The organism is Belnapia sp. AC561 (genome assembly GCF_979252845.1).
This window is the reverse complement of the sequence record NZ_CEEDBP010000020.1, coordinates 1-56,837: the sequence shown is the minus strand read 5'-3', so window position 1 is coordinate 56,837 and position 56,837 is coordinate 1. Positions and strand designations below refer to the sequence as shown.

The following is a 56,837-nucleotide window of genomic DNA, read 5'->3' as shown; positions in this document are numbered from 1 at the left end:
ACTAGCCCGGCTGCCTGAGCCGCGCCGTGGGTACGGCGCGTCCTGCGCCGCCGGGTTCGCCCAGCCCACCCTCCTCGCGCCAGTACCGGAACCTCCCCGATGTCCGAATCGACCCTCGTCACCGCGCGTTTCCACCTGATGGCGGAAAGCTGTCCTGGCCTGCTGGCCCGGCTGCTGCAGCCGCTCGCCAAGCGCGACCTGACCGCCGATGTCTTCCATGCCGAGCGGGACGGCGACTTCGTCCGCGTCGAGATCGTGCTGGAGGCCATGCCGGCCGAGATGGTCCATCTGGTCGCCGGCAATTTCGGCCAGACCTTCGGCGTGATGTCCCTGCGGGTCGAATCCGGTCAGGCGCTGCGCATCGCCGCCTGAGGCGGCGTTTGGCCCAGGACCGCCTGAAGGGCCGTCAGCCCCGGCGGCGGAACCGCTCCACCGCACTCACCAGCGCCGTCCGCACCCCGGGCTCCAGCGCCGAATGCCCGGCATCCGGCACCACCGTCAGCCGGGCACGGGACCAGGCCGCAGCTAGCTCGAAGGCGGTCTCCGGCGGGCAGACCATGTCGTAGCGCCCCTGCACGATCTCGGCCGGGATATGCGAGATCCGGTCCATATGCCCCAGCAGGCCGGCCTTGGGCAGGAACAGGTCATGGGCGAAGTAATGCGCCTCGATCCGCGCCAGGCCGAGCGCGGTGCGGTCCTGGGCGAAGCTCGCCACCGTCTCCGGGCTGGGCAGCAGGGTCGAGCAGCTTCCTTCGTACTGGCTCCAGGCCCGCGCCGCCGGCAGGTGCACCAGCGGATCCGGATCACACAGCCGACGCAGGTAGGCCCCCAGCAGGTCGCCCCGCTCCTCCGGCGCCAGATGCTCGGCGAAGGCCGCCCAGGCATCCGGGAAGACCCGCTTGAGGCCGGTGAGGAACCACTCCACCTCGGTCGCCCGGCCGAGGAAGACGCCGCGCAGCACGCAGCCCGTCACCCGATCGGGGTGCGCCTGGGCATAGGCCAGCGCCAGGGTGCTGCCCCAGGAGCCGCCGAACAGCAGCCAGCGCTCGATCCCGAGGAAGCGCCGCAGCGTCTCGATATCCTCGACCAGGTGCGGGGTGGTGTTCTCCCGCAGCTCGCCCAGCGGGCGGGACCGGCCGGCGCCGCGCTGGTCGAAGATCACCACGCGCCAATGGCCGGGGTCGAAGAAGCGGCGATGCACCGCACCCGCCCCCGCGCCGGGGCCGCCATGCAGGAACAGGGCGGGCTGGCCGCGGGGATTCCCGACCTGCTCCCAGTACATGACATGGCCGCCCGTCAGGGGCAGCAGGCCGGTTTCGAAAGGTGCGATATCGGGGAAAAGGTCGCCACGGGGCATGCGCGCAATATCCGCAGGTGAGGCCGCCACGGCAACAGCCGCATCGCCCCGGAAGGGCCGCAAAAAGCCATGGCGGCGCGGAAAGTGACGAAATCACGAAAACCCTGCCAGCCCCCGGTCATCCGGCCCCTTCGCCTTTCGCCCCGGCGTGCCTAACTTGGCGGGAATGGCCATGCCCTCGCCCGCCAATCCCCGCCCGACGAAGGCTGAACCCCCGGGCTTGACCCGTGGCGAGCCGCTGCCGCGCTGCGCCGTCTGCGGCACCGGCAGCCGGCAGCCGCCCTTCCGCCCCGGCCCGCCCGAGCAGGCCCCGGACCTCGACCTGCGGCCGGGCGAGCCGGTGCGCTCCACCATGGCGCGCTGGCTGCAGCAATGCCCGAGCTGCGGCTATGCCGCGCCGAACATCACCCGCGCCCATCCGGCCGCCGCCCAGGCCGTGGCCGCCGCCCCCTTCCGCGCGCTGATGGCCGAGGCCGCCTATCCGCCGCTGGCCCGCCGCTTCCTCGGCTGGGCGCATGTGCTGGAGGAGACCGGCGCGCTGCATGCCGCGGCCGAGGCGACGCTGCATGCCGCCTGGGTCGCCGACGACCTGGACCAGGGGGAGCTCGCCCGGCACTGGCGGCTGGAAGCGGTCGCCCTCTGGCGCGGCGGCCCGCCGTTGGACCAGGAACAGACGGTGCGGATCATCGATGCCCTGCGCCGGGCGGAAGCCTTCGACGATGCGGCGATGACCGCCCGGACCCTGCATGAAAGCGATGCGGCGGAAGCCGTGTCGCAAGTGGTGGGCCTCGAGTTGCGGCTGATCGCCGCCCGCGACACCGGCCGGCATACCGTGGCGAGCGCCCTGCCCCCGCCCGCCCGGCGGCCGCATGTGACGCATCAGCGGAGCCAGCCCAAGGGGGGAAAAGGGGGTGCTGACCAGGGCGGCCTGTTCGAACGGCTGAAGCGCTGGCTGCGACGCGGCTAGCCCCCTTCTAGTCCAGTTCCACGGAGGTTGCCGGTGGCACCCGCGCCGCCCGCCTTCGCCGCAGCCCCGCGCCCACCAATCCCAGCACGGCCAGGCCCAGCAGCCCCCAGCCAAGCCAAAGGTGCGGCAGCAGCATCGCCCCGAAGCCCGATAGGCTGCACAACAGACCAACCAGGCCCAGGCCCTGGGCCGGCTGGCGCGGCGGCCAGCGCAGCAGCAGCACCACCTCCCGCAGCACCTGGGATAGCAACCAGAGCAGCAGGCCGATCGCCACCGGCAGGGTCATCAGCTGTTCGGCCGGCCCGGACCCGGTGATCCAACCGGCGATGCCCTGCCCGAGCAGCGCACAGAGGATGCCGAAACCCAGATGGGCCGCGCGGCCGCGCCAGAGGCGCCGGCGGTCCCGGGCATGCGACAAGGCAGGGTGGCGGTCCAGCATGGCGAGGCTCCGGCCGCGCGGCCCCCTGGCCAGCGCGCCCCGGCAGCATCGCCGGCGCGGTCGCATCGCAGCGTGATCCCCCCGTCAGTACCGCCCGATCACGGAAGCCGGCCTAACGCAGGATGCGGCGGATCAGGGCCTTGCCCCGCGCCCCGCGTGGCGGGTCGAGCAGCCGGGACAGGCTCCAGCGGCCATGCTCCACCCGGGCCCGCAGGCTGCTGAAGGCGAGGAAGCCTTCCTCCCCGTTGCGCCGGCCGAAGCCGGAGGCACCGACGCCGCCGAAGGGCAGCGCCGGGAAGGCGGCATATTCCAGGCAGCGCCCTTCGACGATGGCGCCGCTGCGGGTCCCGGCGGCGATGGCCGCGGCCTCCGCCCGGTCGGCGCCCAGCAGGTAGATCGCCAGCGGCGCCGGCCGGGCGGCGATCCAGCCAATGGCCGCGGCAAGGTCCGGCAGCGGCACCAGGGCCAGGGCGGGGCCGAAGATCTCCGTTGCATGCAGCCGGTGTCCGGGCGGCGCCTCGGCCAGGACCAGGGCCCGGTGCCGGCCGGCGCCATCCACCGCCAGCGGCGTCAGCTCCGCCCCGTCCAGCAGGGCCTCGAGCCGCGCTGCCTGGCGGCCGTTCACCACCGCGGTTTCCGCCAGGCCGATGCCGGTCGCCCGGCAGGCGGCGATGAAATCCGCCCGCGCATGGCCGAGCAGCAGCACGGTATCCGGGGCGATGCAGGTCTGCCCGGCATTCACCACCTTGCCGATCAGGATGGCCCGCGCCGCCGCCGCCAGATCGGCCCCGGGCAGCACCACCACCGGGCATTTGCCGCCCAGCTCCAGGGTCAGCGGCACCAGGTTGGCCGCCGCCGCGCGCATCACCAGCCGGCCGGTCTCGGTTCCGCCGGTGAAGACCAGATGGTCCCAGGGCAGGCCGGCGAAGCGGGCGGCGACCTCGGTGCCGCCCTGCACCACCCGGGCGATGTCCTCGCCTAGCGCCTCGCGCAGCAGATCCTCCAGCAGCGCGGCGATGCGCGGCGTCGCCTCGGAGGGCTTCACCGCGATGCGGTTGCCCGCCGCCAGCGCATCCACCGCCGGCATGAGGGCGAGCTGCAGCGGGTAATTCCATGGCGCCATGATGCCGATGACGCCCTTCGGCACCGCCTCCTGCCGGGCGGAGGCGGGCCAGAAGGGAAAGGGCACGCCGACCCGGCGCGGCCGCGCCCAGCGCCGCAGGTGCCGCCGGGCGTGCCGCGCCGCATCCACCACCAGCTTCACTTCGGCGAGCAGCGTCTCATCCCGGCTGCGGCCGCCGAAATCGGCGTCGATCGCCGCGGCGATCGCCTCCGCATGCCGCAGCAGGGTGGCGACCAGCGCCTCCAGCAGGGCGCGGCGCCGGTCGAGCGACAGCGGCCCGTCGCGCGACTCGGCCAGGCGGAGTGCCGCCAGCGCGGCCTCGGGGTCAGCGTGCAAGGGCATGGGCGGCCACCTGGCCGCTGCGGATGGCCGCCTCGATGGTCGCGGGCAGCACGGTATCGGTCCAGTCGCCGGCCAGGGCGAGATTCGGCAGCGGCAGCCGCGGCGGGTCCGGCGGCGGCCCGGGCAGGTGCCGCGGCGTCGCCCGGCGCTCCTTCACCACCCGGCAGGGCGGCGTTGCCTCCGGCCATTCCCCCGGCAGGCCGAAGGCCAGGGCGGCGGCGCGCAGTTCGGCCCAGGCCTTGGGGGCAAGCTGGTCCTGGTCGGTCCGCGCCGCCTCGTCGCCGGCGCTGACCGTCACGCTGACCCCGGTCGGCCGCACCAGCACCCATTGGCAGAGCGCATCCAGCAGGCCGAGGAAGCGCACCGGTCCCGGTCCCGTCCGGGCGAAATGCAGGTTGACGATGGGCGTATAGCTGTCCGGCACCGGCAGGTGCGGCAGCAGCCGCTGGCTCTCCCAGGGCGGCGTCGCCAGCAGCACGCGGTCCTCCGGCCCGAGGCGCAGCGCAGCCTCGCCGAAGTCCAGCGCGGCGAGGCGACCCTCCTGCTGCACCAGCCGGCGCAGCCGGGCACCGAGGCGGATCTCGCCCCCCGCCGCGGCCAGCGCCGCCAGCGCCGGGGCCACCAGGTTCGGGCCCAGCCCATCGCGGGCCACCAGCAGCCGGCAGGCGCCGCGCCCGCCCATCCGCCGCAGCACGGCGCCGAGCCGGCGGGAGGAGGCTTCCGCCGCCGGGGTATTCAGCGCCGCCACCACCAGCGGATCGACGAAGCCGCGATGAAACTCCGGGTGCGCCGCCATGGCCGGGCCGATGGCCCTATCCCGGCCCGGCAGCGCCAGCCGCGCCAGCGCTAGCAGCGCCCCGGCGGAAAACCCCGGCGGGCGCAGCGCCGGATCGCGCCAGTCATAGGGGGACAGGGCGACCCGGAAGGCCCGGCCATCCCGCGCATCCAGCACCGGCAGCCCGCCGGGCTCGGGCTCGACCCAGCCCTCCCGCGCGCCGATCCGCTTGAGGAAGCCCAGCGCCACGCTATTGGCGCCGAGCAGCGCATGGGTCCCGTTGTCGGTCCCATCCGGCAGCGCCCGGCAGCGCCCGCCCGCCTGGGGCGTCGATTCATGCAGGACCACGGGCCGCCCCTGGTCGGCGAGCGCCAGCGCGGCGGCGAGCCCGGCCACCCCGGCCCCGATCACATGGAAGGTCATCCGCGGCCCAGCGCCATCCAGGCCATCCGCAGTTTCTCCCCGGTGGTCAGCCGTGGCCGCGGCCGCTCCCCGTCCCAGCCGCGTGCCACCAGCCTATCGAGCAGCCGGCGATAGCCCCAGGCCATCACCGCGGCCGGTCGCAGCGCCACCGGGCTGTACTGGCGGATATCCGCCTCCGCCCGGGCAAAGCCCTCCTGGGCGCGGGCGCCGAGCCGGGTGCAGATGGCGGCGAAATTCGGATGCCCGATGATCCCGGCGGCGGGCCCATCGGGGATGCCGGCGGCGGCCAGCAGGTCGAGCGGGATATAGACCCGCTCCCGCAGCGCATCCTCGTCCACGTCGCGCAGGATATTCGTGAGCTGGAAGGTATGGCCGAGCGCCAGGCCGAAGCCCTCCGCCTCCGGCGCGCCGAAGATGCGGACCGCCATGGCGCCGACGCTGCCCGCCACCTGCCGGCAATAGAGGTCGAGGTCGGCCTCGGTCGCCAGCCGCAGCCGGTCGGCGGCATCGGTCTCCATGCCGGCGACCATGGCTTCGCATTCCGCCAGCGGCACGCCATGGGCCTCGCGCGCCCAGGCCAACTCTCGCGACAGCACGCAATCGGGCGCCGTCAGCTTGCGGCGCCAGTCGGCCAGGAAGCGGCGCTTCTCCGCCTCCGGCATGGCGCCGTCGGCGATGTCGTCGACCGAGCGGCAGAAGGCATAGACCGCCCAGAGCGCCCGCCGCCGCTCCCCCTTCAGCGCCGCCATGCCGCGGGCGAAGGAGGACCCGGCGCGCGACACGCGGGAGGCGACGATGGGCGCATCGCGCGGGCCGAGCCCCGGCGCCGCGGCGAAGGCCCGGGCGAAATCCAGCTTGCCCAGCGCCACCCGGCCCAGCACCGGGTCCGCCTGCCGCAGCTTCGCCAGCAGCCGCCGGGCGAGCGCGATGGTCACCGTGCTCTGCCAGGCGAGGCGGCGGGCGCGCAGCAGCCGCGGCAGGGCCGAGGCGCGGTCGAGCTGTTCCTCCACCCGGTCCAGCGCCGCATCCAGCACCTCCCGCCGCCGGGCCGCATTGGCCGGGTCGAAGAAGCCGGCCTCGCCGCCGGCGAGGTCCATCCAGGCGGTCGGCAGATAGACCCGGTCGAGCGCCGCCCGGTCCGGCACCAAATCCTGCAGATGGTTCAGCACCTGCAGCGCGGTACACAACCCGTCGGCGGCGGCATTGGCCGCCCGGTTGTCGCCATCGCCATGCAGGCGCAGCAGCATCCGCCCGACCGGGTCGGCCGAGCGGCCGCAGTAGTCCTCCAGCGCCGCCCAGTCGGCATAGCGGGCCTGCTCCGAATCCTGGCGGAAGGCCGAGAGCATCAGCCGCGCCTCGGCGGTGCCGACGCCGAGGCGGTTCAGCGGGATGCCGGGGTCGTCCAGGCTGCGCTCCATGGCGTCCAGCCGGGCGAGCTTCTCCGCCGGCTCCAGCGCGTCGCTGTCGGCGATGTCGTCGGCGGTGCGGACGAAGCGGTAGAAGGCCATGACCTGGGCACGCACCGGCCGCGCCAGCATGAGCGAGGCGGTCGGGAAATTCTCGGTATCGTGGTCGCGGTTCGGCGTGACCGTGGCGGCGCTGCTCATGCCGCCTTTGTGGCTGGATATGCGCGGCCTTTCCAGCCCGCCGGGCGGCCGATCGCCCACATCGCCAGCGCCGACCACTGGATCGCCAGCGCCACCAGCACCGTCAGCGGATGCAGCGGCACCGTCCACCAGGGCTCCCGCGCCCGCCAGGTGATGGCCGCCCGCAGGCCGAACATCAGCAGGATCGCGGCGATGGCCGGCGGCGCCGGCAGCAGCGCCCAGGGCCAGAGATGCGCGCCCGAGAGCAGCACCGTCCAGATCGGCAGGCCGAGCGGCGTCGCCATGCCCTCCCGCGCATTCTTCACGAAGCCGGCCCAGGATTCGCCGAAGCCGCCATACATCCGGCAGGTGGCCAGCGGCGCGCCATCCACCACCTCGGTCCGGTGGCCCTCGGCACGGAAGCGCCGGGCCAGCGCCAGCCCGTCGTGCAGCACGTGCCGCACCGCGCCATGCCCACCCACCGCCTCATAGGCCGTGCGGTCACACAGGATGAGCTGGCCGCAGGCCGCCGCCAGATCCGCCCGGCGGGTGAAGGCCCGCCCCGCCGCCGGCAGATAGCCCAGCAGCAGCAGGTTGATGGCCGGCACCGTCAGCGCCTCCCCGAGGGAGCGGATGATCTGGCGCGGCACGCCGCTGAGCATGGCGATGTCATGCGCCACCGCATGCTCGGCCATGGCCGCCGCCGCGCCGGGGGCGAGCCGGACATCGGCATCGATGAACAGCAGATGAGTCCCCCGCGCGGCCTCGGCCAGCCGGGCGCAGGCATGGACCTTGCCGGTCCAGCCGGGGGGCAGCGGCGGCGCCTGCAGCAGGCGGACCCGCGGATCGGCGGCGGCGATGCCGGCGACGATGGCGGCGGTGCCGTCCCGGCTGCCGTCATCCATCACCACCACCTCGACCGCGACACCCTCGCTGGCCAGCACGGCCTCGAGGCAGGCGGCGATATTGCCGGCCTCGTCGCGGGCGGGGATGAGGATGGAGACGAGGCGGCCCGGGACGGCGCCGGCCGGGGCCCGCAGCCGCGGCAGCAGAGTCAGGTTCACCGCGCCGAAGACGGCGGGAAGCGCCGCCAGCGCGAGGGTCAGCCAGGCCCAGCCCATGTCATCCTCCCGCCCGCGGGTCATGCCGCGGATCGAATTGCTCTCCACGTAGGAGGGCGCGGGCACGCCGCCAGCCCTGGTAGATGCCGCCCATGCCATTTTGGCCCTGCAGCACCGGGCGGAAACGCGCCGGATCGCGGGCGATGGCATCCCCGGCGAGCCGGTCCATCGTCGCCTCCAGCGCTTCGGCCAGAGCAGCGGCGCGGGCCGGGCGGTCCATCGCCGCCAGGTCGGCGCCGGTCAGCGGCGGGCCGAAAGCAGCCAGCATCTCGGCCGAGCGCTCGGTCCAGAAGGGATACTCGATCGCCAGCGGCAGGAAGCGGGCGCCCGGCGCCAGCTCGGCCAGCCGGACCAGCCCGGGCGCGATCGGCACCGGCCGCTCGCGCACGTCGCAGAACCGGCCCGGGGCATTCATCCACAGCATCTGCGCGGGCGAGCCCAGCACCGCCTGCGCGGTGCGGAGGAAGCCGACCGCCCCGCGGGCGGAATTGGCCTCCACCCCGAAGACGCCGATCCGCCGCATGAAGCCGTAGCGGCCGAGCGCCGCCGCCTCCATCGGGATGAACATCCGCCGCCCCGGCAGCAGCTCGGTCGAGAGGATCATGAAGGCGACGCCATCCCACCAGGAGGGGTGGTTGGCATAGATCACCAGCGGCGCCGAGGCATCGCCCGGCTGCGGCGTGCCCCAATTGGCCAGGCGGATGGCGCGCAGGTGCTTGGCCGCGAAACGGCCGAAGATGAAGCGGAAGAAGCCGAAGCGGGCCGGCGAGAAGAGTTCGACCGGCCCGGGCTCGCTCATTCCGCCGCCAGCGGCGCCCGCAGCGCGTCGCGTTGCCCGGCTTCCTCGGCGGCCGGGCTCATGCCCCGGCCGCCCAGGTCCTGGTCCAGGCTGTCGGCGGCGATCCAGCCGCTCATCATCACCATCGGCATGCCGGGGCCCGGATGCGCCGCGCCGCCGGCCAAGTAGAGGCCCTTCACATGGCGCGAGCGGTTGCCCGGCTTGAAGGCGCCGAGGAAGGCGCCGTGGCTGGCCAGCCCGTAGATGGCGCCGTTCAGCACCTTGTAGCGCTCGTGGATATCGACCGGCGTCAGCTTGCCCTCGACCACGATGCGCTCCTCGATGTCCTCCATGCCGGCGGTGCGCTTCAGCTTGTCGAGGATGGTCTGCCGATAGGGCGCGAACATCTTCGACCAGTCATGGCCCGGCCGCAGGTAAGGCGTATGCACCAGCACGTAGAGCGCCTCGCCCCCCGCCGGCGCCACGGTCTCGTCCGAGGAGGACGGCGCCGCAAGATAGGCGGTCGGATCGGGCGCCGGCTCGCCGCGCTTGTAGATGGCGTCGAACTCCTCCTCCGCGTCGCGGGAGAAGACGAAGCAGTGATGTGCCAGATGGTCGTAGCGCTTCTTCAGGCCGAGGTAGAGCACCACGCCGGAACACGCCGGCTCGAAGCCCTTCTTGGCGTATTTCTCGCCGACCGGGCCGCCCACCAGCTCCTTGTAGGTGCGGATGGCGTCCATGTTGGAGATGACGGCATCGCAGGCGATCCGCTCGCCGGTCGAGGTGCGCACCGCCTTCATGGTGCCGTTCTCGACCTCGAAGCCGGTGACCTCGACGCCGGGGCGCAGGTCGGCGCCGAGCGAGCCGGCGAGGTTCGCCAGCCCTTCGGCGACGGCCCGGGTGCCGCCCTTCGGGTACCAGATGCCCTCGCTCGCCTGCATGTCGCCGATGGAACACAGCACCGCCGGCGCCAGATAGGGAGAGGATCCGACATACTGGCAGAAATGGTCCAGCATCTGCGCCAGCCGGGCATCCGGCACATGGCCGCGGATGATCTTGGCGACGGTCCGGCCCATCCGCAGCGCCATCACGTCGCGCATGGTGTTGGGCGCGAAGTTCGACTTCATGTCGATGGTATCGGTCAGCCCCTCGACCGACTTCCAGAAGAAGAACTTCTCCGAGATCTCGTGCAGGTTCTTGGCCACCTGCTGGAAGCGCTTGTAGCCCTCGCCCTGGTTGGTGCCCGGGGCGAAGCCGTCCATGGCGCGGGCCATGGCATCGACATTCTCGATCAGGTCGATCTGCGTCTTGTCCTCGAAGAAGCAGCGCCACTGCGGGTCCAGCCGGATCAGCGGCAGGTCCTGCGCCTGGTCGCGCCCGGCCTCGGCGAAGATGCGCCGCAGCACGCGGGGCACGGTCAGGATGGTCGGCCCCATGTCGAAGCGGAAGTCGCCCGCGCCGTCCGGCGAAGGCAGCTTCAGCACCGCGGCCTTGCCGCCCAGCCAGGGATTCTTGTCGAGCAAGGTGACCTTGTGGCCACGCGCCGCGGCCGTCGCCGCCGCCGCCAGCCCACCGAGGCCACCGCCCACCACCACAACATGCGAGACCATGTCGCCTCCCCCGCGGCCCCATGATGGGCCGCCTGAATGTTTCGTTCGCCGCGAGGTCTTAACGCGCCGCCTGATAGGTCGGCGCAACCTCCGAGAAGCCGGTGCCCTGCGGCACCGCGCCCAGCCCCAGGTCCCGCGCCAGCAACCCGGTGGTGATCCGCGCGCCTTCATAGATCACCGGCAGCCCGCTGCCCGGATGCGTCCCGCCGCCGACGAGGTACAGCCGGTCCAGGTCGCTGAAGCGGTTGCGCGGCCGGAAGCACAGCATCTGGCCGAGGTCATGCGACAGGTTGAAGGTCGCGCCGAAGCCTACCGCATACTCGTCCCGCCACTCGCGCGGCGTCACCACCCGCTCGTAGCGGATGCGGCTCTCGATATCATGCAGGCCAAGGATCTTCAGCCGGTCGAGCGCCAGGCGGCGATAGCGCTTGGCCTCCACCTCCCAGTCGAAGCCATGCGCCTCGGCATCCCGCATGTTCGGCACCGGCACCAGCACGTACAGGCTGGAATGGCCGGGCGGCGCCATGCCGGGGTCGGTCACGCTCGGGTTGTGGACATAGAGGCTGGGGACATCGGGGATCTCCCCGGTCTCGATCTGGTGGATGTTCTTCCGGTATTCCTCGGAGAGCAGCACCGTGTGATGCGCCAGGTCCGGCAGGCTGCCCTCGATCCCGAGGTAGAGCATGAAGGTCGAGCAGGAGTAGCGCGCGGCCTTGATCTTCTGGTCCGGCCAATGCTTGCGCAGCGCGGTGGGCACCAGCTTCGGCATGGAATGGGCGAAATCCGCATTCACCACCACCGCATCGGCGGCATGATGGGCGCCGCCGGCATCGACGCCGACCGCGCGGCGGCCCTTGAAGGTCACCTGATCCACCGGCGAGTTCAGCCGGATATCCACGCCCAGCCGCTCCGCCACCCGCGCCATCGCGGACGAGACCGCCCCGCAGCCGCCGACGGGATGGAAGATGCCATGCTCGTATTCGAGGAAGCTGAGGATGGTGAAGAGGCTCGGGCAGCGGAAGGGGCTCATGCCGAGGTACTTGGTCTGGAAGGAGAAGGCGAGCCGGACCCGCGGGTCCTTGAAATAGGTCGCCAGATCCTCATCGACCGTGCGGTGCGGCCGCATCAGCGGCAGGCTCTTCAGCACCCCCGGTGACATGAACCGGGTGGGGGAGGCGAAGGGATTCTCCAGCACCGGGCGGAAGGCCGCCAGCTTGCGCCGGTTCTCCTCCATGAAGGGCCGCAGCCCGCGCTCGTCGCCCGGCGCCAGGCGGCGCAGCGCCGCCTCCATCGCATCGAGGTCCGGCGTCGCATCGATCGTCGCCGAATTCTCGAAGACCAGCCGATATAGCGGATCGAGCCGGATGAGCTTGACCTCCTCCTCCAGGCTCGCGCCGCAACTGGAGAAGATCTCCGACAGGATGCGCGGATAAAGGAAGAAGGTCGGGCCGAGGTCGAAGCGATACCCCTGCTCGGTGGTCAGCGTCCGGGTCCGGCCGCCGATCACCGCATCCTTCTCATGGATGGTGACCCGCGCCCCCTGGGCGGCGAGCAGCATGGCAGCGGCGAGCCCGCCAGGCCCGGCGCCGATGATGGCCACCCGCGGTCGGTTGGCTTGCAGGGCAGGCGCGGCAAACGGGGCATTCATGCGCGATCGGCGTCCATGCTCTTCAGGTTCATGAAGGTCTTGGGCCAGATGCGTTGAGTTGCATCAACCGCAAGACCACCGGGCAGCGATAATCTGGCCTATTGGGCGCCACCTAGGCCGCCGGCAGCAAGGCAAGCAGGCTATCCGCCGCTTCGATTTCCGCCAACCGCGCCGCCGCCCGCGGCAGCAGCCGGGCGATATAGAAGGTGGCGAGCGGCGCATAGCGGTCATCCGCCGCCGCCGCCCGGGCCAGCATCCAGCCCCCCAGGGTCCAGCCGGCGGCATCCAGATAGGCCGCGGCCGAGGCCTGGGCCGCCGCCGGATCCTTCTGGCCGCGATCCAGCATCCAGGCCGTCGCCTGTTCCAGCGCCGTCGCGGCGGCCCCCAGCCGGGGGTCGGTGGCCCGCACCTCGCCGATCAGCGCCTGCATCTCCGCCCCGCCGTCGCGGAACAGCTTGCGGGACACCAGGTCGATCGCCTGGATGCCGTTGGTGCCCTCGTAGATCGGGGCGATCCGCGCGTCCCGCAGCACCTGGGCGGCGCCGGTATCCTCGACAAAGCCCATCCCCCCATGCACCTGGATGCCGAGGCTGGCGATATCCACGCCGCGGTCGGTGCACCAGGATTTCACGATGGGGGTCAGCAGCGCGACCCGCGCCTCGGTGGCGCCCGCCAGCCGCGCCCGGTCCAGCGCCGCGCCGGCCTCCAGCGCCAGCAGCCGGCTGGCCAGGGTGATGGCGCGCATCTCGGCCAGCATCCGCGCCACGTCGGGGTGCCGGTCGATCGGGACGCCGCCCTGGACGCGGTCGGCGGCATAGGCCTCGGCCAGGACCAGCGCCCGGGCGCCCTGCGCCACGCCCTCCACGCCGACGCCGAGCCGCGCCGCATTCATCATGGCGAACATGGCATTGAGCCCGCGGTTGGCCTCGCCCACCAGCTGCGCCTCGGCGCCCTCGAACAGCATGACGCAGGTGGGGGCGGCATGGATGCCGAGCTTCTTCTCGATCCCGCCGCAGCGCAGCGCATTGGCGGTACCGTCCGGCAGCACCTTGGGCGCGGCGAAGAGGCTGATGCCCCGCGTCCCCGGCGGCGCATCCGGCAGCCGGGCGAGGATCAGGTGCAGGGTATTGGGCGTCAGGTCGTGGTCGCCCCAGGTGATGTAGATCTTCTGCCCGGTGATGCGGTAGCCGCCGGTGCCGTCGGGCTCCGCCTTGGTCCGCACCTGCGACAGGTCGCTGCCGGCCTGGGGCTCGGTCAGGCACATGGTCCCGGTCCATTCGCCGGAAACCAGCTTCGGCAGCCAGGCCTCCTGCTGCGCCGGGGTGGCGAAGCGGGCCAGCGCCTCGATCGCGCCGGCGGTCAGCAGGGGGCAGAGGCTGAAGGCCATGTCGCCGCTGGTCACCAGCTCGGAGACCGCCATCCACAAGGCCTGGGGCAGCTCCTGCCCACCCACGGCGATGCCATTGACCTCGGCCGGGGCCGCGAGCCCCTGCCAGCCGCCGTCGATCCAGCCGCGATAGGCGTCCCGGTAGGAAGGCGGCACCCGGACCACGCCATTCTCATAAAGGGCGCCATGCCGGTCGGCGGCCTGCATATGCGGCCACAGCACTTCCCGCGCGAAACGATCGGCCTCGCCGATGATCGCGGCGATGTCGTCCGGGCTGATCGGCAGGCCGGTGGCGGCGGTCAGCCCGGGCAGGTCGACCACATGGGTGAGGCCGAAGATCAGGTCGTCGGCGGGGGTGGTGGCGTGACGCATGACGGATTCGCTCTCTGGGTTCGCGCTCGGGGCCGCTTGCCGATCCTTTAGCACATCCCGGCTGAGCCCAAGGGCCAAGTGCCAGATCCGTCTTCGTTGGTCATGGGCGGGGACCGGCAGGCCCCCGCCCCTTTTGGCTCCTCAGCTACGCTTGCGCGGCGTGCTGCTGCTGCGGCCACCCTTGGCCGCGGCCGCGGTCCGGCCGGCAGCGCCACGGGCGGCCGGCTTGGACTTCGCCGGGGCACGCTTCGGTGCGGCGGCCTTGGCGGCGGTCCGCTTCGGCGCCGCGGCGGTGCTGCGCTTGGGCGCCGCCGTCGTGCCGCGCTTCGCGGCGGTGCCGCTGGCCCGCTTGGGCGCCGCGGCGGCCGGGCGCTTCGCCGGGGCGGCACGCTTGGCCGGGGCTGCCGGGGCGCGCTTGGCGGTCGCCGCGGCGGCACGCTTCGCCGGAGCAGCCCGCTTGGCGGTCGTCGCGGCCGGGCGCTTGCTGGTCGTCGCCGTGGCACGCTTGGCCGGAGCCCGCTTGGCCGACGCCGCCGGGGCGCGCTTGGCCGGTGCGGCGGCGCGCTTGCTGGTCGTCGCCGATGCGCGCTTGGCCGGTGCGGCAGTCCGCTTGGCCGGCGCTGCCGGGGCGCGCTTGGCCGGCGCCGCCGTGGCACGCTTGGCCGGTGCGGCGGCGCGCTTGCTGGTCGTCGCCGTGGTGCGCTTGGTGGTCGCGCCGGTGGCGCGCTTGGCCGCCGTCGTGCTGGCGGCCCGCTTCGGCGCCGCCGCCGCGCTGCGCCGCGTGGTGCCGGTGGCGGTGCCGCCCTTGGCGCCGTTGCTGCGCGCCGCGGTCGCCTTGGCCGGGCTGCGGGTGCTGCCGCCCTTGCGGCCACCCTCGCTCTGCGCCGCGCGGGTGCTGCGCGCCGGCTTGCGGGCCGGGGTCGCCTCAGCGACCGGCTTGGCCGAGCGCGCCTTCCGCGCCGGTGCCGCCCCGTCCTTTGCCGCCCCGTCGCTCGCCCCGGCGCTCGCCCCATTGCCGGCCCCATCGGCCGGCGCCTTGGCGCGGCGGGCACGCGGCTTGCGCGGTGCCGGCGTGGCGGTCTCTGCCTCCGGCGCCGAATTGGCATCGGGCATCGGGGCGTCGGCCTGGCTGGTGTCTTCGTTGTTCATCGTGTTGCTGCTTTCACTGGTGTCGCGCATCGGGTCGTGTCCCCAGTTCATGAGTGAGTGGCGCCAGCGCGTGTCCGTGACATCGCCATCCGGGCGCTGGGCCAGGTGACGGTGGATGTAGCCGACGACCTCGCGCCGGAACTCGGTATCGGCCTCCGTGTCCTCGCCCCCGCCCTCGAGCAATTCGAGGATGCGGCGGCCGGAGCGATGGCCGACCGCCTCGTCCTCCCCCTCGCGGGTGAAGCCGACGGCCTGGCTTTCCCAGGTATCCAGCCAGGGCCGCAAGGCGGCGGCGGGGATATTCACCAGCCGGCGGAATTCCGCGGCGATGTCGTCCGTCCGGCTGCTGTCGTGTTTCGGGTCGTTCTCGCCCATGCCTTTGCCTTTCCCTGTTGCCTCGTGGTGCCGCGCCGCGGCGGCCTTGCGCGCGACATCCTTCGGCTGGGCCGAAACCTGGCGTCCGGCCGCGAGGTCCTGCCGCTTGCGCGCGCTGCTGCGGCGATACTCCGCCGGGGTCAGCGCCTCGCGTGCGGCGCGCGGCAGGTAGCGCTCGCCGCTCTCGAGCGACTTCGCGCCCGACTGCGTGTCCCAATCCTCCCGCGTCCATTCGGCGAGGTGGTTGTCCGCCTGCTTGCGGCCGAGATAGCCGCCGCCCTGCTTCTTGTACTCGGCGGTGGCATGCTGCGCCTTGCGCGCGGACCATTGGCCCGGCTTGCCGCCTTCCGCGGATGCGGTGACTGCGGCTTTCACCTTGTCCCAAAGTGCGGGGTCGGACTTGCGCGCGATGCCTGCCATGCTGCGTTCCTGTGACGCGGTTGCTGCGGGCAACGTCACGCAACGGCAAGCGTTCCCACGCGCGCCTCCGCACGCACGCGGGATTCAACGCAGCGGAGTCAAAGGCCCGCGGTGATTCGCAGGATGCCTTCGAGCGTGGCGCCGGATGCCAGCATCGCCAGCGGACCATAGCCGGCGAACTCCGGCCGGTTCGGCGCATCCGGCACATGGCTCACCGGCTCGAGGCAGAGCACGTTGCTGCCGCCCGGCGCGAAGACCTGCAGGTTGCGCGCCCAGGCACCGGAAGCCGCCAGCTGCACGCGGCAATCGGGCCGGATGATCTCCGCCTCGCCATCCCAGCCGGCGAAATGCGTGTCGAGCCCTTCATAGGCGGCCTCGTCGCCGACCACGCCGTCGCTCGGCTGCACCGCGACCGGCAGGCAGCGTGCATCGCGCGCGAACAGCGCCGTCGCGCGGAAGCGCAGCCCGGTGCCGGGCAGCCGCAGGAAGAAGGGGTGCCAGCCGAGCCCGCAGGGAAAGGGCAGCGCCGCCAGATTGGTCAAGGACAGCGCCAGCACCGCACCCGCCGCATCGAGCGACAGCGAAAGCCGCGCGACGCAATGCCAGGGCAGCGTCGGGTCGTCGAGTTCCTGCACCAGCACGCAGCGCGAGGCGGCCTGCTGCTCGATGCGCCAGGGCCGGTCACGCAGCAGCCCATGAATTGCGGTATCATCCACCGGGCGATTGACCGGCAGGTGATAGGTGGTGCCGGCGACCGGCAGCAGCCCGGCATCCAGCCGGTTGGTCCAGGGCGCCATGACGAAGGCGCCGGCGAAGCTCGCGGTGGGATCGGCGCCGGTGGGCAAGGGCACCAGCACCTCCCGCCCCTCCCAGTTCAGCGCCGCGATCGCGCCGCCCTGCTCCGGCAGCACCCGCGCGGCCCAGCCGCCGCCGGCAATCTCCAGCACGGCTCAGTCCAGCGCGAACTGGTCGCGCGGCGAGGGCGTGCCGCGGGAATACTCGATGCTGGTATAGCCGCCGCCCTGGTAGCGCTCCTCCACCGGGTCGCCGGACAGGATATGGCCGACCTCGGTGCGGTAGTCCTCGGCACTGTCCTGCGGCGCCCAGCCGATCCGCTCGCGGTGGTCGCGGCCCCAGAAGCTGGCCGGGTTGTTCGAACAGGCCCAGATGACGCAATGCCCGGCGCGCGGCGCCTCGACCGCCGCCGTCACCAGCCGCGTCAGGTCGCCGAAGGACAGCCAGGTGGAGAGCATCCGCGCGTTGATCGGCTTCTCGAAGCAGGAGCCGATGCGGAGGTTGACGTTCTCGACGCCATGCTTGTCCCAGTACAGCCGCCCCATCAATTCGCCATAGGCCTTGGACAGGCCGTAGTAGCCATCCGGGCGGAAGGCGCAGTCCACGTCGATCTTCGCCTCGTTGCCCTGCGGTCCGACCGGCGAAGGGCCGTCAGGCCCGGCGCCGTCAGGCCCGGCAATGCCTGGCCGCTCATGGAAGCCGATCGAGTGGTTGCTGCTGGCGAAGAGCACCCGCGCGCCCTCCCGCCGCGCCGCCTCGTACACGTGATAGAGGCCGCGCAGGTTCGGCCCGAGCACCCGCTCGAAGGGCTGCTCCACGCTGATGCCGCCGAAATGCAGGATGGCGCCGCAGCCCTCCGCCTGGCGCAGCAGCGCCACGCCGTCGTTGAGATCGGCCTGGACGAAACTCGCGCGCGGCGGCAGCGGGTCCGGGAAGGGGGAGATATCGGTCAGCCGCAGCGTCCAGCCCTGGGCCGCGAGCGCCGGGGCCAGGACCCGGCCAAGATTGCCGGCGGCGCCGGTAAGCAGGATCGGCTTGGTCGAGATCTCGGGCATCGGGTCGGGCTCCTGGAGGGCGGCGGAGAGTGCACCGGGCAAGGGCAGCGGAAAAGCCCGGCGTGATTCGACGGCCGGGCCGCGGATAGTCGTTGCAATCCGCCCCCGGTCTCTGGCTGTCTCCCCCGGTGCCACAACGATGGCACCAGGGAGGCTTCATCCATGGACCGTAGAGTGTTTCTCGGCGCCGCCGGGGGCGCGACCGCCCTTGCCGCGCCCGCGCTGGCGCAGACCCAGAATCCGGAAATCCGCTGGCGCATGCCCAGCAGCTTTCCGCGCAACCTCGATGTGCTGTTCGGCAGCTGCGAGAAGCTGAGCCAGCGCGTCCTGCAACTCACCGAGGGGCGCTTCCGCATCACCCCCTTCCCGGCCGGCGAGATCATCCCCGCGCTGCAGGTGCTGGATGGCGTGCAGGCCGGCACGGTGGAATGCGGCCACAGCCCGGCGCTGTTCTACGTGGGCAAGGACCCGGCGCTGGCCTTCTTCACCTGCGTCCCCTTCGGGATGAACGCCCGGCAGATGTCTGCCTGGCTGCGCTACGGCGATGGCCTGGCCCTGGCGCAGGAGACCTTCCGCCCCTTCAATACCCACTTCCTGCCCTTCGGCGACACCGGCACCCAGATGGGCGGCTGGTTCCGCCGCGAGATCCGCAGCCTGGAGGATCTGAAGGGGCTGAAATTCCGCGTCGCGGGCTTCGCCGGCAATGTCTTCGAACGGATCGGCGTGGTGCCGACCCAGATCGCCCCGGGCGACATCTACCCGGCACTGGAACGCGGGGTCATCGACGCCGCCGAGTTCATCGGCCCCTACGACGACGAGAAGCTGGGGCTGAACCGCATCGCCCGGTTCTACTACGCGCCCGGCTTCTGGGAGCCATCCTCGCGCGGCGGCTTCCTGGTGAACCTCCGCGCCTGGGAGAGCCTGCCGCCGCACTACCGCCATGCGGTGGAGACGGCGCTGGCCGAGATCGATATCGATCAGTCCGCCCGCTACGACGCCTGGAATCCGCCGGCCCTGCGCCGGCTGATCGCCGGCGGCGCCCAGCTCCGCGCCTGGCCGCGGGAAGTGCTGCAGGCCGCCTGGCGGGAAGCGCACCTGCTGTACGACGAGACGGCCAGCCGCAACCCGCAGTTCAAGAAGGTCTGGGACAGCTACCGGGTCTTCCGGAACGAGCAATTCCAGTGGTTCCGGGTCGCCGAAAGCGCCTACGAGGCCTTCGCCTTCCCGGCCGCGGCGCAAAGCTGAGGCGGGCCACGCCCCGGGGCCACCCGCCCTGGGGCCAACCACCCCCGGGGCCACTCGCCCCGGGACGCCGCCAGGTCTAGCCTGCGGCGATGCCCGATACCGAGAGCCCCGCCGCCCCGCCCTCCTACAGCCTCTTCTCCCACCAGGAGGTCCGCACCATCGTCATGGGGCTGATGCTGGCGCTCTTCCTCTCCAGCCTCGACCAGACGATCGTCGCCACCGCGCTTTCCTCCATCGCCGGCGACCTCGGCGGCTTCGAGCTGATGCCCTGGGTGGTCTCGGCCTATCTCATCTCCTCCACCGTCACCACGCCCATCTATGGCCGGCTGAGCGACCTCTACGGCCGCCGCCCGGTGCTGCTGGTCTCGGTCACCATCTTCGTCGCGGGCGCGGTGCTCTCGGCCCTGGCGCCGACCATGCTGGCGCTGATCGCGGCCCGGGTGGTGCAGGGGCTCGGCGGCGGCGGGCTGCGCGCCATCTCGCTGGCGGTGGTGGGGGATATCCTGCCGCCGCGGGAACGCGGCAGGGTGCAGGGGTATCTCTCCGCCACCTTCGCCACCGCGAATATCACCGGGCCGCTGCTCGGCGGGCTCTTCGTCGAATACCTGTCCTGGCACTGGATCTTCTGGGTGAACCTGCCGCTGGGCGCGGCCGCCTTCGCCACCACCTATGTCCAGCTCCGCCGCCTGCCGCTGCCGGGCAAGCGGCCGAGGATCGACTGGCTGGGCGCGCTGCTGATCCTGCTGTCCTGCACGCCGCTGCTGCTCGGCATCACCTTCGTCCAGCGGGCCAATTCCTGGATGGCGCCGGAGGCGCTCGGCTGCTTCGGCCTCGGCCTGGTCTTCCTGGTGGCGCTGATCGCGCAGGAAAGGGCGGTCTCCCAGCCCATGCTGCCCTTGCAGCTCTTCCGCAGCCCGGTCTTCACCGTCGGCATCATCGTCACCGCGCTGTCCTCGATGGTGATGATGGCCTTGGTCATCCTGGTCCCGCTGGACTACCAGATGTCGGCCGGGCTTTCCGCCAAGGATGCCGGCCTCAGGATGATCGCCATGACGCTGGGCAGCGTCACCGGCAGCTTCCTGGCCGGCCAGGCGGTATCCCGCACCGGCCGCTACCGGCCCTTCGCGGTGCTGGGCGCCGCGGTCGCCACGACGATGTGCCTGGTGATCGCCTTCATCGGCCTCGGCCATTCGCTGCTGCTGGATACCGGGGTGACCTTGCTGCTGGGCCTGTCCTTCGGCTGCCAGTTCTCGCCGATGACCGTCACCATCCAGAATGCGGTGGATGCGCGGGACGGCGGCATCGCCGTTTCCTGCATGATGTTCTTCCGGCTGATGGGCGGCGCCTTCGGCGTGGCGCTGCTCTCCTCCCTGCTGATCAGCCACCTACCGCCCGGCGCCATGGCCGGCGGCGCGCCGCCCGAGGTCCTGCGGGCGGCCTTCGCCACCGTCTTCCTCGGTGCCGCCGGGATCGCCGGGCTCTGCCTCGTCGCCGCGCTCTGCCTGAAGGAAATCCCGCTCCGCGGGCGGGCCTGAAGGAGATCCCGCTCCGCGGGCGCGGCTGAGCCTAGCCCCGGCCGCGCGTGGCGAAGGCCGTGGCCAGCGCCTGCCACATCGGCTTGCGGTTGCCCTCCGCATCCAGCGGCAGGCCCCGATGCGTCAGGCCGTCCTTCCGCATCACATCCGGGTCCCGCGCCAGCCAGCTATCCTTGTCGGACAGGCCCCAGGTCAGCACGGTGCGGCAGCCCTGCTCCAGCGCGGTGCCGATCACGGCCTGCACCCGCTCCGCCACCAGCGCATCCCGGGCGGCGAGCTCGGCCGGGACCTGCTGCCCCTCCCGCATGTCCAGCTCGGTGATCAGCACCGCCAGCCCCATCCCGCGCACCGTCTTCAGGAAGTCGGCAAACAGGTCCTGGCGGAAGGGCTCGTCCATCAGCAGATGCGCCTGGAGCCCCAGCGCATCCACCGGCACCTGCGCCTCCAGCAGGCGGCGCAGCAGCCGCAGCACCCGCTGGCGCTTCTCCTCGGCCCAGGGCGTGCCGCCCTCCAGCCCATAGTCGTTGTAGGTCAGCCGCAGGCTGCGGTCCCTCTCACGGGCCAGGCGGAAGGCGGTCTCGATGTAGCCCGGCCCCAGCGCCCGCAGCCAGGGCGTGTCCCGCAGGTCGCCGATCGCCGGTGCCCGGGCGGTGAAGGGATTGCCCTCCGCGTCGGCCACCGCCTCGTTCACCACGTCCCAGTCGCGGATCGCCGGCCGGGTCGCCGGCAGCACCGCATCCAGATGCGCGGTCAGCAGCGCCCGCGCCCGCGCCGGCCCCTCGAAGATGCCGTCGAGCAGCCATTGCGGCATGTCCTGGTGCCAGACCAGCGTATGTCCGCGAAGCTGCTTGCCATGAGTCTGGGCAAAGGCGGCCACGGCCGCCAGCGGCGCGAAATCGAAGACACCCGGCTGCGGCTGCAGGGCGGCCCATTTCGCCTCCCATTCCGGCACCAGCAACTGCGCTTCCGCCACGATCTGCGCGGCATAGGCCGGTTCGGCGCCGAGGCGCATCGAATCGACCGCGGTGCCGAAGGTGCAGCCGGTGGCCCGTGCCGCAGCGGCCAGCCCCTCGGCCGCCGGCTGCGCCAGGGTCCGGCCGGCCGAGGCTGCCAACATCCCCGTCGCAACCGCGCCGAGCAGGCCGCGCCGGGCGGGGCCGGGCTTCAAGCGGCCTGCGCGAGGGTGGCCGGCGGTGCCATCTGGCGGAGAGCCTCGCGGTAGCGGTCGCGCCGCCAGCACATCAGCCGCCAGGCACCCCGGGCCGCCAGATGGGACAGCTTGCCCCGCGGCTCCAGCCCCACCGCCTTGAAGATCATCCCCATCCCGCGTTCCAGGTGGCGATAGCGGTAGAAACCCATCGCCCGCCCCATGTAGCCGGCGATGCAGCGGTCGTGGCTATAGACGATGCCGGGATCCTCGTTGGCGCAGTGGAAGGCATAGGCCAGCTCGTCGTCCTCCGACTCGCCGACCCGCCCGGCCGCGACCTTCAGCCGCCGCGCGAAGGACAGCTCCTCCCGCGCGAGGTAGCGCTTCATGTGGTCGTAGAAAAGCTTGAAGTGCCGGTACTCGTCGGCCGCGATCAGCTTGCAGACCTGCTGCAAACAAGGCTCCGCCGTCGCTTCCGCCAGTGCGGTGTAATAGCTGCTGGTGCCGGTCTCGACGATGCAGCGCGCGATCAGCTCCCCGGTGCGGGACCCGCGGATGGAGGCATCGGCATCGAGGTTGATCTTGTAGCCCGCGCGGTAGCGGGCGAAGGCCGCGGCATAGTCCCAGCCCGGATCGGCCAGGCTCGCCCATTGGCCCAGCGCGTCGCCGTGCTGGATCTCCTCCTCCGCCCAATGCTCGGCGGCCAGGCTGAAGTCGGGGTCACCGGCGAAGACCCGCTTGAGATAGATGGCATAATCGCCGCCATTCCGCTCGACCATGGCCGCGGCCTTGACCAAGGGGATGATCTCGGGATCCACCTTCGACGGATCAAAGCGGTCCCAACCCACCTGCTCGACACGCCAGTGCTTCATTGCGTCTCCGCGGCCCGGAATTGGCCGTTAACCATTGGCGCCCAGCCATCCGGGCATCATCCGGACAACGCGGCCAATGCCCGCAATGTTCGCCAGGGACGCGGTGGATTCAAGCGCCTGTTGCCCAGGCGCCACGGTGTGGCGTGGATTATTCCCGAAGCGTGGCTTCAGGGCAGCCGGTCGGTGGTGGCTCAGGCCGCCTCGGCGACCGAGACCGCTTCCTTCAACGCCAGCACGCGGGCCATGGCCGCGTCGCGCTTCGGCTCGGTCTCGGTGACCGGCAATTCCTTCAACGCCGCCTCGGCTTCCGAAAGGCGGCGCTCGGAGGCTGCCCGCGACAGGCTGGCCAGGGCCGTCGCCTCATCCGCCAGGATGGTGACGCGGTCGCGCGAGATCTCGGCGAAGCCGCCGCCGACGAAAAGCCGCTCCGTCTCGGCACCATTCTCCCGCACCCGGATCACGCCGCCGCGCAGGGCGACGATCATCGGCGAATGGCCGGGCAGCACGCCCATCTCGCCCTCGGCGGCGGGGATGGTGGCCATCTCCACCTGGCGGGACAGCAGCAGCTTCTCCGGGGAGACGAGTTCGAGCAGGAAGGTGGCCATGATCGCTATCCTAGATGCAAAGGCTGCCGGAACGCCGGGCGGGAAGACCGCCCGGCGTCGATTGGGCCTGGATCAGGCCGCGGCCTTCATCGACTCGCCCTTCTTCACGGCCTCCTCGATGGTGCCGACCATGTAGAAGGCGGCCTCGGGCAGATAGTCGTACTCGCCGGCGCAGATCGCAGCGAAGCTGCGGACGGTGTCCTCGAGCTTCACGAAGACGCCGGGGGTGCCGGTGAAGACTTCTGCGACGTGGAAGGGCTGGCTGAGGAAGCGCTGGATCTTGCGGGCGCGCGCCACGACCAGCTTGTCCTCTTCCGAAAGCTCGTCCATGCCGAGAATGGCGATGATGTCCTGCAGCGACTTGTAGGTCTGCAGGATGCGCTGCACCTCGCGGGCGACGCGGTAGTGCTCGTCGCCGACCACGCGGGGGTCGAGGGCGCGCGAGGTGCTGTCCAGCGGATCGACGGCTGGGAAGATCCCGAGCTCGGCGATCGAGCGGTTCAGCGTCGTGGTCGCGTCCAAGTGGGCGAAGGAGGTCGCCGGCGCCGGATCGGTCAAGTCATCGGCCGGCACGTAGATCGCCTGCACCGAGGTGATCGAGCCCTTCTTGGTGCTGGTGATCCGCTCCTGCAGCGCGCCCATGTCGGTCGCCAGCGTCGGCTGATAGCCCACGGCGGAGGGGATGCGGCCCAGCAGCGCCGAAACCTCGGCGCCCGCCTGGGTGAAGCGGAAGATGTTGTCGATGAAGAAGAGCACGTCCTGGCCCTGCTCGTCGCGGAAGAACTCCGCGACCGACAGGCCCGAGAGGGCAACGCGGGCGCGGGCACCCGGCGGCTCGTTCATCTGGCCGTAGACCAGCGCCACCTTGGAGCCGGTGGTGGTGCCGTCGTCGTTCAGCTTGATGACGCCGGCATCGACCATCTCATGGTACAGATCGTTGCCCTCGCGGGTGCGCTCGCCGACGCCGGCGAAGACCGACACGCCGCCATGGCCCTTGGCGATGTTGTTGATCAGCTCCTGGATGGTCACCGTCTTGCCGACGCCGGCGCCGCCGAACAGGCCGATCTTGCCGCCCTTGATGTAGGGGGCGAGCAGGTCGATCACCTTGATGCCGGTGACGAGGATCTCGGCGCTGGTCGCCTGGTCCTCGAAGTTCGGGGCCTCGCGGTGGATGGTGTAGGTCTTCTCGTGCGGCACCGGGCCACGCTCGTCGATCGGCTCACCGATGACGTTCATGATGCGGCCGAGGGTGCCCTCGCCCACGGGCACCGAGATGCCGGCGCCGGTATCGACCACTTCCTGGCCGCGGACCAGGCCATCGGTCATGTCCATGGCGATGCAGCGCACGGTGCGCTCACCCAGGTGCTGCGCCACTTCGAGAACCAGCGTGTTGTCGCCGTTCTTGGTGGTGAGGGAGTTGAGCATGGCCGGCAGCTCGCCCGGGAACTGCACGTCCACCACGGCGCCGAGAACCTGCGCCACGCGCCCGACATTGTTCTTCATCGTCTATGCTCCTCAGACGGCTTCGGCGCCGGAGATAATTTCGATCAGCTCGCGGGTGATGTTCGCCTGACGCGTCCGGTTGTAGTTCAGCGTCAGCTTGTTGATCATCTCGCCCGCGTTGCGCGTCGCATTGTCCATCGCGGTCATCCGCGCGCCATGCTCACCCGCCGAGCTTTCCAGGATCGCCCGGTAGATCTGGATGGCCAGGTTGCGCGGCAGCAGCGTGGCCAGGATTTCCTCCTCGGCCGGCTCATAGGCATAGAGCGCCTGCGGACCGGCGGCGGTCGCCGTCGCATCGCCGCCTTCCGGGATCGGCACCGGGATCAGCCGCTGCTCGGTCGGCACCTGGCTGATCACGTTGCGGAAGCGGTTGTAGATCAGGCTGCAGACATCGAAGGCGCCCTGCTCGAGCAGCTCCGCGATCTGGACGCCCACCGCCTCGGCATCGGCGAAATCGACCCGCTTCTTGCCGGCATAGGTCACCTCGGCGACGAAGCGGCTGGCGAATTCCCGCTTAAGATAGGCCGCGCCCTTACGGCCCACCGTCAGCAGCTTCACCGTCTTGCCCTCGGCCTCCAGCGCCCGGATGCGGTTCCGCGCCAGGCGGCCGATCTGGGTGTTGAAGGGCCCGGCCAGGCCGCGATCCGCGGTGACGATCACCAGCAGATGCACCCGGTCGCCGCCGCCGCCCACAAGCATGCGCGGCGCATCCGGCGAACCGGCGACCGCCGCGCCGAGGGAGGCGAGGATCGCCTCCATCCGCTGCGCATAGGGGCGCGCGGCTTCCGCCTGGGCCTGGGCGCGGCGCAGCTTGGCCGCCGCCACCATCTTCATGGCCTGGGTGATCTTCCGCGTGGATTTCACGCTGTTGATCCGACCCCGTAGGTCCTTGAGGCTCGCCATCGGCCCTGCTTCCTGTCTGCTGCGGGCCTTAGGCCGAGAAGGACTTGGCGAAGCCGTCGAGGAAGGCCACCAGCTTGTCCTCGGTCGGCTTCTTGATCTCGCGGTCGGCGCGGATCGCGTCGACGATCGCGGGCTCGCGCGACTTCAGCTCGCTCAGCAGCCGGCGCTCGAACTCGCCCACCGCGGAGACCGGCAGCTTGTCGAGGTAGCCGCGGGTGCCGGCGAACAGCGAGATGACCTGCTCCTCGACCGGGACCGGCTTGTACTGCGGCTGCTTCAGCAGCTCGGTCAGCCGCGCGCCACGGCCCAGCAGCGCCTGGGTGGAGGCATCGAGGTCCGAGGAGAACTGCGCGAAGGCGGCCATCTCGCGGTACTGGGCCAGCTCCAGCTTGATCTTGCCGGCGACCTGCTTCATCGCCTTGATCTGGGCGGAGGAGCCGACGCGGGAGACGCTGAGGCCGACGTTCACCGCCGGGCGGATGCCCTTGAAGAACAGCTCGGTCTCGAGGAAGATCTGGCCATCGGTGATCGAGATCACGTTGGTCGGGATATAGGCCGAGACGTCGCCTGCCTGGGTCTCGATGACCGGCAGCGCGGTCAGCGAACCGAGGCCGAACTCCTCGTTCATCTTCGCCGCACGCTCGAGCAGGCGGCTATGCAGGTAGAAGACGTCGCCCGGATAGGCCTCGCGGCCCGGCGGACGGCGCAGCAGCAGCGACATCTGGCGATAGGCGACGGCCTGCTTCGACAGATCGTCGTAGAAGATGACCGCGTGCATGCCGTTGTCGCGGAAGTACTCGCCCATGGTGCAGCCGGTGTACGGCGCCAGGAACTGCATCGGCGCCGGGTCGGAGGCGGTGGCGGCGACGACGATGGAATACTCCATCGCGCCGTTTTCCTCGAGCGTCTTCACCAGCTGCGCCACGGTGGAGCGCTTCTGGCCGACGGCGACATAGATCGTATAGAGCTTCTTGCTCTCGTCCGTGCCGGCGTTGATGCCCTTCTGGTTGATGATGGTGTCGATGATGACCGCGGTCTTGCCGGTCTGCCGGTCACCGATGATCAGCTCGCGCTGGCCGCGGCCGATCGGGATCAGGGCGTCGATCGCCTTGATGCCGGTCTGCATCGGCTCGTGCACGGACTTGCGCGGGATGATGCCCGGGGCCTTCACCTCGACGCGCTTGCGCTCGACGTCGACCAGCGGGCCCTTGCCGTCGATCGGGTTGCCGAGGCCATCGACCACGCGGCCGAGCAGGCCGCGGCCGGTCGGCACGTCGACGATGTCGCCGGTGCGCTCGACGGTGTCGCCTTCCTTGACGTCACGGTCGGAGCCGAAGATCACGATGCCGACGTTGTCGGTCTCGAGGTTCAGCGCCATGCCGCGGATGCCGGCGCTGGGGAACAGCACCAGCTCGCCGGCCATGACGTTCTGCAGGCCGTAGACGCGGGCGATGCCGTCGCCCACGGTCAGCACGGTACCCACCTCCGCAACATTCGCTTCGGCGTCGAAGCCGGCGATCTGCTGCTTGAGGATTTCCGAAATTTCGGCGGGACGGATTTCCATGGTCAGGCAGCCCCCTTCATAGCGTACTGCAGACGCTGCAGCTTCGATTTGATGCTGTTGTCATAGAGCCGGGACCCGATCCGGACGATCAAGCCGCCCAGGATCGCGGGATCCACCTGCTCCGTCAGTTTCACGCCGGAATACCCGGCTTCGGTCAGCCTCGCGGCAATCTGGGTCCGCTGCGTCGCGGTCAGCGGATGCGCGCTGATCACGTCGGCGACCTGCTGGCCACGGCGGGCGGCGAGCTCGGCACCGAAGGCGGCGGCGACCTGCGGCAGCTGCGCCAGCCGGCGGTTGGCGATCAGCACGCCGACGAGGTTGTGCACCTCGGCGCCGATGCCCGCCTTCTCCAGCAGCGCGAAGCCGCCGGCGCGCTGGGCGGCGACGCCCAGCCGGGGGTCGGCGACGAAGGCGCGGAAGGTGCTGTCCCCCCGCCAGAGGTCTGCCAACTTCTCGAGGTCGGCGGCAATGCGGTCCAGGGCGCCCGGATCCGTCGCCCGCCGGTCATCGGCAAGGCCCAGCAGGGCCAACGCATAACGCGCGGCGACGCCGGTCGGGGTGGGCGCCTTGGGCGCGGCGGAGGTGGCGGTTTCGACAGCGGCCACGGGTTATCCCGGTCCTGTTCCTGAATGATGCATGGGCGGCAAGCCCCCACGCGGCGCGGGGGCCTTACCATGGGGTTTACACGCCCGCAATCCGGCCGATGCCCACCATTTCGCCCGAGGACGCAGCATCGCCACTCCGGATCGGCTAGCCTGCCCCCGGAAAGATGCGGGATGGCCATGGCGAAGGATGGGGAAGGCTTCTTCGGCTGGCGCGTGGTGGCGGCCGCCTTCGTGGTGGCGATGTTCAGCTGGGGCATCAACTTCTATGGCCCCTCCGTCTATCTGCATGCCCTGCATGCGCGGGAAGGCTGGTCCACCAGCCTCATCGCCGCCGCCATCACCCTGCATTTCCTGGCCTCCGGTGCAGTCGTCACCACCCTGCCCCGGCTGCACCGCCGATTCGGCCTGGTGGCCGTGACCCGGGCCGGCATGCTCGCCTGCGCCGCCGGCGCCTTCGCCTGGGGCCATGCCGGCCAGCCCTGGCACCTGGTGCCGGCTGCCCTGCTGACCGCCGCCGGCTGGGCGGTCACCAGCGGCGCCGCCATCAATGCCTATGTCGCCCCCTGGTTCGACCGGCGGCGGCCGGCGGCGCTGGCCATGGCCTATAACGGCGCCAGCATCGGCGGCGTGGTCTTCACCCCGGCCTGGGCCCTGCTGATTGCCGCCCTGGGCTTCGCCGAGGCCAGCCTCATCGTCGCGCTGGCGGCGGTGGTGGTCACCTGGCCCCTCACCGGCCGCTACTTCCGGCCCACGCCGGCCGGCCTCGGCCTGCATCCGGATGGCGCCGCGGACCCGCCGGCCCCGCGCCCGCCGCGGGCACCGGCGGGTCCGCTCTGGCGGCAACCGGCCTTCCGCAGCCTCTCGCTCGCCTTCGCCTTCGGGCTGACGGCGCAGATGGGGCTGCTGACCACGCTGTTCAGCATCCTGGCCCCCAGCCTCGGCACCCAGGGGGCGGGGCTGGTGATGAGCCTGGCGACCGCCTGCGCGGTGGTCGGCCGGACCGCGGTCGGCCTGCTGCTGCCGCCGGCGATCGACCGGCGGCGCGCCGGGGTGCTGAATTTCCTGCTCCAGGCGCTGGGCTGCGGCATCCTCGCCCTGGCGGCCGGCGATCCGGTCCCGCTGGTAGCGGGCGCCCTGCTCTTCGGCCTCGGCATCGGCAACCTGCTGTCGCTGCCGCCGCTGATCGCCCAGGCGGAATGGCCGCCGCTGGAGGTCGCGGCGGTGATCGCCCTGGTCACCGCGGTCAATCAGGCGATGTATGCCTTCGGCCCCGGCCTGTTCGGCGCGGCGCTGGAATTCTGGGGCGCCTGGGCCCCGCCCACCGCCGCCGGCCTGCTGCAATTGCTCGCCGCCGCCGTGCTGACCCGTCGCGGCAGCCGCCCGGCCTAGGCGAAGCCGATCAACGCGGATTTGACCGCGATCGCCGCCAGCGCCGCCGCCATGGCCGCGGTGGCCAGGCCGCGGGAGGCCACGATGGCATAGGCGATGCCGCCGACGATCAGCGCCCAGGCAGCGATTTCATGGGATTCGAGAATGGGCATGTCGCACCTCCATGGCCGTCTTGATTAACCCGGCGTAATTTAGACATTACCGTCGCGTTAACCAAGAGAAAACGGCGGTGAAAAGCGTTCAGAGGAAGCTCACCGGGTCCACATCCACCTGGACCCGCACGCTATTCGCCACCGGCACCCGCCCCAGCCATTCCCGCAGGATGGGCTGCACCGCGATGTCCCGCCGCGTCTTCAGCAGCAGCCGCCGCCGGTGCCGGCCGCGCAGCAGGGCCAGCGGTGCCGGCGCGGGGCCGAGCACCTGCACACCCTCCCCGCCCGGCGCCGCCAGGCCGAGGTCGCGCGCCGCGCGCTCCGCCTCCCGCTCATCCTCGGAACTGACGATCAGCGCCGCCAGCCGGCCGAAGGGCGGCCAGTGCCCAGGGCGACGGATCGCCGCCTCCTCCCGCATGAAGGCCGCCAGGTCGCCGGAGATCAGCGCCTGCATCACCGGATGCTCCGGGCTGAAGCTCTGCAGCAGCACCCGCCCCGGCGCCTCCGCCCGCCCGGCCCGGCCGGCCACCTGGTGCAGCAGCTGCACCGTCCGCTCCGCCGCCCGCAGGTCGCCGCCGGCGAGACCCAGGTCGGCATCCACCACCCCGACCAGGGTCAGGTGCGGGAAGTGCCAGCCCTTGGCGACGATCTGGGTGCCGATGATCAGGTCCACCGCGCGGTCCTGGATGGACTGCGCCGCCGCCCCCGCCGCCGCCGGGCCGGGCAGCGTGTCGCTCGCCATCACCAGCCGCCGCGCCTCGGGCCAGAGCGCCGCCGCCTCCTCCAGCACCCGCTCCACCCCCGGGCCCACCGCCACCAGGCTGTTGGCGGAACCGCATTCCGGGCATTCCGCCGGCGGCGCCTCGGTATGGCCGCAGTGATGGCATTGCAGCTGCCGTCGCGCCCGGTGCTCCACCAGCCAAGCGGTGCAATTCGGACAGCGCATCCGGTGGCCGCAATGCCGGCAGAGCGTCAGCGGCGCGTAGCCCCGGCGGTTCAGGAAGAGCATCGCCTGCTCCCCCCGCGCCAGGGTCGCGGTCACCGCCTCGACCAGCGGCGGCGCGATGAAGCGGCCCCGCTCCGGCGGGGTGCGGCGGAGGTCCACCGTCTCCACCGCCGGCAGGGTCGCCCCGCCATGCCGCTCCGGCAGGTCCAGCGCCTCGTAGCGGCCGCTCTCGGCATTGGTCAGGCTCTCGAGCGAGGGCGTCGCCGAGACCAGCACGCAGGCGGCCGAGGCCATCCGGGCGCGGACCACCGCCATGTCCCGGGCGTTGTAGACGACGCCCTCCTCCTGCTTGAAGGCGGTCTCGTGCTCCTCGTCGACCACCACCAGGCCGAGGTCGGGGAATGGCAGGAACAGCGCCGAGCGGGCCCCCACCACCACCGGCGCCCGCCCCTCGGCCACCGCCCGCCAGGTCTCCCGCCGGGTCCGCGGCGTCACCTCGGAATGCCAGAGCGCCGGGGAGACGCCGAAGCGCCGCTGGAAACGGTCCAGCCACTGGGCGGAGAGCGCGATCTCCGGCAGCAGCACCAGGGACTGCCGGCCCTGGCGCAGCGCCTCCGCCACCGCATCCAGATAGACCTCGGTCTTGCCGGAGCCGGTGACGCCGGTCAGCAGGGTGACGCCGAAGCTCCGCGTCGCGACCTTGGCGACCAGGGCGGCCGCCGCCTCGGCCTGGGCACCGCCCAGCACCGGGCCGGGATGGTCCGGGTCCGGCCGGCTGAAGCGCTCGGCCAGTGGCAGCAGCGCCGGACGGATCAGCCCGTTGTCCGCCATGCCGCGCAGCACGCCCGGGGAGACCTTCGCCGCCTCGGCCAGCGGGCCGCCGGCATAGGCCTGGCCCGGCTGCATCGCCGCCAGCACCCGCAGCCGTTCGGGGGTCAGCCGCGGCTGGGCATTGCCGCCGGGCGGGGCCAGCATCCAGCCGGCCTGCTGCGCCGGCGGCTCCAGCGCCGCGGCGGAGCCCATGGCCATGCGCAGCACCGCGCCGGGCGGGCTGAGCGTATAGGCCGCGACCCAATCGACGAAGCGGCGGAGGCTGGCGGTCATGGGCGGGGCCGCCAGGCGATCTGCCACCGGTTTCAGCCGGTGCTCGGCCACCGGACTGGCCTCCGGCGCCTCCAACGCGTCCCAGGCCACCCCGATCATCGACCTGTGATTGAGCGGCACCGTTACGTAATCACCTGGCCGGATGTCCAGGCCCGGCGGCATGCGGTAGTCATAGGCACCCGCCAGCGGGAGCGGCAATAATACCCGCACCCGTTGCAACGAAGACACAGGTGGCGTGTCTTTCATATCGCGCCGCTTTCCCGACCCCTGTCGCATCGGCTATCCTGACCCTGAACAAATACGCAACGATCGCCGGCGGCCCGCCTAGGCCTGGTTGCCGGTCCTGAGTGTCAAATGCAGGCCCCACGGGGTTTGCCTGAGGGACCCGCCCGGATGAAATTCTTTGTCGATACCGCCGATGTCGCCGAGATCCGCGCCCTGGCCGAAGCCGGGCTGGTCGATGGCGTCACCACCAACCCGAGCCTGATCGCCAAGTCCGGCCGCAAGATGGCCGAGGTGATCGCCGAGATCTGCGCCATCACGCCAGGGCCGGTCTCCGCCGAGGTCACCGCCACCGATTTCGACACCATGCTGGCCGAGGGCCGCTACCTCCGCGGCATCGCCAAGAACGTCGCGGTGAAGGTGCCGCTGACCGAGGCCGGCCTCAGCGTCTGCCGCAGCCTGGCGGACGAGGGCACGCCGGTGAACGTCACCCTCTGCTTTTCCGCGGCGCAGGCGCTGCTCGCGGCCAAGGCCGGGGCCGCCTATATCTCCCCCTTCGTCGGCCGGCTGGACGACATCGCCTTCGACGGCATGCTGCTCATTGCCGATATCCTGAAAATATACCGCAACTACCCGAAGTTTAAGACAGAAGTCCTGGTCGCGTCCATCCGCCACCCGGTCCATCTGGTCGAGGCGGCGAAGCTCGGCGCCGAGGTGGCGACCCTGCCACCCAATGTCATCCGCCAGCTCTTCAAGCATCCGCTGACCGCCAGCGGGCTGGCCGCCTTCACGGCCGACTGGGCCAAGACCGGACAAAGCATCCTGTGAGCGCGATCCGTCTCCCGGGCCTCTCGCCGGCCGATACCCCCCAGGTTGAAGCGCCCGCCGAAGCGCCCAGCCTGGCACCGGAAGCCGTGGCCCAGTTCCTCGAGGCGCATCCGGAATTCCTTGCCGAGCGGCCGGACCTCTACCGCGCCCTCAGCCCGCCGAAGCGGTTGCACGGCGAAAGGCTGGCGGACCACATGGCCGCCATGCTGCAGGCCGAGCGCCGCCGGGTCCGCTCCCTGGAAGCGGAAATGGATGCCGCGGTCACCGCCGGCCGCGCCGGCTATGGCCTCACCATCCGCGTGCGGCTGGCGGTGCTGGCGCTGATGCGGGCGCAGGACGTGGTCGAGACGGTGACGCAGGAGCTCCCGGCGCTGCTCGGCATCGAAAGCTGCTGGCTGCTGGCCGAGGCGCCGGACCGCCGCGGCATCTATCGCCTGCCGCCCGGCACCGTCGCCCGGCTGATCGGCCCGGGCAAGGATGCCATCGTCCGCTCCAACCCCACCGATATCGAGCTGCTGCACCAGGAAGCCGCCCCGCTGGTGGCGCGGGATGCGCTGGTGCGGGTGCCGGTCTGGACCGGGCGCCCGGTGCTGATGTCGCTCGGCACGAGGGACCCGCAGACCCTGCCCGCCCGGCAGGCCGCGGCAACCCTCGCCTTCCTCGGCCGCGCGGTGGCGGCGGCGCTCGCGCGGTAGGGATGCCCGAAGGCCGCAGCGCCGCCGCCTGCGTCGCCGACTACCTCGGCTGGCTGGCCTTCGAACGCCGCGCCGCCGTCAATACGGTCGAGGCCTATGGCCGCGACCTGCGGGACTTCCTCGGCTTCCTCACCCGCCACCTCGGCGAGGAGCCGGACGAGGCGGCGCTCGCCGGCCTGCGCCCGGCCGATCTCCGCAGCTTCCTCGCCGCCCGCGCCGGGGAGGGCGCCGGCAATGCCACCCGCGCCCGGCAGCTGGCGGCGGTGCGCGGCTTCCTCCGGCACCTGGCGAAGGCCTCCGCCGCGCCGGTGCCGATGGCCCTGGCCAATATCCGCGGGCCACGCGCCAAGCCGGCGGTGCCGCGGGCGCTGACCGCCGCCCAGGCCCGCGAGGTCGCCGCCGAGACCGGCAGCATCCACCAGCCCGGCCATGCCGAACGCCCCGCCGAGCAGGCCGCCCGCGACGTCGCCCTGTTCACCCTGCTCTACGGCTGCGGCCTCCGCATCGCCGAGGCCCTCGCCCTCGACGTCCGCGACGCGCCGTTGCCCGCCCCCTTGGCCGGCAGCCAGTCCGCGCTCCGCGTCACCGGCAAGGGCGGCAAGCAGCGCCTCGTCCCGGTGCTGCCCGCGGTCCGCCAGGCGATCGCCGCCTATCTGGTGGAACGCGGCGACCCGCCGCCCGAGGCCCCGCTGTTCCGCGGCGCCCGCGGCGCCCGGCTGGACCCGGCGGTCGCGCAGAAATCCATGCGCGACTACCGGCGCCTCGCCGGCCTGCCGGAACATGCGACGCCGCATGCGCTGCGGCACTCCTTCGCCACCCATCTGCTGGGCGGCGGGGCGGATCTCCGGGCGATCCAGGAATTGCTCGGCCATGCCAGCCTCTCCACCACCCAGCGCTATACCAGCGTGGATGCCGCCGCCCTGCTCGAGACCTGGCGCAAGGCGCATCCGCGCCCAGGTTGAGGGGGGCCAGGCTGAGGGGGCCAGGCTGACCCTGGTCCGGGGCGTCATCGGCGTCTATGTTGCGGACACCCCGCGACCCCCCTTTGCGACCCTGATGAGGAGCGCCCATGCGCGACGCCAAGCAAACCGGTTACGCGCCCAAGCTGACCGAAGGGGTGACCCCGGTCCAGCGGATCGAGGCGACCTCCCGCTCCGTCCCCTGCGACGGCGAGATCGCCGGCCCCGGCCTCGGCCATCCCCGCGTCTGGCTGCGGATCAACGACGGGGAGCAGGAGGTGACCTGCCCCTATTGCTCCATCACCTATGTGCTGAAGGCCGGTGCCGGTGGCGACGACCATCATTAAGAACCCGGGCACTGAGACCGCCGCGGCCGAGGGCGCGGAGGCCGTCCCGGTCGCCGTGCCCGGCGTCCGCCACCTCGTGCTGGTGGATATCTCCGGCTACATCTTCCGTGCCTTCCACGCGCTGCCGCCGATGACCCGGCCGGACGGCGTCCCGGTGAATGCCGTCTTCGGCTTCACCCAGATGCTCTCCAGCTTCCTGGCGGAACACCGCGGCAGCCACCTCGCCGGCGTCTTCGATGCCAGCCGGCAGACCTTCCGCAACGAATTCTACCCTGCCTACAAGGCCCACCGGCCCGACCCGCCACCGGAGCTGGTCCCGCAATTCGCCCTCATCCGTGAGGCGACCGAGGCCTTCGGCGTCGCCCAGGTGGAAGCCCCCGGCTTCGAGGCCGACGACCTGATCGCCACCTATGCCCGCGCCTTCGTCGAATCCGGCGGCGAGGTGACCATCGTTTCCTCCGACAAGGACCTGATGCAGCTGGTCCGCCCCGGCGTGCAGATGTACGACCCGATCAAGCGGAAGCCGATCCGCGAGGCCGAGGTCGCCGAGAAATTCGGCGTCCCCCCGAACAAGGTGATCGAGGTCCAGGCGCTGATCGGCGATGCCGTGGACAATGTCCCCGGCGTGCCGAAGATCGGCCCCAAGACCGCCGCCGAGCTGATCCTCGCCTATGGCGACCTGGAAGCCGTCCTCGCCAATACCGCCCAGATCAAGCAGCCGATGCGCCGGCAGAACCTCGAGCAATATGCCGAGCAGGCCCGCATCTCGAAGCGCCTCGTCACGCTCGACGACCAGGCGCCGATGAGCCTGACCATCGACGAGCTGGCGGTCCGCCCGCCCGAGCCCGCCGCGCTCGAGAAATTCCTGCGCGACCAGGGCTTCCGCAGCGTCGTCGCCCGCATGGGCCTGGGCGATGCCGCCGGCGATTCCGGCAGCCGCGCCCGCAACAGCGCCGTCTCCGCCGCCCAGGCCGCAGCCACGCCGGTCGCGCCGGTCGACCCGGCCGCCGCCCCCTTCGGCAGCTACGAGACGGTCACGACGCCCGAGGCCCTCGCCGCCTGGATCGCCGAGGCCGAAGCCGCCGGCATCATCGGCCTCGATACCGAGACCGACAGCCTGGATGCGCTGAACGCGAAGCTAGTCGGCGTCTGCCTCGCCACCGCCCCCGGCCGCGCCTGCTACATCCCGCTGCGCCACGTCTCCCCCGGCGCCACCCAGGGCGACATGCTGGCCGCCCCGGCCGAGGCCGCGCCGCCGCAGCTCCCCTTCGAGCCCACCATGGCCGCCCTCAAGCCGCTGCTGGAAGACCCGGCCGTCCTCAAGGTGCTGCAGCACGCCAAATACGACCTGGAAGTGCTGGCCCAGCCGGAGAACGGCGGGATCGCCGTCGGCCCGGTCGACGACACCATGCTGATCTCCTACGCCATGGAAGCCGGCAAGCACGGCCATGGCATGGACGAGCTTTCCCGCCTCCACCTCGGCCATACGCCGGTGCCCTACGACCAGGTGACCGGCACCGGCCGCGCCCGCATCACCTTTGCCCAGGTGCCGCTGGAGAAGGCGACCGCCTATGCCGCCGAGGATGCCGACGTCACCCTCCGCCTCTGGCACATCCTCCGCCCGCAGCTGCGCGAGGCCGGCGCCCTTGCCCTCTATGAACAGGTCGAGCGCCGCATGATCCCCGTGCTGCGGGACATGGAAGCCGAGGGCATCAAGGTCGATGGCGTCGAGCTCGCCCGCATCGGCGAGGATTTCGTCCAGCGCATGGCCGTGCTGGAGACCGAGATCCACCGCCTCGCCGGCCGGGTCTTCGCGGTCGGCTCGCCCAAGCAATTGGGCGAGATCCTGTTCGACGAGATGCAGCTCTCCGGCGGCCGCAAGGGCAAGTCCGGCGCCTGGGGCACCGATGCCGCGGTGCTCGAGGAGCTCGCCGCCCGCGACGTGCCGCTGGCCCGTGCGGTGCTGGACTGGCGCCAGCTCTCGAAGCTGAAGTCGACCTATGTCGATGGCCTGACGGCGCAGATCGACCCGCGCACCGGCCGCGTCCATACCGATTTCTCCATGGCCAATACCAGCACCGGCCGGCTCGCCTCGACCGAGCCGAACCTGCAGAACATCCCGGTCCGCAGCGAGGAAGGCCAGCGCATCCGCCGCGCCTTCGTCGCCGAGCCCGGCCATGTGCTGATGTCGGCCGACTATAGCCAGATCGAGCTGCGCCTGCTGGCGCATCTGGCCGATGTGCCCGCCCTGCGGGAGGCCTTCGAGACCGGCCAGGACATCCACTCGCGCACCGCGGCCGATATCTTCCGCCTCGCCCCCGATGCGGTCGACAAGGAAGCCCGGCGGCGGGCCAAGACCATCAATTTCGGCATCATCTACGGCATGTCCGCCTTCGGGCTCGCCGGGCGGCTCGGCATCGGCGCCGGGGAGGCCAAGGGCATCATCGATGCCTATTTCGGCCAGTACCCGGGCATCCGCACCGCGATGGAACGGCTGAAGGAGGAGGCGCGGCTGCAGGGCTATGTCTCCACCTCCTTCGGCCGCAAGCTCTGGATCCAGGACATCGGCGCCAAGGACCCGGTGCGCCGGGCCGGGGCGGAACGCGCCGCCATCAACGCCCCCTTCCAGGGCGGCGCGGCGGAGGTCATCAAGCGCGCCATGGTCCGCCTCCCCAAGGCGCTGCGCGATGCCGGCCTGAAGGCCCGCATGCTCCTGCAGGTACACGACGAGCTGGTGCTGGAGGTGCCGGAGGCCGAGGTCGAGGCCACCGGCGCCCTGGTCCGCCAGGTCATGGAGAACGTCGCCACCCTGCGGGTGCCCCTGGCGGTGGAAGTCGGCACCGGCCGGAGCTGGGCGGAAGCCCACTGACGCAGGCATTTCCGACAGGTCAGTACTCTCGAAATAGTGATGTGGCATAGCGGCCACGTCGCGCCATTGTGAGAGCCCGTTTCGAAAAGGCATTCCATGCAGGTCGCCGCAGGTCCGGCCAAGCCCGGCCGCCCGCGAGAGCGGCTGCCGCTCTCGTTGCGCTTCATGCTGCTGGCGTCGCTCATCGTCCCGCTCGCCTTCCTCGGCGGCGCCGCCTGGTATGACCACCACCGGCTGGTCGCCGAGGCCTTCGCCGACGTGAACCGCCTCTCGGCCGTCGCCAAGGAACATGCGCTGAAGGTGGTGGAGACGAATTCCCTCGTCCTCGACCGCATGGAGGACCGCATCCGCGGCCTGAGCTGGGACGAGATCGAGGCACAGGGCGAGACCATCCAGCGCTGGATGCGCACCCTGGACGAGGGCATCGCCCAGATCACCTCCCTGCACCTGGCGCGGCCGGACGGCAGGGTCGTCGCCCTCAGCATCGCCTGGCCGACGCCGCCCCTCTCCATCGCCGACCGGTCCTATTTCCGCCGCGCCAGGGACGGCGATACCGAACTGCTCTTCAGCGAGCCGCTGCGCGCCCGGCTCACCGGCGTGGTCACCTTCACCGTCGCCCGCCGCCGTGAAAGCGCGGACGGCCAATTCGACGGCACCGTCGTCGGCTCCATCCTGCCGGGCTACTTCCAGGCGCAGTGGCATGCGATGAACCCGGAGGGCAAGGCCTCCTTCGCGCTCATGCGCACGGATGGGCAGTTGCTTGCGGTGCATCCCTCGGATGGCGACGACCTGCTCGGCCCGCCCGATGCCGCGGCGGTGCCGGATGCGGTCCGCAACCCCAGCAACGTCGGCCCGGTGATCGAGCATTTCGGCGAGCGCCAGGAATGGCTGACCGCCTTCCGCCAGGTCGGCGAGCATCCGCTGGTGGTCAGCGTCACCCTCTCCATGGACCGGGTGCAGGCCGAATGGCTGACCAATACCGCCACGACCGCCGCGCTCTGCCTCTTCGCCGCCCTCGCCCTCGGCTTCGCCACCATGCTCGCCATCCGCCGCTGGCATTCCGAGCAGATCGTGCTGCGGAAGCTGAGCGAGAACCGCGACGAGCTGCGCGGCGAGATCCTGCGGCGCGAGGCGGCCGAGGCCGGCCTGCTCCAGGCGCAGCGGCTGGAAGCGCTCGGCCGGCTGACCGGCGGCGTGGCGCATGACTTCAACAACCTGCTCACCGCCATCCTCGGCACCGTGCACCTGCTGGAACGCCATCTCGGCACCGCCGCGGACGAGAAGGTGCGGAAATACCTCGGCATGGCGCGGGATGCGGTGCAGCGCGGCGCCAAGCTGAATTCCAGCCTGCTGGCCTTCGCCCGGCGGCAGAAGCTGCATACCGCCAGCATCGACACGAACGAGCTGGTGCAGGGCTTCACCCCGCTGATCCAGCGCGCCCTGGGCGAGGCGGTCAGCCTCGCCGTCGTGCTGGACCCGGAACTGCCGCCCTGCCGCGCCGATGCCTCCCAGCTCGAGGCGGCGCTGCTTAACCTCGCCATCAATGCGCGGGATGCGCTGCCGCGCGGCGGCACCGTCACCCTCACCACCCGCCCGGCCCGGCTGGACGCGGCGTTGCTGGCCGGCAATGCGGATGCCAAGCCCGGCTCCTATGTCGCGGTCTCGCTGCGCGACGACGGCACCGGCATGCCGGCCGAGGTGCGGGAACGCGCCTTCGAGCCCTTCTTCACCACCAAGCCCCAGGGCAAGGGCACCGGCCTCGGCCTGTCCCAGGTCTTCGGCTTCATCCGCCAGCTCGGCGGCCATATCGCCATCGACAGCACCCTGGGCGAGGGCACCGTCGTCACCCTCTATCTCCCCATCGCCGCGGAGCCGCCGGCGCAGCAGCCCGCCCCGCCGGCGCCGGTGCCGGAAGGCATCGCCGCCGTCTCCCGCGCCACCGTGCTGGTGGTGGAGGACGACGAGCGCGTCCGCGAGGTCGCCGCCGAGACGCTGCGCGACGCCGGCTTCCGGGTGATCGCGGCGCAGGATGCGCTGGAGGCCCTGGCCCTGCTCCGCCGCGGGGAGCAATTCGACGTGCTCTTCAGCGACATCGTCATGCCCGGCGGCATGAACGGGATCGAGCTGGCCCAGGCCGCCCGGCGGCTGCGGCCCCGGCTGCCGGTGCTGCTGGCCACCGGCTATGCCGGCACCGTGGCCGGCTCGGCCGACCATGGCTTCGAGGTGATGTCGAAGCCCTACGACCAGTCCACCCTGACCCAGCGCATCGCCGAGCTGGCGACGGAGCGCCATCGCGGCGTCGCCTGAGCCTTCAGTCCTTCGGCGGCACGAACATATAGCCCACGCCCCGCACGCTGCGGATCGCCTCCGGCTTGGCCGGGTCGGCCTCCAGCTTGCGGCGCAGCCGCAGGATGCGGTTGTCGATCGCCCGGTCGAAGGCTTCCGCCTCCCGGTGGGAACTGGCTTCCAGCAGCCAGTCCCGCGTCAGCGCCCGGTTCGGGTGGCTGACGAACAGCTTCAGCAGGTCGAATTCGCTGGCGGTCAGCGCATCCTCCACGCCATCGCCGCGCACCAGCAGCCGGCGCTCCAGGTCCAGCAGGCAGGTGCCGACCCGCACCTGGGTCACCTGCGCCGGCAGCGGGGCGGCGGCCGCCGCGGCCCGGCGCAGGATGGCGCGCACCCGGGCCAGCAGTTCGCGCGGCTCGAAGGGCTTGGTCACGTAGTCGTCCGCGCCGGATTCCAGCCCCACCACCCGGTCCACCATATCCCCGGCCGAGGTGAGCATGAGGATGCCGACCCGCGCCGAGCGGCTGCGCAGCCAGCGCGCCAGGGCGAAGCCATCCTCTGCCTCCCCCAATTGCACGTCGAGCAGGACGAGATCCGGCATCTCCTGCGTCGCCAGCCGCTTCAGCGCGGCGCCGGCGCCGAGCGGGACCGGCCGCAGCCCATGCTGGGCGAGGTAGTCGGTGACGATCTGTCGCTGGAAGGCGTCGTCCTCGACCAGCACGATCCGGGGTCCCGCCGCCATGCCGTCTCCGCCCCAGCCCGGCAGGGCCCGGCTTTGTTGCGGGGGGGAAGTGTAACCGCCGCATCCCCGGCGGCAAGGCTTGCGTGCCACCCGGCCCCGCCGCAGGATCGGTGGGAACAGCAGGGGCATCGCCATGGCGCAGGATACCGGGTTCCGGCCGCATAGCGCGCATTGGGGCGCCTTCTCCGCCGCGATGCGGGACGGCAGGCTGGAGGTCCGGGCCCATCCCGGCGACCCCGACCCGAACCTGCTGCTGCAGAATTTCCCGGAAGCCCTGCGCCACAAGGCCCGCATCGCCCGCCCCATGGTCCGCCGCGGCTGGCTCGAGAATGGCCCGGGGCCCGATGCCCGGCGCGGCCGCGACGAATTCATCCCGATGGACTGGGACCAGGTGCTGGACCTGCTGGCGAAGGAACTCGCCCGGGTGCGGGACGCGCATGGCCCGCAGGCGGTCTTCGGCGGCTCCTACGGCTGGTCCTCGGCCGGGCGCTTCCATCATGCGCAGAGCCAGGTGCACCGCTTCCTGAACATGTCGCTCGGCGGCTATGTCCGCAGCGTCAACAGCTACAGCTCCGGCGCCTCCAGCGTCATCCTGCCGCATGTCCTGGGGCCGATCGACGCCGTCGCCCGCCGCAACGTCACCTGGGACGCAGTCGCCGAACACACCGAGATGGTGCTGGCCTTCGGCGGCATGGCGCTGAAGAACAGCATGGTCGCCTCGGGCGGCATCAGCCGGCATGTCGAGCGCGGCTCCATGGCCGCGGCCCGGGCGCGCGGCTGCGAATTCCTGCTGATCGGCCCGTTGAAGGATGATTTGCCGGAAGAGGCCGGCGCCACCTGGCAGCCCAGCGTCCCGGGAACGGATACCGCGCTGATGCTCGGCATGGCGCATGCCCTGGTGACCGCCGACCAGCACGACCGCGGCTTCATCGACCGCTACTGCGCCGGCTGGGACACCTTCGAGGCCTATCTGCTGGGCCGCAGCGACGGCCAACCGAAGGACCCGGCCTGGGCCGCGGCCATCTGCGGCGTCCCGGCCGAGCGCATCACCGCCATGGCGCTGCAGGCCGTGGGCCGCCGCACCCTGGTCACCGTCGCCCATTCCCTGCAGCGCCAGGAGCATGGCGAGCAGCCGGTCTGGATGGCCTGCGTGCTGGCGGCCATGCTCGGGCAGATCGGCCTGCCCGGGGGTGGCTACAACTACGCCCTCGGCGCGCTGGCGCATTACGGCAAGCGGCAGAACGCCGTCTCCTCCGCCGCGCTGCCGCAGGGCAGGAACGGCGTCGGCGCCTTCATCCCCGTGGCCCGCATCTCGGACATGCTGCTCAACCCGGGCCAACCCTTCGACTACAACGGCAAGCGGATGGTGTACCCGGATATCCGCCTGGTCTATTGGGCCGGCGGCAATCCCTTCCACCACCACCAGGACCTCAACCGCCTGAAGCGCGCCTTCGCCGCGGTGGAGACGCTGGTGGTGCACGAGATCGCCTGGACCGCGACCGCCCGCCACGCCGACATCGTCCTGCCCTGCACCATGACGCTGGAGCGCGAGGACATCGGCGCCGCGCCGACCGACCCGCTGATGGTCGCCATGCACCAGCTGGTCGAGCCCTTCGGCGAGGCCCGCGACGACTACGCCATCTTCTCGGCGCTGGCCGAGCGCCTCGGCGCCGGCCCCGCCTTCACCGAGGGCCGCAGCGCCCGCGACTGGCTGCGCCATCTGTACGAGCCGACCCGCAAGGGCCTCGCCGCGCTGAACCTCCCCGCCCCGTCCTTCGAGGAATTCTGGGCCCAGGGCGAGCTGGTGCTGCCACAGGAGGACGACGACGGCGGCATCCTGCGCGACTTCCGCACCGACCCGGAGGCGCATCCGCTGCCGACGCCGAGCGGGAGGATCGAGATCGCCTCCACCACCATCGCCGGCTTCGGCTACCCCGATTGCCCCGGCCACCCGACCTGGCTGCCGCCCGTCGAGGTGCCGGATGCGACGGCGCCGCTCCGCCTCATCGCCAACCAGCCGGCGACCCGGCTGCACAGCCAGTTCGACTTCGGCGGCCATAGCAACGGCATGAAGCGCCGCGGCCGCGAGGTGATGCGCATCAACCCGGCCGATGCCGCCCCGCGCGGCATCGCCGAGGGCGACGTGGTCAAGCTGCGCAATGCCCGCGGCGCCTGCCTGGCGACCGCCGCCCTCAGCACCGATGTCATCCCCGGCGTGGTGCAGCTCCCGACCGGCGCCTGGTACGACCCCGAGGACCCGATGGAGGAGGCCTCGCTCTGCGTCCATGGCAATCCGAACATGCTGACGCGGGACGTGGGTACCTCTAGCCTCGCCCAGGGCTGCACCGGCCAGCTCACCACCGTCGAGGTCGAGCGCTTCGCCGGCAACCTGCCGCCGATCCGCGCCTTCGATCCCCCCGGCGCGCCCATATCCATGGCGGCGGAGTAGCGAAAGCTTCACCCAACCGCCATACCGCTTTCCGCCGGCGGGCCTACCTCAAGGCGGCTGGAACGCGATCGTCCGAGGTACGACCACCGAAGGGCGTGAATCGCGCGACAAGACAATAAGCGGGACCGTGATCCGCGCCGCTCTCGGCGCGGATCACGGTCCAGCACCGGAGCCTGCCGCCATGACGGCCGAAGACGTCGAGATCGAGGATATCGGCAGCAACCCCGCCCTGCGGGAGACGCTGGAGGAGATCGCGGCGCGGCGCCTCTCCCGCCGCGGCGCCCTGGCCGGGCTCGCCGCCGCGGCCATGCTGCCGGCGGTGGCGGAAGCCCAGCCCGGGCCGGAGTCCGGCGGCCCCTCCAGCCTCACCTTCACCGAGCTGCCGCACCAGCTCAGCCAGCGCGACGCGGTGGCGCCGGGGCATGAGATCCAGGTCGTCATCCGCTGGGGCGACCCGGTGCTGGCCGATGCGCCGCCCTTCAACCCGCTGGTCGCCACCGCCGCCGACCAGGCCCGGCAATTCGGCTACAACAACGACTACCTGGACTACTTCCCGCTGCCGCACGGCTCCGCCAATAGCGAGCATGGCCTGCTGGTGGTGAACCACGAATACACCAACACCAACCTGATGTTCCCCGGCCTCGGCGCCGGCCGCGCCGCCGCGCAGAAGGCCAGTGCCGAGCAGGTGGCGGTGGAGATGGCGGCGCATGGCCTCTCGGTGGTCGAGCTGCACCGCCGCGACGGCCGCTGGGGCTATGAGCCGGAAAGCCCGCGCAACCGCCGCATCACCGCCGAGACCCCGATGCGCATCAGCGGCCCCGCCGCCGGCCATCCCTGGATGCGCACGGGCGCCGACCCGGATGGCCTGCAGGTGCTCGGCACCCTCTGCAACTGCGCCGGCGGCAATACGCCCTGGGGCACCGTCACCACGGCGGAGGAGAATTTCAACAACTACTTCGGCGGCACCGCCGCGACGGAGGGTGCGCAGAAGGATGCCTACAGGCGCTACGGCATCCTGCCCCAGGCCAATTACGCCTGGTCCCAGCATGTCCCCCGCTTCAACCTCGACCGTGAACCGAACGAGCCGAACCGCTTCGGCTGGATCGTCGAATTCGACCCCTACGACCCGGCCTCGGTGCCGGTGAAGCGCACCGCGCTCGGCCGCTTCAAGCATGAATGCTGCAACCACGCGATCGGCGCCGATGGCCGCGTCGCCATCTACATGGGCGACGACGAACGCTTCGAATATGTCTACAAATTCGTCACCGCCCGCCGCTGGCACCCGACCGACCGGGAGGCCAACCGCGACCTGCTGGACGAGGGCACGCTCCACGTCGCCCGATTCCTCGACGACGGCATGCTGGAATGGCTGCCGCTGGTGCATGGCCAGGGGCCGCTGACGGCAGCCAATGGCTTCGCCTCCCAGGCGGAGGTGCTGATCCATACCCGCCGCGCCGCGGACCTGCTCGGCGCCACGCCGATGGACCGGCCGGAGGATGTGGAACCCAACCCGCAGACCGGCCGCATCTACGTCATGCTGACCAACAACGGGACCCGCAGCGCGCAGCGGCTGAATGCGGCCAATCCGCGCCCGGCGAATGCGCATGGCCATGTGGTCGAGATCATCCCGCCCGGCGCCGGCACGCCGCAGGTGGACCACACCGCGACCACCGCCCGCTGGGGCTTCTTCCTGATGGGCGGCAAGCCCGGCCTCGATGCCGGCGCCCGCTACCACCGCGCCACCAGCGACCAGGGCTGGCTCTCCTGCCCCGACAATTGCGCCTTCGACAAGAAGGGCCGCATCTGGATCGCCACCGATGGCGCGCCCGCCGCCGCCGGCGTCGCCGATGGCCTCTATGCCGCGGATACCGCCGGCTATGGCCGTGGCCTGACCCGGCTGTTCTACCAGGCGCCGACCGGGGCCGAGGTCTGCGGCCCGCGCTTCACCCCGGATGGCGAGACCATCTTCCTCGCCATCCAGCACCCCGGCGAGGATACCGGCAGCAGCTTCGACCGCCCCTCCACCCGCTGGCCGGATTTCGAGCCGACCATGCCGCCGCGGCCTTCGGTCATCGCCATCACCCGCAAGGGCGGCGGCGAGATCGGCAGTTAATCCGCGCGGCCGGGCTGCTTCGGCAGGAACACCATCAGCAGCCCGAGCGCCGGCAGGAAGGCGCAGACCTGATACACGGTGCGGATGCTGGTCCAATCCGCCAGCTGCCCCAGCGCCGCCGCGCCCAGCCCCCCGAGGCCAAAGGAGAAGCCGAAGAACATCCCGGCCACCAACCCGACCCGGCCCGGCATCAGCTCCTGCGCATAGACCAGGATGGCGGAGAAGGCGGAGGCCATGATCAGCGCGATGACAACGGACAGGATGCCGGTCATCACCAGCCCGACATGCGGCAGCGCCAGGGTGAAGGGCAGCGCGCCGAGGATCGAGACCCACATCACCGGCACCCGGCCGATCTTGTCCGCGACCGCCCCGCCGATCAGCGTGCCCACCACCAGCGCGGCCAGGAAGGTGAAGAGGAACATCTGTGCGACGGGCACGGAGACGTGGAATTTATCGATGAGGTAGAAGGTGTAGTAGCTGCTCAGGCTGGCGGTATAGACGTTCTTCGAGAAGAGCAGCGCCACCAGCACCGCGATCGCCAGCCCGACCTTCCCGCGCGACAGCGGCGCCGCGCCCGCCGCCGCGCGACCCGTGGCCGCCGGCCGCGCCTTCTGGTTCCGCGCATACCAGCCGCCGACCTGGAACAGCACGATCATCCCGAGCAGCGCCGCGCCGGAGAACCACACCAGGCTGCGCTGGCCATGCGGCACCACGATGAAGGCCGCCAGCAGCGGCCCCGCCGCGGACCCCGTGTTGCCGCCCACCTGGAACAAGGATTGCGCCAGCCCGTAGCGCCCGCCGGACGCCATCCGCGCCACCCGCGAGGCTTCCGGATGGAAGACCGAGGACCCCATCCCCACCAGCGCCGCCGCCAGCAGGATCAGCGGATAGGTCGCCGCATGCGCCAGCAGGATCAGCCCGACCAGGGTGAAGCCCATGCCGATCGCCAGGGAATAGGGCATCGGCCGCTTGTCGGTGACCATGCCCACCACCGGCTGCAGCAGGGATGCCGTGAATTGGAAGGCCAGGGTGATGAGGCCGATCTGGCCGAAGTCCAGCCCGTAGGAGGTCTTCAGGATGGGATAGATCGCCGGCACCAGCGACTGCATCAGGTCGTTGAGGAAGTGGCAGAAGCTGAGCGAGAGGATGACCGCGAAGGTGGTGCCGCTCGGCGCGGCGGGGGCCGTGGGGGCCGCCCTGGCATTCATGGTCTGCTCGCTCACGCGCCGGCCCTCGTCCTACGGACGGCCACTATAGGCCTGATCGGACGACTGACCAGCTTCCCACCCCCGCCGGACGCGCTAGGCTGTCCCGCGTCACGGAGGGAACAGGATCATGGCGAAGAGCGCGATGCACCAGAAGGGCTCGGCGGTCCGCGAGGAGCTGATGGGCAAGGCGATGGCCGAGAAGATGGCCACCACCGTCTACAACGACCCGCTGATGCAGGGCTTCGCCGACTGGACGCGGGAAGCGGTCTTCGGCCTGCTCTGGACCCGACCGGGCCTCGACCTCAAGACCCGCGCCCTGATCACCGTCATCACCGATACCGCGACCGCCGCCTGGCCGGAGCTGCGCATCCACCTGCGCATGGCCCGCAACCAGGGCTGGACCGAGGCGGAGCTGGGCGAGGCCCTGCTGCATACGGCGGGCTATATCGGCGCCCCCTCGGTGCGGGAGGCGCTGCTGGTCGCCCGTGAGGTCTTCGAGGAGATGCGCGGCGAAGCGACCGGGTAGCCGGCCGCCCCCAGCTTAACGCGCCGGCTGCTGCGGCGCGGCCTGCTGTTGCTGCTGCTGCGCGGCGGCACGGTCGGCATTGCCGCGCTGATGCGAGCCGATGGCACAGCCGGCCGCGGCCCCGGCCACGGCATGGCCGCTGCCCACCATATGGCCGCCGACCGCTCCCACGGCGGCGCCCTTGAGGCAGGAAGGCTTGGCCATCGCCGGTGCGACGGAGACCAGGGCGAGGAGGCTGGAGACAACCAGTAGGCGTTTCATCGATCGTTTCTCCTTGGGCAAGGAAAACGACCGGCTCGACGCCCGGTTGCGGTCATTGCACATCCTTCATGCCGCGTGCAGGATCACCCGCGCTGCTCGAAATCCACCAGCTCATCCACCGGCAGGCCGAGCAGCAGCCGCCGCAGGCAATCGAGCCCCATCTCCGTCGCGCCCTGCCGCACCCAGTCGCGGCCATTGGTCAGCCGCGCTCGCCGCGTCACCACATGGCCCTCGGTCGCCAAGCCAATGCAGACGACCGCGCCCCATTCCCGGGCATCGGGCCCGGCATCGGGTGCCACCAGCACCGCCAGCGCGTGGCTCGCGCCGCTGCCGGCCCGGAGCGCCCGGGCGACCGTCGCCGCCGCCTCCGGCGTCACCGCCTCGGGCGCCGGGATGCCGACCGCGGCACACAGCCGCTCCAGGGTCGGCGCCACCACCGCGCTGGCGAAGAGCCCCTCGGCCAGCGGCGACCGCGCGAGGCGGGAGGCGATGGCGCCGCTGGTGAACATCTCGGCCACCGCCAGCATCCCGCCGCCGGCCTGCAGCGCCCCGAGGATCACGCTCTCCAGCGAGGCATCATCCTCCGCCAGCACGAAGTTGCTGAGCCGCCGGCGCACCTCCGCCTCGATCGGCGCCAGCGCCGCCTCGAGCGTCGCCATGTCGGCCGCCCGCACCGCCAGCTTGGTCTCGAGCTGCGGGTAGTGCGACTGGAAGCCGAGCTTCACCGGCCCGTCCTCCAGGCCCGGGATGTCGCTCAGCATCTGGTCCGCCCGGCTCTCGCCGATGCCGAAGGTATGGAAGCGCTTCAGCCGCGTCACGCCGGGCAACCCGCCCAATGCCAGCAGCCGCGGCAATAGCTGCTCCTCCAGCATCCGCTTCATCTCGCGCGGCACGCCCGGGGTGAAGTAGAAGCGCGCGCGGCCGATGGTGACGGCGAAGCCGCAGGCGGTGCCGATCGGGTTGTCGATGAACTCGGCTCCCTCCGGCAGCATCGCCTGCTTGCGGTTGTTCGGCGGCATGACCCGGCCGCGCCGGGCATAGAAGGCCTCGATCCGCGCCAGCCAGTCCTCGTGCAGCACCAGCGGCACGCCCGCCGCCTCCGCCGCCATCTCCTGCGAGAGGTCATCGACCGTCGGGCCCAGCCCGCCGTTGACGATCACCGCATCGGCCCGCTGCGCCGCCTCGGCGAAGGCCGCGCTCAGGCTCGCCCGGTCATCGCCGACGATGGTGCCCCAATGGATATCGAGCCCGAGCTCGACCAGCCGCCGGGCGATGTGGCTGTAGTTGGTGTTGATGGTCTTGCCGGTGAGGATCTCGTCGCCGGTGCAGAGGATCTCGATGCGCATCAGGGGTTCCGTTCAGGCGTTGAGGCCGGCGAGCAAGTCCAGGTGGCGTTCGTGGTCGCCGGCGAAGCGCAGCACCAGGTGGCCGACGCCCGCCGCGCCATACTCGGCGATCAGCGCGCGCGCCCCGGCGATCCCGCCGGCGTAGCAGCGTTGGCGCTTGCGCATCACATCGGGCCGCTGGCCGTAATAGCCAGCCATGAATTCATCGATCCACGCCTCGGCCCGGGCCGGGTCCTCGTCGATCGCCAGCGTCAGGTAGACCGCGCCGGTCAGGCTGGCGGGGTCGCGCCCGGCCTCCCGCGCCACCGCCTGCATCTCGCCCCAGGTCTGGGCGAAGGCGGCGGGGTCATGCCCATTGGGGAACCAGCCGTCGAAATGCCGGCCGACCCGCTCGATGGTCGCCGGCGCCGCGCCCGCCAGCCAGATCGGCGGCCCGCCCGGCCGGTGCGGCACCGGGCCGAGCACCGCGCCCTGCATGGTCCAGCGCCCGTCCCAGTCCACCGGATCGCCGCCCCACAGCGCGCGGCACAGCCGCAGCCCTTCCAGCATGCGCCCCACCCGCTTCTCCCAGGGCACGCCGCAGGCGGCGAATTCGGCGCGGATATTGGCCACGTCGCTGGCGATGCCGACACCGAGGATGACGCGGCCTTCGGCAATCTGGTCGAGCGTCGCCACCTGATGCGCCAGCAGCACCGGGTTGCGCAGCGCCGGCAGCAGCACCGCGGTGCCGAGCCGCACCCGCCGCGTCCGCCCGGCGACCGCCGCCAGCAGGGTCAGCGGATCATGCCGCGGCCGCGCCAGCACCGAATCCCCGACCCAGACCGAGGCATAGCCCAGCGCCTCGGCCCGGTCCGCCAGCGCCAGCAGCGGCGCGGCTTCCGGCCGGCCCTCCATCACCTGCTCCCGCGTGGGCAGCAGGTAGCCGATGCGTGGCGTCATGCGCCCCCTCCCCCTTCGATGGCCGCCAGGGTGAGCGCATTCGCGCGGATCCGGCAAGCCGGCCTAGCATGGCGCTTGCATCGCCCCCGCCCTCAGATCGGAGACCTGCATGCGCGTCCCATTCCTCGCCAGGCTATTGCTGCTCGGCCTGCTCGCCACGGGTCCGGCCCGATCGCAGACCCTCTCGGCGGTGCTGGAGGCGGAGGTCGTCACCCTCGACCCGCATTTCACCGGCGCCTACATCACCCGCACCTTCGGCTACCTGGTCTTCGACACGCTGTTTGCCATGGACAGCGCCGGCCAGGTGAAGCCGCAGATGGTCGAGCGCTGGACCAGCTCGCCCGATGGCCTGACCTGGCACTTCACCCTGCGCGACGGCCTCACGTGGCACGACGGCGCCCCGGTGACCGCGGCCGACTGCGTTGCCTCCCTCAAGCGCTGGGGCACCCGCAGCGCGCTGGGCGGCCGGCTGCTGGCCGCGACCGCCTCGCTGGAAGCCGATGACGCCAAAAGCTTCACCCTGACCTTGCGCACCCCCTACGGCCTGGTGCTGGACACCCTCGGCACAACCTCCAGCCCCGGCCCCTTCATGCTGCCGGAGCGGCTGGCCAAGACCCCGGGCGCCGAGCGCATCACCGAGATCATCGGCTCCGGCCCCTTCGTCTATCGCCGCGCCGACCACCGCACCGGCGACCGCATGCTGCTGCGGAAGAACACCGCCTATGTCCCCCGCGCCGAGCCGAACGACCTGCTCGCGGGCGGCAAGGTGGTGAAGATCGATGCCCTCGAGCTCCGCGTCGTCCCCGATGGCGCGACCGCGACGGCGGCGCTGCAATCCGGCGAGATCGACTACATCCAATATGCCCCCTTCGACCTGCTGCGGGTGCTGGAGCGCGACCGCCGCGTCCGGGTGCAGAGCTTCACCGGCCTCGACCAGTTCACCGGCCACTACCGGCTGAACGCCGCCAGCGGGCCCTTCGCCGACCCCGCCATCCGCCGCGTGCTGCTGCAGCTGGTCGACCAGGCCGAGGTCATGGCCGGCTTCGGTCTCTCGGACCGCTACGCCCGCACCTGCCAGGCCTTCTTCATCTGCGGCAGCCCCTACGAGAACGACGCCGGCACCGCCGCCCTCCGCAACCCATCCATCGAGGCCGCGCGCGCCGCGCTGAAGCAGACAAGCTACGCCGGGGAGCCGGTGGTGGTGCTGGTCGCCAACGACCTTGAGGCCGCCAAGGTCTCCTCCGAGATCCTCGCCGACCGGCTCCGCCGCGCCGGCTTCACCGTCGATCAGCAGGTGATGGACTGGGCCTCGGTGCTCGCCCGCCGCACCCGGCGCGATGGCTGGAGCGTCTTCGGCGTGCATGCGCTCGGCGTCGACCTGCAATCGCCGCTGACCAATTCCGTCATCGGCTTCAACTGCACCGCGTCGCTGAACGGCGGCTTCTTCTGCGAGCAGCCGCTGGTCCCGCTGTTCGATGCCTTCGCCGCCGCCCCCACCCTGGCGGACCGGCAGCGGATCGCCGCACAGATCCAGGAGGTGGTCTACGGCCAGGCCATGGCGGTGCCCTGGGGCCAGTTCGCCCAGCCGGCGGCGCACCGCGCGCAGTTGCGCAACCTGATCCCCTCGGCCATCCCGTTGTTCTGGGCGGTGGAGAAGTAGCGGCATGCATGATGTGATCGTGGTGGGCGCCGGTTCGGCCGGCGCCGCCCTGGCAGCGAGGCTGTCCTCCGACCCGCAGCGCCGCGTGCTGCTGCTGGAAGCCGGGCGGGACTGGCGGGCGGCGGAGGCCCCCCAGGCCATGCTCAGCGCCAACCCCATCCCGATGATCCACGACCCTGGCCTGCAGGCGGAATGGCACTGGCCGAAGCTGGTCTCCCGCCGTACCGCCGTGCAGCAGCCGAAGTTCTACTGGCGCGGCAAGGCGCTCGGCGGCAGCTCGGTGGTGAATGCGCAGATCGCCATCCGCGGCGTCATGGCCGCCTTCGACGCCTGGGCCGAGGCCGGCTGCGAGGGCTGGTCCGGCCGCGACGTGCTGCCCCTGTTCGACGCCATCGAGACCGACCCCGCCGAGGGCCACGGCAAGTCCGGCCCCCTGCCGGTCTACCGCGCTCCGGAGACGAGTTGGGGCCCGGTCGACCTCGGCCTGAAGGCCGCGGCACTCGCTGCCGGCTACCCCTGGAACGCCGACCTGAACGCGCCCAGCGGCGAGGGCGTCTCCTGCTACCCCATCAACAGCCGCGACGGCCGCCGCGTCTCGACCAACGAGGCCTTCCTGGAGCCCGCCCGCACCCGCCCCAACCTCGAGATCCGCGGCGATGCGCTGGTGGACAAGGTACTGGTCGAGGGCGGCCGCGCCACCGGCGTCCGCGTCCACCTCAAGGGCCAGGGCTGGGTCGATCTCCCGGCGCGGGAGGTCGTGCTCTCGGCCGGCGCGGTGCATAGCCCGGCCATCCTGCTGCGCTCCGGCATCGGCGCCGGGGCGGCGCTGCAGGCGATGGGCATTGCGGTGGTGAAGGATCTGCCCGAGGTCGGCCGCAACTTCATGGACCATCCCATCGTCCGCGCCAGCCTGGAGATGAAACCGGAGTTCGCCGCCACCGACCCCGACCAGCGCCACACCAATTGCTGCGTCACCTACAGCAGCGGCCTCGGCGGCGGCGGCACGCGGGACATGATCCTAATCGCCTTCAACCACCGCGGCCTGGCGCCGCCGGGTACCCGGCCGCAGCCGCTCGGCGCGGTCGGCGCCGCGGTCTACGAGGCCTTCTCGCGCGGGACCGTCACCCTCGCCTCCGCCGCGCCCGAGCAGGACCCGATCGTCGAGGAGAACATGCTCTCCGACCCCCGCGACCTGCTGCGGATGCGGGACGCGGTGGCCCGGCTGGCGACACTCGCCGCGCAGCCGGCGCTGACCCGCATCGCCTCCCGCATCACCTTCGGCGAAAGCGGGTTGAGCATGGCCGAGGCCGCGGCGCTGCCCGGCGATGCCCTCGACGCGCTGCTGCTGCAGGAAGCCGGCGACATCCAGCACGCCGCCGGCACCTGCAGGATGACCGCCTATGAGGAACCGCGCGGCGTGGTCGACCCCGATGCGCGGGTGAAGGGCATCGCCGGGCTGCGCGTCGCCGATGCCTCCATCATGCCGGCCGATTGCCGGGCGAACACGCACTTCACCTGCGTCATGATCGGCGAAGCGGTGGCGCGGAGGATGATGGCATGAGGGCGGATCGCTTCACCGGCCAGGTGGCGCTCATCACCGGCGCCGGCTCCGGCCTCGGCCGCGCCACCGCCCTCGGCCTGGCGCAGGAGGGCGCGAAGCTGCTGCTCTTCGACCGCAGCGCCGAGGGGCTGGCCGAGACCGCCGCCCGCTGCCCCGGCGCCGTGACCGTCACCGGCGACGCCGCCGATGCCAAGGACGTTGCCGCTGCCGCGGCCCGGGCGGCCGAGCTCGGTCCGGTGACGCTGCTGGTCACCGCCGCCGGCATGCTCGGCCCGGCCAAGCCCCTGGCCGAGGTCGAGGAAGCCGAATGGGACCGGCTCTTCGCGGTGAACGTGAAGGGCACCTGGCTCGCGGTCCGGGCGGTGCTGCCACAGATGCAGGCGGCCGGCGGCGGGTCCATCGTCGCCTTCGCCTCCACCGCCGGTCTGGCGGGGTCCGCCACCCTGCCGGCCTATTCCGCCAGCAAGGGCGCGGTGGTCATGCTGACCCGCAGCCTGGCGCTGAGCCACGCCGCCGAGGGCATCCGGGTGAATTGCGTCTGCCCCGGCTCGATCGAGACGCCGATGCTCGACGCCACCTTCGCCGCCGCCGGCGACCCGGCCGCCCGCGCCGCCCGCGAGGCCGCCTTCCGCGCCCGCCACCCGATGCTGCGCTTCGGGAAGGCGGATGAGGTCTCGGAAACCGTGCTCTTCCTGCTCAGCCCCGCCGCCGGCTTCATCACCGGCGTCGCCCTGCCCGTCGATGGAGGCCGCCTTGCCTGACCCCGCCCGCTTCGCCGGCCAGGCCGCCATCGTCACCGGCGCGGCGCGCGGCATCGGCGCCGCCACCGCCGCCCGGCTGGCGGCCGACGGCGCCCGCGTGCTGCTGGCCGACCTGTCGCCCGAGGTGATGGCGACCGCCGCGGCGCTGGGCGCCACCGGCCTCACCCTCGACCTGAACGCCCGCGGCGCCGGCGACGCACTGGTCCAGGCCGCGCTGGCGGCTTTCGGCCGGCTCGACATCCTGGTGAACAATGCCGGGATCGGCGGCTCGAAGCCGCTGGTGGACTCCGACGACGACCTCATCGACCGCTTCATCGACATCAACCTGAAGGCCGTGCTGCGCGTCACCCGCGCCGCCATCCCGCATCTGGCGCGGCCGGGCGGGCGGATCATCAGCCTCGCCTCCACCTTCGGCATCGCCGGCTATCCCGGCACCACCGCCTATGCGGTCGCCAAGGCCGGCGTCGCCCAGATGACCCGGCAATTGGCCGGCGAGCTGGGGCCGGAGGGCATCCTGGTGAATGCCGTGGCGCCCGGCGTGATCGAGACGGCGATGACCACCGGCCACCTCGGCAGCGACTACTACCGGAAGGCCGTGCTGGAGCCGACGCCGCTGCGCCGCGCCGGCCAGCCGGCGGAAGTGGCCGCCGTCATCGCCTTCCTCGCCTCGGCGGATGCCGCCTATGTCTCGGGCCAGGTGATCGCCGTCGACGGCGGGTGGCTTGCGGCGCGGCACCCGCCGCGCGAGGCTGGCTGAAACCGCCAAGGGACCCGACGATGATCGACATGCAGGTGAAGTGGCCCAACAAGGCGAAGGTCGCCGTCATGCTGACCTTCGACTTCGACGCCGAGACGCTGTGGATGGCGCGCGACCCGGAGAACATCCGCCGCCCCGGCATCCTCAGCCAGGGCACCTACGGCGCCAAGGTCGGCATCCCGATGATCCTGCAGACGCTCCGCGAGGAGGGCGTGAAAGCGACCTTCTTCGTCGTCGGCTGGACCGCCGAGACCCATCAGGCCCGCGCCGAGATGATCCTGCGGGAAGGCCACGAGATCGCCCACCACAGCTATTCCCACAGCTGGATCGACCCCGCCTTCCCCGACAAGGAAGTCGAGGAGATGGAGAAGGGGCTCGAGGCGCTGAAGCGCTGCCTCGGCGTGGTGCCCAAGGGCTATCGCTCGCCGGCCGGCGAGACCAGCGCCAACCTCATCCGCCTGCTGCACAAGCACGACTTCCTCTACGACAGCTCCCTGCTCGACGACATCAACCCCTATCGCCACGTCATGCCCGATGGCAGCCCCGGCCCGATCGAGCTGCCCTGGCACTGGAGCCTGGACGACGCGGTCTATGCGCTGTTCAGCATCAAGGGGCCGCGGCCGATCTTCCCGAACAGCCACATCCGACAGGTCTTCCAGGACGAATTCCGCGAGATCTACCGCTGGGGCGGGCTCTACAACCTGGTGATGCACCCGCAGGTCAGCGGCCGGCCCAGCCGTGTCGCGCTGCTGCGGGAGATGATCCAGTTCATCAAGGGCTTCCCCAACGTCTGGTTCGCCACCGGCACCGAGGTCGCCGAGGCCTGGGCCAGCAACCATGAGAAGGCCAACTCGTGAGAAAGGCTCCGATCATGCTGCGACGCCTGCTGCTCGGCCTGGTGGCCAGTTGCGCCCTGACGCTTGCTGCCGAGGCCCAGCCGCGCGAGCGGCCGCTGCGCCTGGTGCTGAACGTCGGCCTCCAGAACCTGGACCCGATCGCCAGCCCCTCCTTCGTCACCCGCAACTTCGCCTACATGGTCTACGACACGCTCGTCGCCATGGACAGCAAGGGCGAGTACAGGCCGCAGATGCTGGAGGGATGGCAGGTCAGCGAGGACAAGCTGACCTGGACCTTCACCCTGCGCCCCGGCCTGGAATTCAGCGACGGCAAGCCGGTCACGGCCGATGACGTCATCGCCTCGCTGAAACGCTGGGGCGCCCGCGACAGCATCGGCCGGCGGCTGATCGCGGCGACGAAGGAGTTGCGCGCCGAGGCGCCCAACCGCTTCGTGCTGCAGCTCGCCCAGCCCTTCGGCGGCGTCATCGATGCCCTGGGCAAGCCGAGCGTCCACGTGCCCTTCATCATGCCCGCGCGGCTGGCCAGCACCACCCTGCCGACCCAGGCGGTGGCCGAGGTCGTCGGCAGCGGCCCCTACCTCTTCCTCAAGGACGAATGGGTCCCGGGCGAGCGCACCTTCTTCCGCCGCAACCCGCGCTACGTCCCGCGTCCCGAGCCCGCCGATGGCCTCGCCGGCGGCAAGGTTGCGAAGATCGAGCGGGTGGAGTTCGTCACCCTGCCCGACATCTCGCTGCGCGCCGCGGCGCTGACCCGGGGCGAGGTGGACTACCTGGAATACGGCCCGATCGACTACCTCTCGATCTTCCGCCGCGACCGCAACCTGGTCATCGCCAAGCCGGGCGGCATCGCCCATATCATCGGCGGCGTCAGCATCAACCACCACCTGCCGCCCTTCGACCGGCTGCCGATGCGGCGCGCGCTGCAGGCCGCACTCGACCGCAGCGAGATCCTCGCCGGCCACGGCCTGCCCGAGGGCATGACGGATGCGAATTGCACCTCGATCTACCTCTGCGGCACCCGCTTCAGCAGCGATGCCGGCGGCGAGGCCATCCGCACGCCGAGCCTCGAGCGCGCCCGCGCCCTGCTGAAGGAGGCCGGCTACAACAACGAGCGCATCGTCATCCTGCAGCCGGCCGACAGCGCCCTCATCAACCCGATGGCGCTGGTGGTGATCGACCGGCTGAAGCGCGCCGGCTTCAACCTCGACGTCAATACCTCCGACTGGTCCTCGATCGCCCAGCGCTGGGTGGCGCGGGAGCCGATCGAGCGTGGCGGCTGGAACCTGGTGCCGGTGATCTATACCGGCTTCGACATGGCGGACCCGCTCTCCAACGTCGGCATCGGCTACAACTGCACCAACAACCAGCCCTGGGGCTATTGCGTCCCGGCGATGACCCCGGTGCTGGACGCCTTCGCCGCCGAGAGCGACCCGGAGAAGCGCAAGGCGCTCGCCGCCGATCTCCAGCGGCTGGCGATCGAGAACGTCACCTTCCCCTTCGATGGCCAGTTCCAGGCCCCGGCGGTCTGGCGGGCCGAACTGAAGGGGGTGATCGACTTCGGCTTCCCCGTCCTCTGGAACATCGAGCGCACGCGGTAGCGGCTTTCCGCAAGACCCCGGCTGGGCTATGCTGGGCGCAGTGTCCGCGTAGCTCAGCCGGATAGAGTACAGGATTCCTAGAGTTAATTGGGCGTTGCGCCCGGAAACGGCGCAACGGATCCGCTCAAAGTCGGGGAAAGCTTCGGCGCGCTGCGCGCCATGCCGATCCCGAGCCAAGCCCTCCGGCGAAAGCCTGGGGGAAGGTGTAGAGACTGGACGGGCGGCACCTAAGGGCTTCGGCCTAGGGTGAAGGGACAGTCCAGACCACGAACGCCGCCAAGGGAGTACGCTTGGCGGCGGCGGCGAAAGCCGAAGTGGGATGAATCCTGGGGCCGTGGGTTCGAATCCCGCCGCGGACACCATTAACCTAGCTTCTAGGCCGGCTTTAGGCCACTGCGGCGCTTACACCCCACAATCACCCCCACAACTGAACTGTGTTGCCGTTTTCTAGCATTTTGGATGCTAGTCGAGGCTCACCCTGCAGTTAGAGCGTTTTCCTATCAGTCTGCGTCATAGCCTGCGGCGGTAAAGTAGTTAGTGCACTCGGTTGGGGTGAAGGTG

The 56,837-nt window shown here is 71.5% G+C and carries 47 protein-coding genes; 20 read left to right on the top strand and 27 right to left on the bottom strand.

What is annotated here, in order from left to right; translation table 11 throughout:
- Positions 1–99: 99 nt before the first annotated feature.
- Positions 100–372, top strand: a complete 273-nt coding sequence (locus AC0IW9_RS17075; RefSeq protein ID WP_471649482.1) for a hypothetical protein — start codon at positions 100–102, stop codon at positions 370–372.
- Positions 373–406: 34 nt separating this feature from the next.
- On the opposite strand, the gene pip is transcribed toward AC0IW9_RS17075, so the two are convergent.
- The gene (gene pip / locus AC0IW9_RS17070; protein ID WP_471649481.1) at positions 407–1,357 is read right to left on the bottom strand and encodes a prolyl aminopeptidase; all 951 of its coding nucleotides are present in this window, start codon (positions 1,355–1,357) and stop codon (positions 407–409) included.
- A 220-nt stretch (positions 1,358–1,577) separates the two neighbouring features.
- On the opposite strand from pip, the gene AC0IW9_RS17065 reads away from it, so the two are divergent.
- A complete protein-coding gene (locus tag AC0IW9_RS17065) occupies positions 1,578–2,324 on the top strand; it encodes a hypothetical protein (RefSeq protein WP_471649480.1) in 747 nt (248 codons plus the stop codon).
- Between the two features lie 7 nt (positions 2,325–2,331).
- On the opposite strand, the gene AC0IW9_RS17060 is transcribed toward AC0IW9_RS17065, so the two are convergent.
- From AC0IW9_RS17060 to AC0IW9_RS17005, 12 genes are all read right to left on the bottom strand, one after another.
- Positions 2,332–2,763, bottom strand: a complete 432-nt coding sequence (locus tag AC0IW9_RS17060) for a hypothetical protein (protein WP_471649479.1) — start codon at positions 2,761–2,763, stop codon at positions 2,332–2,334.
- 112 nt (positions 2,764–2,875) lie between these two features.
- The gene (locus AC0IW9_RS17055) at positions 2,876–4,228 is read right to left on the bottom strand and encodes an aldehyde dehydrogenase family protein (RefSeq protein WP_471649478.1); all 1,353 of its coding nucleotides are present in this window, start codon (positions 4,226–4,228) and stop codon (positions 2,876–2,878) included.
- Positions 4,212–5,426 (bottom strand): FAD-dependent oxidoreductase, encoded by a 1,215-nt coding sequence (locus AC0IW9_RS17050; RefSeq protein ID WP_471649477.1) that lies wholly within the window; start codon positions 5,424–5,426, stop codon positions 4,212–4,214. The genes AC0IW9_RS17055 and AC0IW9_RS17050 overlap by 17 nt, the downstream gene beginning before the upstream one ends.
- Positions 5,423–7,033, bottom strand: coding sequence for a squalene/phytoene synthase family protein (locus tag AC0IW9_RS17045; protein ID WP_471649476.1), 1,611 nt, complete (start codon positions 7,031–7,033; stop codon positions 5,423–5,425). The genes AC0IW9_RS17050 and AC0IW9_RS17045 overlap by 4 nt, the downstream gene beginning before the upstream one ends.
- A complete protein-coding gene (locus AC0IW9_RS17040; RefSeq protein WP_471649475.1) occupies positions 7,030–8,199 on the bottom strand; it encodes a glycosyltransferase family 2 protein in 1,170 nt (389 codons plus the stop codon). The genes AC0IW9_RS17045 and AC0IW9_RS17040 overlap by 4 nt, the downstream gene beginning before the upstream one ends.
- The gene (locus tag AC0IW9_RS17035; protein ID WP_471649474.1) at positions 8,135–8,932 is read right to left on the bottom strand and encodes a lysophospholipid acyltransferase family protein; all 798 of its coding nucleotides are present in this window, start codon (positions 8,930–8,932) and stop codon (positions 8,135–8,137) included. The genes AC0IW9_RS17040 and AC0IW9_RS17035 overlap by 65 nt, the downstream gene beginning before the upstream one ends.
- Positions 8,929–10,521 (bottom strand): phytoene desaturase family protein, encoded by a 1,593-nt coding sequence (locus AC0IW9_RS17030; RefSeq protein WP_471649473.1) that lies wholly within the window; start codon positions 10,519–10,521, stop codon positions 8,929–8,931. The genes AC0IW9_RS17035 and AC0IW9_RS17030 overlap by 4 nt, the downstream gene beginning before the upstream one ends.
- A 58-nt stretch (positions 10,522–10,579) precedes the next feature.
- On the bottom strand, positions 10,580–12,169 hold the full coding sequence (crtI, locus tag AC0IW9_RS17025) for a phytoene desaturase family protein (protein WP_471649472.1): 1,590 nt from the start codon (positions 12,167–12,169) through the stop codon (positions 10,580–10,582).
- 112 nt (positions 12,170–12,281) lie between these two features.
- Positions 12,282–13,928, bottom strand: a complete 1,647-nt coding sequence (locus AC0IW9_RS17020; RefSeq protein ID WP_471649471.1) for an acyl-CoA dehydrogenase family protein — start codon at positions 13,926–13,928, stop codon at positions 12,282–12,284.
- 141 nt (positions 13,929–14,069) lie between these two features.
- Complete coding sequence (locus AC0IW9_RS17015; protein WP_471649470.1) at positions 14,070–15,872, bottom strand: DUF3140 domain-containing protein; 1,803 nt, start codon at positions 15,870–15,872, stop codon at positions 14,070–14,072.
- Between the two features lie 98 nt (positions 15,873–15,970).
- Positions 15,971–16,819 (bottom strand): aldose epimerase family protein, encoded by an 849-nt coding sequence (locus AC0IW9_RS17010; RefSeq protein WP_471649469.1) that lies wholly within the window; start codon positions 16,817–16,819, stop codon positions 15,971–15,973.
- A gap of 3 nt (positions 16,820–16,822) precedes the next feature.
- Entirely contained in the window at positions 16,823–17,722 is a 900-nt protein-coding gene (locus AC0IW9_RS17005; protein ID WP_471649468.1) for an NAD-dependent epimerase/dehydratase family protein, read from the bottom strand.
- Positions 17,723–17,884: 162 nt separating this feature from the next.
- Between AC0IW9_RS17005 and AC0IW9_RS17000 the strand changes: the two genes are divergently transcribed.
- Entirely contained in the window at positions 17,885–18,967 is a 1,083-nt protein-coding gene (locus tag AC0IW9_RS17000) for a TRAP transporter substrate-binding protein (RefSeq protein WP_471649467.1), read from the top strand.
- A gap of 89 nt (positions 18,968–19,056) precedes the next feature.
- On the top strand, positions 19,057–20,502 hold the full coding sequence (locus AC0IW9_RS16995) for an MDR family MFS transporter (protein WP_471649466.1): 1,446 nt from the start codon (positions 19,057–19,059) through the stop codon (positions 20,500–20,502).
- Positions 20,503–20,533: 31 nt separating this feature from the next.
- On the opposite strand, the gene AC0IW9_RS16990 is transcribed toward AC0IW9_RS16995, so the two are convergent.
- From AC0IW9_RS16990 to atpH, 7 genes are all read right to left on the bottom strand, one after another.
- Entirely contained in the window at positions 20,534–21,670 is a 1,137-nt protein-coding gene (locus AC0IW9_RS16990) for an endo-1,4-beta-xylanase (RefSeq protein WP_471649465.1), read from the bottom strand.
- Positions 21,667–22,521: a ferritin-like domain-containing protein gene (locus AC0IW9_RS16985; RefSeq protein ID WP_471649464.1), complete on the bottom strand. Its 855-nt coding sequence runs from the start codon at positions 22,519–22,521 to the stop codon at positions 21,667–21,669. Before AC0IW9_RS16985 ends, AC0IW9_RS16990 begins: the two co-directional genes overlap by 4 nt.
- A 191-nt stretch (positions 22,522–22,712) precedes the next feature.
- Positions 22,713–23,126, bottom strand: coding sequence for an ATP synthase F1 subunit epsilon (gene atpC, locus AC0IW9_RS16980; RefSeq protein ID WP_471649463.1), 414 nt, complete (start codon positions 23,124–23,126; stop codon positions 22,713–22,715).
- Between the two features lie 72 nt (positions 23,127–23,198).
- Entirely contained in the window at positions 23,199–24,629 is a 1,431-nt protein-coding gene (gene atpD / locus AC0IW9_RS16975) for a F0F1 ATP synthase subunit beta (RefSeq protein ID WP_471649462.1), read from the bottom strand.
- Positions 24,630–24,641: 12 nt separating this feature from the next.
- Positions 24,642–25,532, bottom strand: a complete 891-nt coding sequence (locus AC0IW9_RS16970) for a F0F1 ATP synthase subunit gamma (RefSeq protein WP_471649461.1) — start codon at positions 25,530–25,532, stop codon at positions 24,642–24,644.
- Positions 25,533–25,560: 28 nt separating this feature from the next.
- Positions 25,561–27,096, bottom strand: coding sequence for a F0F1 ATP synthase subunit alpha (gene atpA, locus AC0IW9_RS16965; RefSeq protein ID WP_471649460.1), 1,536 nt, complete (start codon positions 27,094–27,096; stop codon positions 25,561–25,563).
- 2 nt (positions 27,097–27,098) lie between these two features.
- Positions 27,099–27,701, bottom strand: coding sequence for an ATP synthase F1 subunit delta (atpH, locus tag AC0IW9_RS16960; protein WP_471649459.1), 603 nt, complete (start codon positions 27,699–27,701; stop codon positions 27,099–27,101).
- 171 nt (positions 27,702–27,872) lie between these two features.
- Between atpH and AC0IW9_RS16955 the strand changes: the two genes are divergently transcribed.
- Entirely contained in the window at positions 27,873–29,090 is a 1,218-nt protein-coding gene (locus AC0IW9_RS16955) for an MFS transporter (protein WP_471649458.1), read from the top strand.
- Here the strand turns inward: AC0IW9_RS16955 and AC0IW9_RS16950 are convergent.
- Together AC0IW9_RS16950 and AC0IW9_RS16945 are read right to left on the bottom strand one after the other, a co-directional pair.
- On the bottom strand, positions 29,087–29,242 hold the full coding sequence (locus AC0IW9_RS16950; protein ID WP_471649457.1) for a hypothetical protein: 156 nt from the start codon (positions 29,240–29,242) through the stop codon (positions 29,087–29,089). The genes AC0IW9_RS16955 and AC0IW9_RS16950 overlap by 4 nt on opposite strands.
- An 88-nt stretch (positions 29,243–29,330) precedes the next feature.
- Positions 29,331–31,568 carry a primosomal protein N' gene (locus AC0IW9_RS16945; RefSeq protein WP_471649456.1) on the bottom strand — a complete coding sequence of 746 codons (2,238 nt, stop codon included), beginning with the start codon at positions 31,566–31,568 and terminating at the stop codon, positions 29,331–29,333.
- Between the two features lie 117 nt (positions 31,569–31,685).
- On the opposite strand from AC0IW9_RS16945, the gene fsa reads away from it, so the two are divergent.
- The 6 genes from fsa (at position 31,686) to AC0IW9_RS16915 (ending at position 39,519) form a co-directional block, all read left to right on the top strand.
- Positions 31,686–32,342, top strand: a complete 657-nt coding sequence (gene fsa, locus AC0IW9_RS16940) for a fructose-6-phosphate aldolase (protein ID WP_471649455.1) — start codon at positions 31,686–31,688, stop codon at positions 32,340–32,342.
- Complete coding sequence (locus AC0IW9_RS16935; RefSeq protein WP_471649454.1) at positions 32,339–33,037, top strand: DUF484 family protein; 699 nt, start codon at positions 32,339–32,341, stop codon at positions 33,035–33,037. The genes fsa and AC0IW9_RS16935 overlap by 4 nt, the downstream gene beginning before the upstream one ends.
- 2 nt (positions 33,038–33,039) lie before the next feature.
- Positions 33,040–33,999, top strand: coding sequence for a tyrosine recombinase XerC (locus AC0IW9_RS16930; RefSeq protein WP_471649453.1), 960 nt, complete (start codon positions 33,040–33,042; stop codon positions 33,997–33,999).
- A 107-nt stretch (positions 34,000–34,106) separates the two neighbouring features.
- Positions 34,107–34,343, top strand: a complete 237-nt coding sequence (locus tag AC0IW9_RS16925) for a zinc-finger domain-containing protein (protein WP_471649452.1) — start codon at positions 34,107–34,109, stop codon at positions 34,341–34,343.
- Positions 34,344–34,398: 55 nt separating this feature from the next.
- The gene (polA, locus tag AC0IW9_RS16920; RefSeq protein WP_471649531.1) at positions 34,399–37,212 is read left to right on the top strand and encodes a DNA polymerase I; all 2,814 of its coding nucleotides are present in this window, start codon (positions 34,399–34,401) and stop codon (positions 37,210–37,212) included.
- A 96-nt stretch (positions 37,213–37,308) separates the two neighbouring features.
- A complete protein-coding gene (locus AC0IW9_RS16915) occupies positions 37,309–39,519 on the top strand; it encodes a hybrid sensor histidine kinase/response regulator (protein ID WP_471649451.1) in 2,211 nt (736 codons plus the stop codon).
- A 4-nt stretch (positions 39,520–39,523) separates the two neighbouring features.
- On the opposite strand, the gene AC0IW9_RS16910 is transcribed toward AC0IW9_RS16915, so the two are convergent.
- Positions 39,524–40,240: a response regulator gene (locus AC0IW9_RS16910; protein ID WP_471649450.1), complete on the bottom strand. Its 717-nt coding sequence runs from the start codon at positions 40,238–40,240 to the stop codon at positions 39,524–39,526.
- A 133-nt stretch (positions 40,241–40,373) separates the two neighbouring features.
- On the opposite strand from AC0IW9_RS16910, the gene AC0IW9_RS16905 reads away from it, so the two are divergent.
- Entirely contained in the window at positions 40,374–42,689 is a 2,316-nt protein-coding gene (locus tag AC0IW9_RS16905) for a molybdopterin guanine dinucleotide-containing S/N-oxide reductase (protein ID WP_471649449.1), read from the top strand.
- Between the two features lie 181 nt (positions 42,690–42,870).
- A complete protein-coding gene (locus tag AC0IW9_RS16900) occupies positions 42,871–44,802 on the top strand; it encodes a PhoX family protein (RefSeq protein ID WP_471649448.1) in 1,932 nt (643 codons plus the stop codon).
- On the opposite strand, the gene AC0IW9_RS16895 is transcribed toward AC0IW9_RS16900, so the two are convergent.
- Positions 44,799–46,025, bottom strand: coding sequence for an MFS transporter (locus AC0IW9_RS16895; protein WP_471649447.1), 1,227 nt, complete (start codon positions 46,023–46,025; stop codon positions 44,799–44,801). The genes AC0IW9_RS16900 and AC0IW9_RS16895 overlap by 4 nt on opposite strands.
- 112 nt (positions 46,026–46,137) lie before the next feature.
- On the opposite strand from AC0IW9_RS16895, the gene AC0IW9_RS16890 reads away from it, so the two are divergent.
- The gene (locus AC0IW9_RS16890; RefSeq protein ID WP_471649446.1) at positions 46,138–46,536 is read left to right on the top strand and encodes a carboxymuconolactone decarboxylase family protein; all 399 of its coding nucleotides are present in this window, start codon (positions 46,138–46,140) and stop codon (positions 46,534–46,536) included.
- Between the two features lie 15 nt (positions 46,537–46,551).
- Here the strand turns inward: AC0IW9_RS16890 and AC0IW9_RS16885 are convergent, their stop codons facing one another.
- The 3 genes from AC0IW9_RS16885 to AC0IW9_RS16875 all read right to left on the bottom strand — a co-directional run bounded on the left by AC0IW9_RS16885 (position 46,552) and on the right by AC0IW9_RS16875 (position 49,082).
- Positions 46,552–46,797 carry a hypothetical protein gene (locus tag AC0IW9_RS16885; protein ID WP_471649445.1) on the bottom strand — a complete coding sequence of 82 codons (246 nt, stop codon included), beginning with the start codon at positions 46,795–46,797 and terminating at the stop codon, positions 46,552–46,554.
- A gap of 83 nt (positions 46,798–46,880) precedes the next feature.
- Positions 46,881–48,143 carry a CinA family nicotinamide mononucleotide deamidase-related protein gene (locus tag AC0IW9_RS16880; RefSeq protein ID WP_471649444.1) on the bottom strand — a complete coding sequence of 421 codons (1,263 nt, stop codon included), beginning with the start codon at positions 48,141–48,143 and terminating at the stop codon, positions 46,881–46,883.
- 12 nt (positions 48,144–48,155) lie between these two features.
- Complete coding sequence (locus tag AC0IW9_RS16875; RefSeq protein ID WP_471649443.1) at positions 48,156–49,082, bottom strand: LLM class flavin-dependent oxidoreductase; 927 nt, start codon at positions 49,080–49,082, stop codon at positions 48,156–48,158.
- A 109-nt stretch (positions 49,083–49,191) separates the two neighbouring features.
- On the opposite strand from AC0IW9_RS16875, the gene AC0IW9_RS16870 reads away from it, so the two are divergent.
- Genes AC0IW9_RS16870 through AC0IW9_RS16845 form a run of 6 tightly spaced genes read left to right on the top strand, consistent with a single transcriptional unit; the run spans position 49,192 to position 56,276 of the window.
- Positions 49,192–50,742, top strand: a complete 1,551-nt coding sequence (locus AC0IW9_RS16870; RefSeq protein ID WP_471649442.1) for an ABC transporter substrate-binding protein — start codon at positions 49,192–49,194, stop codon at positions 50,740–50,742.
- A 4-nt stretch (positions 50,743–50,746) separates the two neighbouring features.
- Positions 50,747–52,303: a GMC family oxidoreductase gene (locus AC0IW9_RS16865; RefSeq protein ID WP_471649441.1), complete on the top strand. Its 1,557-nt coding sequence runs from the start codon at positions 50,747–50,749 to the stop codon at positions 52,301–52,303.
- Positions 52,300–53,064: an SDR family NAD(P)-dependent oxidoreductase gene (locus tag AC0IW9_RS16860; RefSeq protein WP_471649440.1), complete on the top strand. Its 765-nt coding sequence runs from the start codon at positions 52,300–52,302 to the stop codon at positions 53,062–53,064. Before AC0IW9_RS16865 ends, AC0IW9_RS16860 begins: the two co-directional genes overlap by 4 nt.
- Positions 53,057–53,821: an SDR family NAD(P)-dependent oxidoreductase gene (locus AC0IW9_RS16855; protein ID WP_471649439.1), complete on the top strand. Its 765-nt coding sequence runs from the start codon at positions 53,057–53,059 to the stop codon at positions 53,819–53,821. Before AC0IW9_RS16860 ends, AC0IW9_RS16855 begins: the two co-directional genes overlap by 8 nt.
- A 20-nt stretch (positions 53,822–53,841) precedes the next feature.
- Complete coding sequence (locus tag AC0IW9_RS16850; RefSeq protein WP_471649438.1) at positions 53,842–54,678, top strand: polysaccharide deacetylase family protein; 837 nt, start codon at positions 53,842–53,844, stop codon at positions 54,676–54,678.
- 14 nt (positions 54,679–54,692) lie between these two features.
- Complete coding sequence (locus AC0IW9_RS16845; RefSeq protein WP_471649437.1) at positions 54,693–56,276, top strand: ABC transporter substrate-binding protein; 1,584 nt, start codon at positions 54,693–54,695, stop codon at positions 56,274–56,276.
- Positions 56,277–56,837 lie beyond the last annotated feature (561 nt).

What these genes read in the sequence shown, in the direction of transcription:
- AC0IW9_RS17075 (WP_471649482.1), top strand. Translation starts at nt 100, where the DNA reads ATGTCCGAATCGACCCTCGTCACCGCGCGTTTCCACCTGATGGCGGAA.
- pip (WP_471649481.1), bottom strand. Translation starts at nt 1,357, where the DNA reads ATGCCCCGTGGCGACCTTTTCCCCGATATCGCACCTTTCGAAACCGGC.
- AC0IW9_RS17060 (WP_471649479.1), bottom strand. Translation starts at nt 2,763, where the DNA reads ATGCTGGACCGCCACCCTGCCTTGTCGCATGCCCGGGACCGCCGGCGC.
- AC0IW9_RS17055 (WP_471649478.1), bottom strand. Translation starts at nt 4,228, where the DNA reads ATGCCCTTGCACGCTGACCCCGAGGCCGCGCTGGCGGCACTCCGCCTG.
- AC0IW9_RS17050 (WP_471649477.1), bottom strand. Translation starts at nt 5,426, where the DNA reads ATGACCTTCCATGTGATCGGGGCCGGGGTGGCCGGGCTCGCCGCCGCG.
- AC0IW9_RS17045 (WP_471649476.1), bottom strand. Translation starts at nt 7,033, where the DNA reads ATGAGCAGCGCCGCCACGGTCACGCCGAACCGCGACCACGATACCGAG.
- AC0IW9_RS17035 (WP_471649474.1), bottom strand. Translation starts at nt 8,932, where the DNA reads ATGAGCGAGCCCGGGCCGGTCGAACTCTTCTCGCCGGCCCGCTTCGGC.
- AC0IW9_RS17030 (WP_471649473.1), bottom strand. Translation starts at nt 10,521, where the DNA reads ATGGTCTCGCATGTTGTGGTGGTGGGCGGTGGCCTCGGTGGGCTGGCG.
- crtI (WP_471649472.1), bottom strand. Translation starts at nt 12,169, where the DNA reads ATGAATGCCCCGTTTGCCGCGCCTGCCCTGCAAGCCAACCGACCGCGG.
- AC0IW9_RS17020 (WP_471649471.1), bottom strand. Translation starts at nt 13,928, where the DNA reads ATGCGTCACGCCACCACCCCCGCCGACGACCTGATCTTCGGCCTCACC.
- AC0IW9_RS17015 (WP_471649470.1), bottom strand. Translation starts at nt 15,872, where the DNA reads ATGGCAGGCATCGCGCGCAAGTCCGACCCCGCACTTTGGGACAAGGTG.
- AC0IW9_RS17005 (WP_471649468.1), bottom strand. Translation starts at nt 17,722, where the DNA reads ATGCCCGAGATCTCGACCAAGCCGATCCTGCTTACCGGCGCCGCCGGC.
- AC0IW9_RS17000 (WP_471649467.1), top strand. Translation starts at nt 17,885, where the DNA reads ATGGACCGTAGAGTGTTTCTCGGCGCCGCCGGGGGCGCGACCGCCCTT.
- AC0IW9_RS16995 (WP_471649466.1), top strand. Translation starts at nt 19,057, where the DNA reads ATGCCCGATACCGAGAGCCCCGCCGCCCCGCCCTCCTACAGCCTCTTC.
- AC0IW9_RS16985 (WP_471649464.1), bottom strand. Translation starts at nt 22,521, where the DNA reads ATGAAGCACTGGCGTGTCGAGCAGGTGGGTTGGGACCGCTTTGATCCG.
- atpC (WP_471649463.1), bottom strand. Translation starts at nt 23,126, where the DNA reads ATGGCCACCTTCCTGCTCGAACTCGTCTCCCCGGAGAAGCTGCTGCTG.
- atpD (WP_471649462.1), bottom strand. Translation starts at nt 24,629, where the DNA reads ATGAAGAACAATGTCGGGCGCGTGGCGCAGGTTCTCGGCGCCGTGGTG.
- AC0IW9_RS16970 (WP_471649461.1), bottom strand. Translation starts at nt 25,532, where the DNA reads ATGGCGAGCCTCAAGGACCTACGGGGTCGGATCAACAGCGTGAAATCC.
- atpA (WP_471649460.1), bottom strand. Translation starts at nt 27,096, where the DNA reads ATGGAAATCCGTCCCGCCGAAATTTCGGAAATCCTCAAGCAGCAGATC.
- AC0IW9_RS16955 (WP_471649458.1), top strand. Translation starts at nt 27,873, where the DNA reads ATGGCCATGGCGAAGGATGGGGAAGGCTTCTTCGGCTGGCGCGTGGTG.
- AC0IW9_RS16950 (WP_471649457.1), bottom strand. Translation starts at nt 29,242, where the DNA reads ATGCCCATTCTCGAATCCCATGAAATCGCTGCCTGGGCGCTGATCGTC.
- AC0IW9_RS16945 (WP_471649456.1), bottom strand. Translation starts at nt 31,568, where the DNA reads ATGCGACAGGGGTCGGGAAAGCGGCGCGATATGAAAGACACGCCACCT.
- fsa (WP_471649455.1), top strand. Translation starts at nt 31,686, where the DNA reads ATGAAATTCTTTGTCGATACCGCCGATGTCGCCGAGATCCGCGCCCTG.
- AC0IW9_RS16930 (WP_471649453.1), top strand. Translation starts at nt 33,040, where the DNA reads ATGCCCGAAGGCCGCAGCGCCGCCGCCTGCGTCGCCGACTACCTCGGC.
- AC0IW9_RS16925 (WP_471649452.1), top strand. Translation starts at nt 34,107, where the DNA reads ATGCGCGACGCCAAGCAAACCGGTTACGCGCCCAAGCTGACCGAAGGG.
- AC0IW9_RS16915 (WP_471649451.1), top strand. Translation starts at nt 37,309, where the DNA reads ATGCAGGTCGCCGCAGGTCCGGCCAAGCCCGGCCGCCCGCGAGAGCGG.
- AC0IW9_RS16910 (WP_471649450.1), bottom strand. Translation starts at nt 40,240, where the DNA reads ATGGCGGCGGGACCCCGGATCGTGCTGGTCGAGGACGACGCCTTCCAG.
- AC0IW9_RS16905 (WP_471649449.1), top strand. Translation starts at nt 40,374, where the DNA reads ATGGCGCAGGATACCGGGTTCCGGCCGCATAGCGCGCATTGGGGCGCC.
- AC0IW9_RS16900 (WP_471649448.1), top strand. Translation starts at nt 42,871, where the DNA reads ATGACGGCCGAAGACGTCGAGATCGAGGATATCGGCAGCAACCCCGCC.
- AC0IW9_RS16890 (WP_471649446.1), top strand. Translation starts at nt 46,138, where the DNA reads ATGGCGAAGAGCGCGATGCACCAGAAGGGCTCGGCGGTCCGCGAGGAG.
- AC0IW9_RS16885 (WP_471649445.1), bottom strand. Translation starts at nt 46,797, where the DNA reads ATGAAACGCCTACTGGTTGTCTCCAGCCTCCTCGCCCTGGTCTCCGTC.
- AC0IW9_RS16880 (WP_471649444.1), bottom strand. Translation starts at nt 48,143, where the DNA reads ATGCGCATCGAGATCCTCTGCACCGGCGACGAGATCCTCACCGGCAAG.
- AC0IW9_RS16875 (WP_471649443.1), bottom strand. Translation starts at nt 49,082, where the DNA reads ATGACGCCACGCATCGGCTACCTGCTGCCCACGCGGGAGCAGGTGATG.
- AC0IW9_RS16870 (WP_471649442.1), top strand. Translation starts at nt 49,192, where the DNA reads ATGCGCGTCCCATTCCTCGCCAGGCTATTGCTGCTCGGCCTGCTCGCC.
- AC0IW9_RS16865 (WP_471649441.1), top strand. Translation starts at nt 50,747, where the DNA reads ATGCATGATGTGATCGTGGTGGGCGCCGGTTCGGCCGGCGCCGCCCTG.
- AC0IW9_RS16860 (WP_471649440.1), top strand. Translation starts at nt 52,300, where the DNA reads ATGAGGGCGGATCGCTTCACCGGCCAGGTGGCGCTCATCACCGGCGCC.
- AC0IW9_RS16850 (WP_471649438.1), top strand. Translation starts at nt 53,842, where the DNA reads ATGATCGACATGCAGGTGAAGTGGCCCAACAAGGCGAAGGTCGCCGTC.
- AC0IW9_RS16845 (WP_471649437.1), top strand. Translation starts at nt 54,693, where the DNA reads ATGCTGCGACGCCTGCTGCTCGGCCTGGTGGCCAGTTGCGCCCTGACG.